Here is a 55,173-nt window from a genome sequence, read left to right as displayed (position 1 = left end):
CCTCGCCGAAGGAAACCTCGGCGTCGATGGCGCCGCAGCGAACGATGTCGATGAGATGCGGCAGCAGCTCGATATCACCCGGCCAGGCGGCGAGCGGCCGATGATAACGCCCCATGGCGATGCCGTGGACCCTGGTATAGGCAACCGCGACCGGCTGCACCACGACCGTCCCCGTCGGCGAATAAGGCACGGCCATCGCGGCGGCGCCGAACAGCGAGGACTTGACCTCCAGCAGCCGGTTGCCGTCCGAGGTCGTGCCCTCGGGAAAGAGCACGACGATCTCACCGTCGGCCATGCGCCCGGCGATCTCGTTTGCCTGATGACCGGTCTTGCGCCGTTCCTCGCGCACCACGAAGACGCTCTTCTGCAGCTTGGCGAGCGTGCCGAAGATTGGCCAGTCGCGCACCTCGATCTTGGCGATGAAGACGACGTCGGCAACGGCCGACAGCACCATGATGTCAAGCCAGGAGGAATGGTTGGAACAGAGCATCAGCGGCCGGCGGTCTTCCAGCTTGCCGCTCACGCGGACGCGAATGCCGAGACAATAGCAGACGACACGGTGCCAGACGCGCGGAAGCCGGCGGCGCAGCCGCCAGTCGAACCGCAGCGCCAGGATCTGCAGCGGCATGAGCATGAGGCTGACGGCAAGGATGACGACCGCGGCGAAGGCGATGCGCAGCCAGGCGATCAAATGCTGGTCTCCCGGGCTGCCATCGCTTCAGAGATCTTCTTTCTTCAGCGGAACGCCGTAGAGCTCCAGCCGGTGGTCGACCAGCCGGAAGCCGTGCTCGCGGGCGATGCGCTCCTGCAGCGCCTCGATCTCCGGCGAGCGGAATTCGATGACCGTGCCGGTCTTCAGGTCGATGAGGTGGTCGTGATGCTCTTCCGGCACCGTTTCGTAGCGCGAGCGCCCGTCGCGGAAGTCGTGGCGGGCGATAATGCCGGCATCCTCGAACAGTTTCACGGTGCGATAGACGGTCGAGATCGAGATCTTCGCATCGACCTTCACCGAGCGGCGGTAGAGTTCTTCGACGTCGGGATGGTCTTCCGACTCTTCCAGGATACGCGCGATCACGCGGCGCTGCTCGGTCATGCGCATGCCGCGTTCGGTGCAAAGCTCCTCGAGGGTCTTGGCTACATCGGTCATCGCCCGCCTATAGAGATATTCGTGTTTCGACAACGCCGCACGGCATTTGCGTCGGCCTGCAGGTCATCTCGCTGCCAGGGAACTACCGAAGAACGCGCTTCATGACAAGCGCCGTGGAGAGGGCGCCGTTTTCTTGTTTATAATAACCCTGACGTTCGCCGACCTTTTCGAAGCCGAGCTTGCGGTAGAGGCCGAGCGCTGCCGTATTGCCGTTGTCGACCTCGAGAAACATGCTCTCGCCGCCGCGCGCGCGTGCTTCCCGCATCGCCGCCTGCATCAGCCGCCAGCCCAGTCCGGCGCGAGCGACCTTCGCCTGCACGGCAATCGTCAGGATCTCCGCCTCGCCGGCAACATGGCGGGCGAGGATGAACCCCGGAAGCGGCTTTTTCAGGATGGCATTGGTCTGGCGCGCAACGAAGCCGAACACGGTGTCCTGCATCAGCAGGCCGTGAAATTCGCCGTCGCCCCAGGGGCGGGCAAACCGCTCGCCGTGCAGGAGGGCGACATCGCGGCAATCCTCACGCTCCATGGCGATGATCTCGAATTCCGGTTTCAGCGTCAGATAGGATTCCAGCATCGTCATACTCGTCGCGAAATCGCATACCCGGCCTGCGGCTTGGCATCGGGTCCGCGCAGATAGAGGGGTTTCGGCTTTCCGGCATCGGGGGAGGCGGCAGCGCCCAGGCGCGCCACCACAGAGATCGGGAACCTGTTGGTGTGATCGCCGAGGGCGTCGGCCTTGAGGAGGGGCGTCGCCGAACCGGTGATCTCGCCGTCGAAGCCGGCGGCAAAAGCCTGCGCTTCAGCAATGCTGACCGCCCTTGGAGCGTCGAGGGACGAACCGTCGGCTGCGAAGGACTGGAGGTAGATTTCGTCCCGCTTGGCATCCATCGCCGCCAGCACGGCGCGATGAGGCGTCTTGTCGCGCTGGGCTGATGCCATGACTTCGAGCGTGGTGACGCCGACGGCGGGAACATTGAGGGAGAGCGCAAAACCGCGGGCTGCGGCAACGCCGACGCGGATGCCGGTAAAGGAGCCCGGACCGATGGTGACGGCAAGGCGGTCGATATGAGAAAGCGCCAGTCCCGCCTGCTTCAGCGCGCGATCGACGATACCAATCAGATGTTCAGCATGCCCCTTGCCGATCATGTCCGATGCCTCCCCCAGCACCGTATCCCTGCCGCTGTCATAGACGGCGGCAGCGCAGTCCACACCCGCCGTGTCGAGCGCCAGAATGATCATGCCATCAATTTCCGAATAAACCAGTGTCGCCTATCGATAAATCCGTTCGGCCGAACCTGAGATGAACGGCCGGACGAATTCAAGATTTTTAAGCGGCAATCACTTCCTGCACTTCCGGAACGAAATGGCGCAGCAGGTTCTGCACGCCGTGCTTCAGCGTTGCCGTCGAAGACGGGCAGCCGGCGCAGGAACCCTTCATGTTGAGATAGACCTTGCCGTCCTTGAAGCCGCGGAAGGTGATGTCGCCGCCGTCCTGGGCAACGGCCGGGCGCACGCGGGTCTCCAGAAGCTCCTTGATGGTCAGCACGATCGATTCATCACTTTCGTCGAAGAATTCGTCGCCGGCATCGGCGTCTTCGGAAAGGATGGAGGCATCGCCCATGACCGGCTTGCCGGACATGAAGTGCTCCATGATCGAGCCTAAGATAGCCGGCTTAAGATGCTGCCAGTCGGCATTGTCCTTGGAGACGGAAATGAAATCATAGCCGAAATAGACGCCGGTGACGCCTGATATTTCGAACAGGCGGGCGGCGAGCGGCGAGGCTTGAGCCTCCTCAGTGCTGCGGAACTCGGCCGTGCCGTTTTCCATCACCACCTTGCCCGGCAGGAACTTCTGCGTGGCGGGATTCGGCGTGGCTTCGGTCTGAATGAACATCTGGTTCTCCATGCGGCCTGCCCAGGGCCTCGGCCGTCTTTAGAATTCTTCAAAAGAAGATAAGCCGATTGACGGCTCTAATCAAGAGACTTGTACTCAAGAAATGCTGGGACGGGACGATTTCAGGCCCGGTCGGCCTGAAACTAGAATCCTGTTCTAACTTAAAGAGTTAGAGCATGATGTCGTCCGAAAACCGCTCGCATGTTTCGTTAGCAGAGGGCGTCGATTTCCTCGTTGGTCAGCGTATCCGGCAGCACGGTGACCGGGATCGGAAACGCCGCCGCGCGGCCGGCGACCGAGGAGACCAGCGGCCCAGGACCTTCCTTTGCCGAACCGGCAGCCAGAACCAGGATCGCCACATCGCGGTCTTCCTCGATCACGGCGTTGATCTGTTCGGCAGCACCGCCCTCGCGGATGACGACCTCAGGCTCGATGCCGATCGTCTCGCGCACGATCTGGGCGATCTTGGCAACCACCGCCTCGGCTTCTTCGCGCGCTTCGGCCCGCATGATCTCTTCGACGCCGAGCCATTGCTGGAAATCCCCATCGGGGATCACATAGAGCAGCACCAGCCCGCCATTGGAATTCTTCGCGCGCCGGCCGGCATAATGAACGGCGCGTTGGCATTCCGGTGTGCCGTCGATTACCGCCATGAATTTGCGGCGGTGACCTTCGAGCCGTGAGAGTCGCTTCGATACCATGGCGCGGACTCTGACACCCGAAGCGGAAAATTTGCAAGTCCAGTTTTTCCGCTTCCCCCGCGACAGGGAGAAGGGGAGTCACTCTCAATAGAGGAAGCCGATGACGTCGCGCACCTGGCGCATCGTCACCTCGGCGCGCGCCCTTGCGCGCTCGCCACCCTTGCGCAGGATCGCGTCGATATGGCTGGTATCGTCCATCAGCCGGCGCATCTCGCCGGTAATCGGCGCGAGTACGTTGATCGCCAGGTCGACCAGCGCCGGCTTGAAGACGGAGAATTGCTGGCCGCCGAATTCGGCAAGCACGTCCGCCTTCGACTTGTCGGCGAGTGCGGCATAGATCGCCACCAGATTGTCGGCTTCCGGACGGCCCTGCAGCCCGTCGATCTCGCTCGGCAAGCCGTCCGGATCGGTCTTGGCTTTGCGGATCTTCTTCGAGATCGCGTCCTCGTCGTCCATCAGGTTGATGCGCGAGAGGTCGGAAGGGTCCGACTTCGACATTTTCTTGGTGCCGTCGCGCAGCGACATGACACGCGGCGCCGGTCCGCCGATCAGCGGCTCGACCATCGGGAAATAGGCATGCACCGGCTCGTTGCCGACGGTGATATCGACGCCGTATCCGGTCCTGCTGATGTGCTCGGCATAGTCGAGGTTGAACTTCATCGCGATGTCGCGGGCAAGCTCCAGATGCTGCTTCTGGTCCTCACCAACAGGCACATGGGTGGCGCGATAGACGAGAATGTCGGCAGCCATCAGGCTTGGATAGGCGTAAAGGCCGAGCGAGGCCTGTTCACGGTCCTTGCCGGCCTTGTCCTTGAACTGCGTCATCCGGTTCATCCAGCCCATGCGGGCGACGCAGTTGAAGATCCAGGCGAGTTCGGCATGCTGCGGCACGGCCGACTGATTGAAGACGATATGCTTTTCCGGATCGATGCCGGCGGCGATGAAGGCAGCCGCGATCGAGCGCGTCTGGCTCGGCATGTCCTCGTGCACGAGCTGGGCGGTGAGCGCATGCATGTCGACGACGCAATAGATGCAGTCGTTGCCTTCCTGCAGCGCCACGAACCGCCGGATCGCGCCGAGATAATTGCCGAGATGCAGATTGCCGGTCGGCTGTACGCCGGAGAATACGAGTTTCTTGAATTCGTTCATGTCGTCCTCAATAGGCTGGTGGAGGGCCCACGCTGTCATGGTTTAAATTGCTGCAGAATGCAGCAGGGCTTTTCGCCCATATTGCTAACGCCGCGGCTTATGCACGGGCAACCGGTCGCAATCAAGGGGTTCAGGCGGCAGTGTGCTGGATCAGATCGAAAGTGTTGCCGTAGGGATCCGCAAAGACGGCCACCGTGCCGTAAACCTCGTGACGCGGCTCTTCCAGAAAGCGTATGCCGGCCGCCAGCATGGCGGCATGGTCGCGGGCGAAATCGTCGGTCTTCAGAAAGAAGCCGACACGCCCGCCGGTCTGATTGCCGATGGCTGCGCGCTGCGTCTCGTCTGCCGCCTGCGCCAGCAGAAAAGCGGCGCCATCCCCACCCCTTGGCTTCACCACCACCCAGCGCTTGCCCTCCGGCTGCGGCTCGTCCTGAAGGCAGTCGAAACCGAGGCCGTCGCAATAGAAGGCCTTGGCGCGGTCGTAGTCGTCGACGACGAGAGTGACGAGGAAAAGAGACTGGATCATCATGTGTTGCCTCGCGTTTGAGATGTTTATTCCAGTTTTGAGCGGCGATATCCCGGTTTTTAAGCCGAACTGATCAACCGTTTTACTCATAATGGAGTATAAAATTTCACAAAAAAGCTTTTTTTGAACTGAGAATCCGCCGCGTGGCACCGGCGCCGATGGGGTTGCTGCGATAGCCGATCGGAGGGACCATGCAGAACGCAACTTTGCTCGCCATGGCAGGCCTTTTCGCCCTACAATCAGCAACCGGTGCCGTCGGTCAAGACATGAAAAGGCATGGTGTTCATCTTCCAAAACATCAGGCACGTCTCGCCTACACGGTCCAGACCGTCAGCGTTCGTGCCGGCTGCTTTCCCGAGCGCCTGCGAGCGGTCCTGTCGTATATTGCTGCGAAGACCGGCCGCCGCCCGGTGATAACCTCGGGCCACAGGCCGCATCCCCGCCGCCACGGGTCCCTGCACGGGAAATGTCTGGCGGCCGATTTCAGGATGCCTGGCCTGTCGGAGCGCACGATCATTGCTGTCGCAAGAAGCGCGCCGGGCATAGGCGGCATCGGCAGCTATTGCAACGGCATCATCCATGTCGACGTCGGACCGCAGCGACGATGGGTGGATTGCTAGAGGATCCATCCGTCCGCCTCTTCCCGTTCCGGTTTATCCTATCCATTGCAGCCATCATGATATCGGCCAATTGAACAGGCAAGGCTCGCAGCGCGGGCCAAGGCAATGGGGATCGTCGACACGCACCGAAACTCCCCCTCACCAACAAAATCTAAGACTTAGCCTTCGGCTAAGATCTTGATTTTGTATCCTCTCCCACAGGGGGAGAGGTATTTCCAGGCGAGCGCCGCGTTTCCCCTCTCCCCTTGTGGGAGAGGAAGCAATTTCAACATCTTAGCTTCAGCTAAGTGTTAGAAATTGCAGGTGAGGGGGCATACCCTATCGTCGAGCGCGATGCAGGGAGGGACGCGATGCGCCACATACCGCCGCCGATCAATCGAAGCCGTGCCAAGGCGATGCGGAAGGATTCGACGCGTGCGGAAAATATGTTGTGGCAGGTCATTCGAGATCGGAAACTCGAAGGTTTCAAGTTCAGACGACAGGTGCCTCTGGGGGGCTACATTCTCGACTTTGTTTGCTTCGAAGCTAAGATCATTGTCGAAGTCGACGGCTCGCAGCATGCGGAGAACGCAGCCGACACAGTTCGCGACGATCATTTCAAGGCCGAAGGCTTCCGTATCCTTCGCTTTTGGAACGATGAAGTCGAAAACAGCCTCGATTTCGTCTGCGCTTCCATCCTGACGCAACTTCGAAATCGAGGCGAATAAGCTCACCCTTCCGTCTTCGCCGGCTTGCGGTTCAGATTGCGTCGGATCATGCCGAGATTTGCCCCGCCGACCAGGAAAGCGGCGGCGAAATAGATCAGCATGGCGATCGCAATCAGCAGCCCGAGGGTGCCGATCTTGGTGATAAGCGGCGCGCCGGAAGCAAGCCACGGCGCCCAGTGCTGCTTGAGGAAGACGATCGCAGCGCCCATCACGGCCGCAGCGACGATCAGCAGGGCGGTACGCTTTGCCAGCGCCCATTCCCATGTCAGGTGGCCACGGCGCAAAAGCGTGATGAACAGCAGCACGGTGCTGATCCAGCCGGCGGTGGCTTCGGCAACCGCGATGCCGGGCGCGCCCATATAGGGGAAGAGGGTCAGCGCGGTGGCGCAGTTGGTGGCAACCGCGATGGCCGAAAAGCGCATCGGCGTCTTGGTGTCCTCGCGGGCATAGAAGCCGGGCTGCAACGCCTTGATCAGCACGAAGGCCGGCAGGCCGATGCCGTAAATCGCCAGGATCGAGCCGACGACGGCGGTGTTTTCCTGATGGAAGGCGCCGCGCTCATAGAGCACGCGGATGATCTCGTCGGACAGGATCCAGAGCGCGAAGGCAGCGGGGATCGTCAGAAACAGCACGAATTCGATCGAGCGGTTCTGCAGGTTTCCGGCCTCGCGCAGGTTGCCACCCTTCAGCGCCCGGGCCAGTTCCGGCAGAAGTACCACGCCGACGGCGACGCCGACGACGCCGAGCGGCAGCTGATAGATGCGGTCGGCATATTGCAGCGCTGCGATCGCGCCGTCGCGGGACGACGCAATCGCCTGGCCGATCAGCTGGTTGATCTGGGTGATACCGCCCGTCACCGCAGCCGGCACCGCCAGGATCAGCAGCCGCTTGACATTCGGCGTCATCTTCGGGAAACGGAGGCCGATGCTCATGCCGGCCGCAAGCACACCGACATAGACGACGGCGAGCTGCAGAACGCCGGCGGCAAGAACGCCCCAGGAGAGATACCAGGCCGTCGCCAGCGGATCGGCGCCGGTATAAAGCGCATAAAACAGCGCCCCGATCATCACCACGTTGAGGAAGACGGGTGCGATGGCGGCGGCAAAGAAATGATGCAGCGAATTCAGCATGCCGCTCATCATTGCCGTCAGCGACATGCACATCAGATAGGGAAACATCACCGCCGCCATGCGGATAGTGATCGAGAGCTTGTCGGGGTCGTCGGCAAAGCCCGGCGCGATGACGAAGCGCACCAACAGCGGCATGGCAAGCTCCATCACGATGGTGATGAGGAGCAACACCGAAAACAAGACGCCGAAGACTTCTTCCGAAAAGCGTTTGGCGCCGTCCGTGCCGTTCGCCTCGATCTCTTTGGCAAAGAGCGGCACGAAGGCGGCGTTGAAGGCACCCTCGGCAAACAGCCGGCGGAACAGGTTCGGAAAGCGGAAGGCGGCGTAGAAGACGTCAGCCATCGGCCCGGTGCCGAGCGCGGCGGCCATCAGCGTTTCGCGGGCGAAGCCGAAGATGCGGCTCCCGAGGGTGGCGCCGCCGACGGTCGCGAATTTCTTGACGAGGCTCATGCGTTTGGGCTCATGCGTGTTGGCTCATACGGGGGAACCGGCTTTCTTGTCGGTGGAGGGCGATGTCCGGGCTGTGGCGGCGGGCGCGATGATGCCGGAGGGCATGCGCTCGCGCAACTCGTCCTCCTCCTCGGCCATGACGGCCTTCATCCGGGCGGTGATGTTGGCGCGCTTGCTGTCGCCGGATATTTTCTGGCCGACCAGATCGGTGACGTAGAAGGTGTCGATCACCTTCTCGCCGAAGGTCGTGATGCGGGCCGACTGGATGTCGAGCGACAGATCGGACAGCACGGCGGTGATCTCCGACAGCAGTCCCGGCCGGTCGAGGCATTCGACTTCGATGACGGTGAACTTGTTCGACAGGCTGTTGGTGATGTTGACCGACGGCGGAATGACGAAAGCCTTGCTTTTCTTGCGGTTGCGCGCGCGCGTGGCGATGACCTCGGGCAGCCGCTTGCGGCCGGACAGCACGTCCTCGATCATCCGTCCGATCGTCGCAGCCCGGCGCAACTCGTCGGCATCGTCGGTAAATTCGCGGCTGACATGGATGGTGTCGAGCGCCCGCCCGTCCGATGTGGTGAAGATCTGGGCGTCGACGATGTTGGCGCCGGCCGCGGCACAAGCGCCGGCAATGACGGCGAGCAGCCGCGGATGGTCGGGCGACAGCACGGTGATCTCGGTGATCGCGTGGAAACTGTCGGTGCGCACCGTGGTCGCGAGCGCCTGGCCCGCCTTATCGGCCTGACGGATGAAATGGGCGTGGCGGATCTGGTCTTCCAGCGGCACCGAGAGCAGATAGGGCTGGTAGTGCAGCTTGGTATAGGTATTGCGGTCCTTCTGGCTCCAGTCGGCCAGCGCTGAATGCAGCGCCTCGGCGGCGGCATTGGCCCGCTCCTTGCGGGAGACCTCTGAAAAGCCGCCGGCGAGCAGCAGCTCGGTTTCATAATAGAGCGTGCGCAGCAGCTGGCCCTTCCAGCCGTTCCACACACCCGGACCGACGGCGCGGATATCGCAGATCGTCAGGATCAGGAGCATCTTCAGCCGGTCCAGCGATTGCACGCGGTCGGCGAAATCGGTGATCGTCTTGCGGTCGGTGAGGTCGCGGGTCTGTGCCACCATCGACATGGTCAGATGTTCCTCGATCAGCCAGACGACGATCTCGGTCTGCTTCTGCGATAGGCCGAAGCGGGCGCAGAGCTTGCGGGCGACACGGGCGCCGGCGATCGAATGATCCTCCTGCCGGCCCTTGGCGATGTCGTGGAGGAGAACGGCGACATACAACGCCTCGCGATCCTCTATGCCGGGCATCAGCTTGTTGGCGAGCGGATGCAGATCCTCGGCGCGTCCCTTGTCGATCTCGGAGAGTATGTCGACGGTGCGGATCAGATGTTCGTCGACCGTATAGTGATGATACATGTTGAACTGCATCATCGCGACGATTTTGCCGAATTCCGGGATAAAACGGCCGAGCACGCCGGCCTCGTTCATCCGTCGCAGGATGAGCGCCGGATCACGCTTCGACGTCAGGATCGACATGAACAGCCGGTTCGCCTCATCATTTTCCCGCAGGCTGGTGTCGATCAAGGCGAGTGAACGGGTGACGCGTTTCAGCGCGTCCGGATGGAATTCCAGCCCGTTGATGTCGGCGACATGGAAGAGCCGGATGATGTTGACCGGATCGCGCTTGAAGACCTCGGGGTCGGCGAGCGCGATACGGCCGCGGTCTTCGACGAATTCGACGCTGCCGGCGATCTTGCGATTGCGATGGGTGAAGCGGCTGATGACGCCGGTAAGGCCCGGGATCGCCTTCGCCTGCTGGTCTTCAAGCGCAGCGCAAAGGATGCGCGTGAGATCGCCGACATCCTTGGCGACAAGGAAATAGTGTTTCATGAAGCGCTCGACGGCCGAAAGGCCCGGGCGCGTATGATAGCCGAAGGCTTCGGCGATCTCGCGCTGGATGTCGAAGGACAGGCGCTCCTCGGCCTTGCCGGTCAGAAAGTGCATATGGCAGCGCACCGCCCAGAGAAAATCGTCGGCTTTCTCAAGCAGACGGTATTCGTGCTTGGACAGCACGCCGAGTTTGACCAGCTCCGCCTGGTCGCGCACGTGATAATAATATTTCGAGATCCAGAACAGCGTGTGCAGGTCGCGAAGCCCGCCTTTGCCTTCCTTGACGTTCGGTTCGACGAGATAACGCGTGTCGCCCGCCTTGCGGTGGCGTTCGTCGCGCTCGGCAAGCTTGGCGGCGATGAATTCGGGACCGGTGCCGGTGACGATTTCCTTGTCGAAGCGGGTCTCGAGCTCGGTTCCCAGCCGCTGCAGGCCGCAGATGCAGCGCATCTCCAGGATGGCGGTGCGGATCGTCATGTCGGACTTGGAAAGCGCGATGCACTCCTCCACCGTGCGGGTGGCATGGCCGACCTTGAAGCCCATGTCCCAGAGCACGTAGAGCATGAATTCGACCGCCTTGTGCGTCTCTTCCGCCGGCCTCGGCAGGAAGAGAAAGAGCAGGTCGATATCCGAGCCGGGCGCCAGCGTGTCGCGGCCGTAGCCACCGACGGCGGTCACCGCGAACTTGTTTTTCTGATGCGGAAAGATATGGGCGGTGGCGAAATTGTAGAGGACGGTGATGATCTGGTCCTGCAGCCAGGAAATCCGGTAGGCGCAATTCAGCCCGCCGCCGTCGGCCATGAGTGCCTCGCGCGCCTTCTGCCGGCCCTCCGTGCTCGCCTTCTTCAGCACCGCCAGAAGATCGGCGCGCAGGATGTCGGGTCGGTTGCGGTTGGCCTCGGCAACGGCGTCACACTGCTTCTGCAAGAGCTCGATGTCGAGGATGTTGGAGAAATCGAGGTCGCGCATCGCTGTCGCCGGGGCGGTTTCCTGTTCATGCCGGACTGCCGGTTCGCGGCCTGCCGCTTGTTTCGTCTGCATGCGCTATAGCCCCTTTGCCCGGCGATTGACACGGGCTTTGATAGTGCAAGAACCTTTAAATTTGGCGAAATGGTGTTGGTTCGCGTCAAGAGGCGAGGGCGCTTTGACGCAAGGCGCCGGTTTTCCTCAGCCGGCGGCCCGCGCATTCAGCAGATGCAGCACCTGCCGTGTCTCGCGCATGATCTCCTCAAGCGCCTGCCTGTCGCATTCGCGATAGCCGGCCTTGGCGATCGACGTTCCGAGCTCCGAGATTACAGCGCAGCAGCGGGTGATTTTCAGCATGCCGATCGGCGACGTCCAGCCGCGCGCGTTGCGGTCCTTATCGGCGCGCCGCATCGTGTCGAGCATGGAGCAGATGAGCGAGAGGCGCTCGGTTTCGCGAACCAGTTTTTCCATGAACATGGCCCGCTCCCTATTTCAGCTTCTTCTTGAGATCGTAAAGCGCATCCATTGCCTCGCGCGGCGTCATGTCGTCAAGGCTCATCGTCTTCAACGCCTCCTCGACCTTGGAGGCCCCACGGGCCGTTTCCTCGCGGCGCACCGCCACCTGGAAAAGCGGCAGGTCGTCGATCAGCTGGCTCGCCGGGTTCTTGCGGTCGGCATCTTCCAGACGGGTCAGCACGTCGCGGGCCCGCGCCACGACGGAGGCCGGAAGCCCGGCAAGGCGCGCGACCTGGATGCCGTAGGAGCGGTCCGCCGCACCCGGCCCGACCTCGTGCAGAAAGATGACGTCGCCGTCCCATTCCTTGACGCGCATCGTCGCGTTCGATAGCCGGCCAAGCTTTTCCGAAAGCACGGTCAGCTCATGGAAATGCGTGGCGAACAGCCCGCGGCAGCGGTTGGCCTCATGCAGGTGCTCAACGGCGGCCCAGGCGATCGACAGACCGTCGAACGTGGCGGTGCCGCGGCCGATCTCGTCGAGGATGACGAGGGAACGGTCACTCGCCTGGTTGAGGATCGCCGCCGTTTCCACCATCTCGACCATGAAGGTCGAGCGCCCGCGCGCCAGATCGTCGGAGGCGCCGACGCGCGAGAAAAGCCGGTCGACGATGCCGATATGGGCCGATGTCGCCGGCACGAAGGAGCCCATCTGCGCCAGGATTGATATCAGCGCGTTCTGGCGCAGGAAGGTCGACTTGCCGCCCATATTAGGGCCGGTCAGCAGCCAGATCGCCCCATCCCGGTCGCCGGTCTTGGGCGAGAGATCGCAATGGTTGGCGACGAAGGGGCCGCCCGCCTGCCGCCGCAGCGCCTGCTCGACGACCGGATGGCGCCCGCCCTCGATGGCAAACATCTTCGAGCCGTCGACCTGCGGGCGGCAATAGGCCTGCTCCTCGGCGAGAAGCGACAAGCCTGCGGCGACGTCGATGACGGCAAGCGCCCGGGCGCCCGATTTGATCGCCTCGGCTTCCGCAACGACGGCCGCCGTCATCCTGTCGAAGGCTTCGAGCTCGATCGTCAGCGCCCGGTCGGCGGCATTGGCGATGCGGCTTTCGAGATCGGCAAGTTCGGTCGTGGTGAAGCGCATCGCGTTCGCCATCGTCTGGCGGTGGATGAAGCGGGCCTTCGCCTCCGCCGTCTCCGTCATCGGCGAGGCATTGCCGGCGGTGACTTCGATGAAATAACCGAGGACGTTGTTGTGCTTGATCTTCAGCGACCGGATGCCGGTCTCCTCGGCATATTGCAATTGCAGGCCGGCAATGACGCGACGCGACTGGTCGCGCAGTGCCCGGACCTCGTCGAGCTCGGCACTGGCGCCGTCGCGAAGAAAACCGCCATCGCGTTTCAACAGCGGCAATTCATCGGCGAGGGTCTCGGCAAGCAGCTTTTCCAGGGCCGCGGGAAGGGCCTGCAGCTCGGACAGAGCCTGGCCGAGCTCTTCGGGCAGCATCGCCTTGCCGAGCATCGCCGCAACTCCGCCCGCCGCGTCGAGCCCCTGGCGGATCGCCGAGAGATCGCGCGGGCCGCCGCGGTCGAGCGCCAGGCGAGACAGCGCACGCGGCATGTCGGGAACATGTTTCAGCGTGTCGCGCAGATTGCCGCAGAGCAAGGGTTCGTCGATCAGGAAGCCGATCAAATCGAGCCGCGCATTGATGCGGGCGGGGTCGGTCAGCGGCGACATCAGCCGTTCGGCGAGAAGCCTGGCGCCGCCGCCGGTGACGGTGCGGTCGATCGCCTTCAAGAGCGAACCGTTGCGATCGCCGGACAGCGTGCGGGCAAGCTCGAGATTGGCGCGGGTGGCGGCATCGATGAACAGCGTCGAGGCAGCACTTTCCCGTTCCGGCTTTCCAAGCGGCGGCCGCTCGGCGATCTGCGTCTTCTCGACATAGGCGATTGCGGCGGCCGCCGCCGCCAGCTCGGCGCGCGAGAAGGTGCCGAAGCCGTCGAGCGTCGCGACGCCGAAATACCGCGCGATCCGGCCTTCGGCGCTGGCGCTGTCGAAGAGCACGGAAGGTTGCGGCACGGTTGTGCGGCCGAGCACGTCGAAGACCGGCTTGAGTTCGGGATCGTGGAAGATGGTGTCGGGCAGGATAAGTTCGCGCGGATCGATGCGCAGGATATCGGCAAGCAGGCGCGAGGCTTCGGTCTCGGCAAGCCGGAACACGCCGGTGGAAATATCGATCCAGGCAAGCGCCAGCAAGGCCTCGCCGCTGGCGCGAATGCGGGTCAGCGCCATCAGATAGTTGGATTCCGAGGGCGAAAGCAGCTTTTCCTCGGTGATCGTTCCGGGAGTGACGAGGCGGACGACGTCGCGCCTGACGACGGATTTCGCGCCGCGTTTCTTCGCTTCCGCGGGATCCTCGATCTGCTCGCAGACGGCGACGCGGAAGCCGAGCGAAATCAGCTTCTGCAGATAATCGTCGGCCGCATGCACCGGAACGCCGCACATCGGGATATCCTGGCCCATATGCTGGCCGCGCTTGGTCAGCGTGATACCGAGCGCGCGTGAGGCTTCCAGCGCATCCTCGAAGAACAGCTCGTAGAAGTCGCCCATCCGATAGAAGAGCAGGGAACCCGGATTGTTCGCCTTGATCTCGATAAATTGCTCCATCATCGGCGTCGCCGAGGCACGGCTTTCCGCCGTGGCGAGCTCGGCAGCCGAAAAGGCTTCATTCCCTGTGTCTATTCGTGCGTTCACGGAGGTGGAGTTTTTCCCAAAAAAACAGGTGCCAACCCTATCCGCGCGCCGCTATAGATGACAACAGCATTTGAGGAAGAGCAAAGCGTCGCCCACAGGACGTTGGAGGATTTATGCCCGATATCGATAAGAAGGACCGGCTGGTAACGTCTGTTACCGACCAGGAGGCGCTCGATTTTCACGCAATGGGCCGGCCCGGCAAGCTGGAGATCAACGCGACCAAGCCGATGGCGACGCAGCGCGACCTTTCGCTTGCCTATTCGCCGGGTGTTGCCGTGCCCGTCAAGGCGATCGCCGCCGATCCGCAGACGGCTTACGACTATACCGCGCGCGGAAACATGGTCGCCGTCATATCAAACGGCACGGCAATCCTCGGTCTCGGCAATCTCGGCGCGCTGGCTTCGAAGCCCGTCATGGAAGGCAAGGCGGTGCTCTTCAAGCGTTTCGCCGACGTCGATTCTATCGACCTAGAGATCGATACGGAAAATGTCGACGAGTTCATCAACTGCGTGCGCTTCCTCGGTCCTTCCTTCGGCGGCATCAACCTCGAGGATATCAAGGCGCCGGATTGTTTCGTCATCGAAAGCCGGCTGCGCGAGCTGATGGACATTCCCGTCTTCCATGACGACCAGCATGGAACGGCGATCATCGCCGCTGCCGGCCTGATCAACGCGCTGGAGCTGACCGGCCGCGACCTGAAGACGACGAAGCTCGTCTGCAACGGTGCCGGTGCTGCGGCGATCGCCTGCGTCGAACTCATCAAGGCAATGGGTTTTGCGCCTGAGAACGTCATCCTCTGCGATACCAAGGGCGTCATCTACCAGGGCCGCACCGAGGGCATGAACCAGTGGAAATCGGCGCATGCGGCAAAGACCGACGCGCGCACGCTCGAAGAGGCGATGAAAGGCGCGGATGTCATTCTCGGCCTGTCGCAGAAGGGTGCGTTTTCGGCCAAGATGATCCGCTCGATGGCGGAGCGGCCGATCATCTTCGCCATGGCCAATCCCGATCCCGAGATCACGCCGGAAGAGGTGGCTCGCATCCGCGACGACGCCATCATGGCGACCGGCCGTTCGGACTATCCGAACCAGGTCAACAACGTCCTCGGCTTTCCCTATATCTTCCGCGGCGCTCTCGATGTCCGCGCCTCGACAATCAACGATGCGATGAAGATCGCCGCGGTCAACGCGCTGGCAAACCTAGCCCGCGAGGATGTGCCGGATGACGTGGTTGCCGCCTATCAGGGCAACCGGCCGCGTTTCGGCTCGCAATACATCATCCCCGTTCCCTTCGATCCGCGCCTGATCTCGGCGATCCCGGTCGCGGTCGCGCAAGCCGCGATCGAAAGCGGCGTCGCCCGCAAGGTCATCACCGACATGGAGGGTTATGCCCGCGAGCTTTCGGCGCGCCGCGATCCGATCGCCTCGACACTTGCCAGCCTTTACGAGCGCGTCCGCCGTCGTCCGAAGCGCATCGTCTTTGCCGAGGCCGAGGAAGAACAGGTCCTGCGCGCCGCCATGTCCTACGCCAACCAGCAGCTCGGCACCGCCATCCTGCTCGGCCGCGAGGATCTGATCCGGGCGACGGCGGAACGCGCCGGCATAGATCTCAACCGGCCGGGCCTCGAAATCGTCAATGCCCGGCTATCGACCCGGGTCGAGGCCTATATCGACTATCTCTATGCCAGGCTGCAGCGGCAGGGTTATCTCCACCGCGACGCCCAGCGGCTGATCCATAACGACCGCAACCACTTCGCCGCCACCATGGTGGCGCTCGGCGATGCCGACGGCATGGTGACGGGCATCACCCGAAACTATTCGACGGCGCTCGAAGATGTGCGCCGCTGCATTGACGAGAAGCCAGGCCACCGCGTCATCGGCGTGTCGCTGGCGCTTTGCCGCGGCCGCACGGTCTTCGTTGCCGATACCGCGGTGCACGACATGCCGACGGCCGTAGAGCTTGCCGATATCGCCGAAGAGGCCGCAGGTCTGGCGCGGCGGATGGGCTATCCGCCGCGTGTCGCGATGCTTGCCTATTCCACCTTCGGCCATCCCTCAGGCGAACGCTCCGAGCGGGTGCGCGAGGCGGTGAAGATCCTCGACAAGCGCCGCGTCGATTTCGAATATGACGGCGAGATGGCGGCCGACGTCGCCCTGAACCGCAAGGTGATGGAGCAATATCCCTTCTGCCGCCTCTCCGGGCCGGCCAACGTCCTCGTCATGCCGGCTTTCCACTCGGCCTCGATCTCGACCAAGATGCTGCAGGAGCTCGGGGGCTCCACGGTCATCGGCCCGATCCTCGTCGGCCTCGACAAACCGGTGCAGATCACCTCGATGGGCGCCAAGGACAGCGACATCGTCAATATGGCGGCGATCGCCGCCTACGGGGCGGGTTCGTAAACTCATCCGGCCCACATTATGAGACGGCATTTTCCCAGCTCAGCGCGTCAGCCGGGCAGGGTTTTCCGGCATCGATGGAACTTATGGGCTGGCTTTTGTGCAGGCGCTCGACCTGGCTTGACGACCTCAGCCGAGCGGCCCTTCATAAGTGTGCTGGACAGCCTTTCCTCGCTTGATGCCAAGGTTATCGATTTTCTCGCGTTTGCGCTACGCAAGGATGCTGACCTCAAACTATCCCGCTTATGCTATGCAGTAGAGCGGCATCACGCTATATCTTCCAAGGGGTGTGGGTGCTCCCAGCAGAGAGGGCGGCAGTGTCTAAAGGTCTTATGAATCTTCTTATCGTTGCCGGCGGCGTTGGGTTAGCTGTTTCTGTTCTGTGGTGGCATACGTTTTACTCGCATGTGGCCCAGTTTTTGGGAGCGACCGGGCCTTTGCCTATGGAGTGCATCTATACGATGGGCGGCCCATGCGGCATGGTGGCAGGCGTAGCCAATGCGGTTGGCGCATCTGCGTATGACCCAAAACTGTTTTGGGGATCCGCCGCACTATTGGTGATTGGAGCCATTACTCGCTTATTGCCAGATGGCAGCGAACGTCGCGACTACCAGACAAAAGAAACTCCGCGAAAAGAACCCCGTCCATAGCACCCTTCATGATCGTCAATAAACGACACGAAGCCCCTTTGATGCTCAGGACCTTCTTTTAGCTCGCGAAGCGACCGGCGTCGGCGCCGTAATAATTCAGGTAACGGTCCGAAATGCTGGTGATCGGCAGCACGATCAGCACGTCGGTCGTGTTGAAGGCATGATCGACGACCGCGCTGGAGCCCACCATCGCACCGAGGCGCAGATAGCCCTTGATCAGCGGCGGCAGGGCCATCAGCGCCCGCTTCGGGTTGATGGCCTCGACCGGCATCAGGTCCATGTTGCGGGCCAGATGCGGCAGGGCGCCGACGGCCCATTCGTTCTTCGCCAGCACATTGTGATGGAGGAAGGACAGCGCCAGCGCGTGGCTTTCGAGATAGACGCCGGGGAAAGAGGCGCAGCCGAACATGGCGCTGACGCCATGCTTCAGCGCATAGGCCCAGTTCCCCTGCCACAGCAGCTCGACAGTGCGCTTGGTGCGGTATTCCGGCAGCACGCAGGAGCGGCCGAGCTCCATGAAGCGCTTGTCCGGATGTTTGGCGATGAGGCCGTCGATTTCGAATTCGGAAGCCGAGTAAAAACCGCCATTGGCGATGGCGACATCTTGACGCAACAGCCTGTAGGTGCCGACGATCTGGTCTTCCGGGTCGCCCTCGATCGAGCGGTCGAGAACGAGAAGATGATCGCAGACGGCGTCATAGGCATCGACGTCGCGCTGGCGGCGCATGGCATCCAGCGGCAGCTGCGCCTTCATTTCGTCAACGAAGACGCGGTAGCGCACGGACTGGGCGGCATCGATCTCGCGTGCCGTGCGGGCAAGGCGGGTCTCCAGATTGCCGATGCGGCCGAGGATATCGCCGTCCTTCTGTACAGCAGCCGTCGAGGGCCGTGCGGGCTCCGCGGTGGTGTCACGATTCAGGATGTCGATGGCGGACATGACGATTCTCCCGTTGCCGGCTTATCGACGCCATAAAACACTTCTCTGCGACAGGAAAGTGACATTTTGAATTTCCAGGCGCAAGAAGCGTGCCGGTTTTTGAGGCGCTCACCGCGCCTCTGCCCGGCGGGCGGAAAGGGCGGCAACCGCTTGAACTTCGGTCAGCAGCCGCACCGGATCGACCGGCTTTACCATGACGCGGTTGGCGCCGTTGAGCAAGACCTGGCGGCGCGATTCGTCGCTCTTGTCGGCGGTCAGCACGATCACCGGCACCGAGGCAAGATCGAGCCGCCGTTCATGGCCGCGCAGGCGTCCCAGCATTTCGATGCCGTTACCACCAGGCATCGAGAGGTCGCTGATGATGATATCGGGCCGGGCATTCGCCTCGCAGAGCGCGTAGTCGAGCAGCGCCTCGAAATCTTCGACATGGCGCACCTTATGCCCGCCCTTTTCCAGGACGACGCGCACCAGCATGGCATTGATCGGGTCGTCCTCGCCGAGCAGGATGCTGAGCCCGCTGGCGGCAACAAATGTCTCCGCCACCGAAAGGCCGAAGCCGGGCTGGTTGTCGTTCAGCGCGTCGCGTTTCTCCATGCCGCGCATGCGCCCGCGCAGCACGTCGATCAGCGACTGCTCGCGCAGGGGGCGGATGAGCCAGGCGTCGAAAAGGTCGAGCGGATGGGCGCTACGCTCTTCCGGATTGACGAGCAGCACCTTGCGCAGGCCAAGCGCGGCGATTTCGGCGCGATCGGCAAGATGGGCGGAAAATTCCGCCGACATCCGGTGGTCGATGATGATATCGGTTGGCCGCCGTCCGCCCTTTGCCAAGCCGAGCAGCGTTGCCCGCGCCGTCTCGCCGTCGCCGACGAGATGGCAGAGGCCGCCGAGCGTGGTGATCGTCTCGGCAATGGCTGTGCGCGCCGCACCGGCTGGGGCCAGCAGCACGACACTGTTGCCGGCAAGCAGCGTGTTTCGCCGGTCGGGGCGCTCATTGCCGATATCGACAGGGAAGCGGATGGTGAATTCGCTGCCTTTGCCCTTTTCGCTGGCAACCGTCAGCGCGCCGTTGAATTCGCGCATGATGCGGGCGGAGATGGCAAGGCCGAGCCCGGTCCCGCTGCTCTTGTCGGCTACGCTCCCGCCCTGCTCGAACTCGCCGAAGACGCGCGCCTGCTCCTCCGTCGTCATGCCGGGACCGCTATCGGTGACGGTGATCAAAATATCGCCGGGGTCGAGCGATACGCGGATGAAGACGCCGCCGACCTGGGTGAATTTCACCGCATTGCCGATGACGTTGAAGAGGACCTGACGCAGCCGCGCCGGGTCGAAGCTCATATTTTCGGGCACGTCGGACGACACTGTGGCGCCGATCTCGATACCCTTTTCATGCGCCCGGTGGGCGAGCATCTCGACGACGCTTTCCAGAAGCTTGCGCAACGATTCCGAGCGCGGGTGCAGCGCGAAACGGCCGACCTCGATGGTGGAGAAGTCGAGCAGGTCCTCGACGAGTTGCGTCAGCGCATGGCCGGACTGGCGGATGTTCGCGAGATAGTTCTGCTGTTCCTGCGTCAGCCGCGTCTCGGCGATCAGATGCGTCATGCCGAGGATGCCGGAAAGCGGCGTGCGCACCTCGTGGCTGACAGTGGCAAGCAACCTCGATTTGGCGGCGCTGTTATATTCGGCTTTTTGCCGGGCCTCTTCGCGACCCTGCGCGATGAGCCGCTCGTCGGTCACGTCGCGGGCAACGCTCTGCAACAGCAGGCGGCCATTTGCCGGGTCGCGGGTGACGACGTCGCGCCAGAGGAAGATGCGCTGGCCCTCCGGTGTCGAGATCTCGACATCGTAGCAGTGCGGTATCGGGCCGGGGCGGAAGGCAAGCCCGATCTCCTCGCAGGTTTTTCCTTCCGGACGCAGCCGCCCGCTCAGGCGGCGAAAAGTATCGTTGGCGGAGATGATGCACCGGTCCATGGTCCGGCTGACCGTGATGTCGCCGAGCACGTCGTGCACGTCGGCAAACAGCTTTGCGCCAGCGTTCCAATCCTGCAGGGATTTGCCGGGGCCCTGCCCGGCCTTGCGCGGCCGAACCATCAGCAGGGCATAACCGGCAATGACGGCAAGGCCAAGAACGACAAGGCCGCCCGAAAGAAGCAACGGATCGCCGGCATGGGCAAGCAGCATCAGGATCGTTGCGGCAAGAAGGCCGGCGCCGCCCAGCCAGTAGAACAGCAGCCGCCTTGTCGGTGCGGTTCCCCTCGGACGATCATCGGCTCCCTGAGGTGTCGATGCGCCGGGTCGTGAGGAAGGGGCCTCCATCCGCTTCTCATGCGGCTTGGCGGCGGGTCCACCGAAGGCGGCGGACAATCTTTCCTGCAACTGTCCCAGGTTCTGCATGCTATCTGGATAACATGAGGCCCGTTCCGAATGCCTTCAGGATTTCGATAAGATTTTAGCGGCCGGCCTTTTTTGGCAGCAGCAGCTCGTCGAGAATGACGCAACCGGCGCCGATGGTGATGAAACTGTCGGCGAGATTGAAAACCGCGAAGGACCAGCTCTCGGTGTAGAAAAGAATGTAATCGATCACATGTCCATAGGCGAAGCGGTCGACGAGGTTGCCGATCGCGCCTGCGATGATCAGCGCATAACCGAGATGAGCGATCCAGCGGTCCTTCGCCGTGCGGTGCCACAGCCAGATGACGAAGGCGACGATGACGAGCCGCATGCCGACGATGAACCAGCCGTCCATGCCAGACAGCATCGAAAAGGCGACGCCGAGATTGTAGGTGCGGTAGAGCGCCAGCATGGGAATAACCGGCACCGCCTCCTGCAGCGGCAGGTAATGATCAACGGTGATCTTGACGACCTGGTCGATGAGAACGGCGACGACGATGAAGAAGAGGATCGGTGCCGGCCGCGAAAACAGCGCGGGGTGTGCATGCGTCTGTTCGGTCATTTGCCCTCGGCAAGTGAGAGGAGATGGCGGCGCGCCTCGAAAAGCATGACGGCGGTAGCGACGGCGAGGTTCAGCGAATCGGCGCGGCCCTGCTGCGGAATGCGGGCAAGCGCGTCGGCCTCCCTGGCCAACTGCTCGGGCAGGCCGGATTGTTCGTTGCCCATCAACAGCACGACCGGCTTTTTCCGGTAGTCGATCGTCCGGTAATCGACCGCGCCGGCAAGATGCGTCGCGACGACGGAAACGCCGGCCGATTTCCGCCAGGCGATGAATTCCTCCGGTGTCGCCCGCGCGACCGGAACGGCAAAGACCGAGCCCATGGTGGCCCGCACGGTTTCGAGCGAAAAGGGGTCGGTCGTTTCTCCTAGAAGAATGATGCCGGAAGCGCCGGCCGCATCGGCCGTGCGGATGATGGTGCCGAGATTGCCGGGGTCACGCACCCGGTCGAGCGCCACCCATGTCTCGCCCTCCCTTGGCCGGATACCCTTGAGCGGTGTCCAGCGCTGCTCGAAGATGCCGACGACCATTTGCGGATTGTCGCGGCGGGTGATCGAGGCGATCACTTTTTCGCTGACTTCGAGCACCAGCCCACCCGAGGCGACGGTCCTTGCCGCCATCTGCTCAACCAGCGGCTTGCCTTTGGCGGCCTTGGCATAGACCAGCGTGCGGATCGCCCAGCCGAGTTCGATCGCATCGATGACGAGCTTCAGCCCTTCGGCGAGGAAAGTGCCGCTTTCCTCGCGCGACTTCTTGTTCGTCAGCGCCTTGATGTCCTTGATGATCGGATTGGCAAGCGAGGTGACTTCCTTCACCTGTCCGACCCTGCGCGGCCCCTGATCGTGGAAGTCCTTGCTCATTTCGGCACCCAGCGGGAAAAGAGGGAGGTGGAAAGCGCGCGGCCTTGCGTCCTGCCGTCGGTGCCGGCTTCGCGAATCACCAGCTCGCCGGATTCGACCACGCCGCCGGCGCCGCGCATCGTCTCGCGCATCAACTCGTGGATCGAATAGAAGCTGGCGCGGATCGAATAGGCCGTCAGCACCAGGCCCACTGCCTTTGGCGACAGGATCTCGCGGCAGACATCGAGCATCAATGGCAGATGCTCGAAGAGGTGCCAGACTTCGCCATTGGGGCCGCGGCCGAATTTCGGCGGGTCGGTGAGAATGATATCGTACTGGCTGCCGCGGCGTTCTTCGCGCAGGATGAATTTCATCGCATCCTCGCAGATCCAGCGGATCGGCAGTTTCTCCATGCGCCCGAGCGCCTGGTTTTCCCTTGCCCAGCCGATCGCCTTCTTCGAGGCGTCGACATGGGTGACCTCGGCGCCGGCTGCGGCGGCGACAAGCGAGGCGACGCCGGTATAACCGAAGAGATTCAGCACCTTCAGCGGCCGGCCGGCCTTTTCGGCCTGCTCCTTCATCCAGCTCCAGTGGACGATCTGCTCGGGAAAGACGCCGACATGACGGAAGGAGGTGAAGCGACCGAGGAAATCGACGCCGAGCAGATTGAGCGGCCAGGTCTCGCCGAGCGCCTCTTTCGGGAAGCGCCAGCGGCCCGTGCCTTCCTCGTCGGTGTCGCCGGTGAAGACGGCATCGACCTTTTCCCAGACTTGGGGCGCCAGCGAAGGCCGCCACAGCGCTTGGGCCTCGGGGCGGATGATGCGGTAGGGGCCGTATTGCTCGAGCTTTTCGCCGTTGCCGCTGTCGATCAGGTGGAAGTCGCCGGCCCCGAGCGATTCGAGGATGACGGGCACGCGCTCCGTCGGACGCTCGCCGCTGCGTGTCATCAGCGGACGCACGACGGCGGCAGGCAAGGCAGCCTCGCGCGCCGCCTCACGGGTTGCCGCGGGCCGCGCGACCGGCTTTGGCGGCCGGCCTGCCCGATCGTCCCTGCGGCCTTCACCGGAAGGACCTGATGTTTTCTTCTGGCCCGGCCGGCCTTCTCTTTGTTTCAACGTGCTCTTCCGCATCTCTGTCGGGGTGGCTTATCGGCTTTGCGTCCCCTACAGCGCCGTGCGTCTTTTTGAGACGCGCAAAGGACGCTGCAGCACTTGAATTATGCAGTAGCGCAGAAAACCGTGCCGGATCAACTGCGCAGCCGACCTGGCCCGGGCAAGACGACAGGGTCACCTGGCGCGGCGCCTATTTCAAGCCCTCGGAGGTCTGTGTGCGAAGCCAGCTTTCCGCCGCATAGAGGGCTGCGACATGCATCGATTGCATGATGACGGCGCCGGACTGCAGGTCGCTCAGGATGGCAGCGAGATCCGCAAACAGCAGGTCGACCTTCTCGCCGGGGTCGAATGCCGGTTCGCCGACCTTGCTCAGGCCGAGCGCCAGCCAGCTCGTCACCACATTGCTGTGGTTGGCGGCATTCGGATAGGAGGTGAGCAGCTTGACGAAGGTGGAGGCTTCATAGCCGGTCTCTTCCCGCAGCTCGCGCCGTGCCGCCGCCATTGCCGCATCGCCGGTCTTGCTATCGCCGGGTTCGACGCCGCCGGCGACGAGACCGGCCACGATCTCGCCGCGGCCGTGCCGGTATTCCCGCGTCAGCAGCACGCGCCCGTCAGGCATCAGCGGAATGACGTTGATCCAGTCAGGATAATCGAGCACATGGAATGGCGCGATGACGGTTCCATCGGCAGTGACGCAATCGTCGCTCCGGACCCGGATCCAGCGATCTTCATAGGTGATGCGGCTTGCCGTCACACTCCACGGCTTCAGTTCGTCGTTCATCGGCCCATCCCCTATGTGTGTCAAATATGTGCCAGGTCGGAGCCCGGCAGATAACATTCCGTCCCGCCTTGGCAAAGCGCTTTCCCGCTGGGATAAGATGAACCGATCGGAGATGGGGCTATCGAATGGATTTCACCGGCGAAGAACGCATCGCCGCGCCGCGGGACGTCGTCTGGGCAGCGCTCAACGATCCCGAGATCATGCGCGGTTGCATCCCAGGTTGTCAGAGCATCGAGCGGCTGTCGCCGAGCGCGTTCGAGGCGACGATCAAGGTCAAGTTCAGCCTGCTGTCTGCCACCTTTCATGGGCTGCTGACGCTTTCCAATGTGGATGCGCCGAAGAGCTACACGTTGTCGGCCGAAGGCAAAGGCGGTCTTGCCGGCTTCGCCAGGGGCAGCGCCGATGTCGTGCTCGAGGAAAGGGGTGCCGAGACCATACTGCAGTACCGGTCGAAGGCCGAACTCGGTGGCAGGCTCGCCCAGCTCGGTGCCCGCCTGCTCGATCTGACCTCGAAGAAGCTCGCCGAAGGGTTCTTTTCGGATTTCAATGCCGCTGTCGTCGCGAAGATGGCGGCCGGTTAGGCTTGGCGCGGGCTGAGGGTTTGTTTAAATCGACGTCATGACGTGGACCATCAGGCCGCCGCGGGCGGAAGATCAGGAAATGCTCGCGGAGATTTATCTTTACGTGCGCCGCGAAACATTCGTCTGGGTCGACCCCGGCAAGTTCTACCGCGAGGATTTCGCCGCCCATACGAACGGCGAGACGGTCTTTGTCTGCGCGCATGAAAGCGGCAGCGTCGCCGGCTTCCTGTCGCTCTGGCCGGAGGACGATTTCATCCACATGCTCTATATCAGCCCTGAATTCCAGGGGCAGGGCGCTGGCACGGCGCTGCTGCACGCCCTGCCGGAATGGCCGCAACACCGGTACAGGCTGAAATGCCTGGTGAAGAACCGGCGGGCAAAGGCGTTCTACCTTTCCCACGGGTTCCAGGTGACCGGCAACGGCGCCTCGCCGGAGGGTGACTATGAGGAATTGAGTTTTTTTCCGGTTTGAGACGCCGCCAAAACTGGCCGTCGACATGCCAATCCGGCTTTACCGCGCCGGCAGCTGCCCGGCGATTTCCTCGGCACGGTTTTTGTGGCGGTCGGCCTCGCCTTGCCAGCGAATGGCTTCCTTGGCCTCGGTGCGGGCGCGTTTGCGGTGTTTGCCCTGGCTGAACCAGGTGGCGGCCGCACCGATCAGCATGCCTGTGATCAGCGCGATGAACAGGAAGACGAAGAAGGGCGCGGAAACTGCAAGCACTTGGTCTTCGGGCCGGAACGGATTGAAGGCGAGCGTGACGCTCTGCCGGTTGGCGACGCAAAAGACGATGAGGATGACGCCGAGCGGCAGCAGAATCAACAGGTTGACGATCTTCTTGGCCATTTGAGGTCTCCACGCGGCAGATTGCGCCGGTCTTTTTGCAGGGCGCGTTTCGTCCTTACTGCGCCGCGCATCTTTGTGAGAGGCGTAAAATACGATGCGTCGCCAGAATAGGAAAACGGCCCTCGAGTTCAAGTGCGGTTTTGCCGCAGGCGGCTAAAGCGCGTCGCAATCTTTCAGATTTGCTCCGCACGCTTTAGGTCTTTATGTCGATGCATGTCGTTATCGCAAATCCGCTGCACACTTTTGCGCGACATGCTTGAGCAACTGCTCAATCCTCTTCGTCGGCCTGGCCGGGATTGAGCCGCTCGCGCAGTTCCTTGCCGGTCTTGAAGAAGGGAACCCACTTCTCCTCGACGAAGACGGTATCGCCGGTCCGCGGGTTGCGGCCGGAGCGGGAAGGGCGGTTCTTGACCGAAAAGGCGCCAAAGCCGCGCAATTCGACACGGTTGCCCGCAGCCAGTGCATCCGTGATCTCGTCGAGAACCGCGTTGACGATATTCTCGACGTCGCGATGATAGAGATGCGGGTTGCGTGCCGCAACAATCTGCACCAATTCGGACTTGATCACATTCGCCCCCTTAAATTATTGATTTCTTATCAATCGTGGCCAACCTGCCAAACTGAAAGCAGCCCGTCAAGAAGCAACTTTGGGGGCAGGATTCCATTGATATCCTGGGTTTTCATGACATCATCATAACCGAAGATCGTAATCAACCGCGAAACAGCCCCAGCGAGCAGAAAGGGCGTATTGCTCTTCTTGTCCCAGTCCACCATCGGCAGTTCGCTGTCGACGCCGCGCGACTTCAGATAGGCGCGGATCTCAGCCTCGCCGCCAATTGCATCGACGAGTTTCACCTTCAGCGCCTGGCGGCCGGTATAGATCGTTCCGTCGGCCAGTTTCAGCACCTCGTCGCGCGGCAGCTTGCGCCGGTCGGCAACCAGGTCGACGAACCAGTTATAGCTGTCGACCACCATGCTGCGGATCATCGCCTTGGCCTCTTCGCTCGCCTCGTGGAAGGGCGAGGGCTCGGCCTTCAGCGGCGAAGACTTGATCTCCTGCAGCGAGACGCCGATCTTGTCGAGCAGCGGCTGGATCTGCGGATACTGGAAGATGACGCCGATCGAGCCGGTGATCGAGCTGTCGCCGGCAATGATCGTATCGCCGGCGGTGGCGATCATGTATCCGGCGGAGGCGGCAAGCGTGCGCACGTCGGAGACGACAGGCTTCTTGGCCGATATCGCACGGATCGCCTTGAAGATTTTTTCGCCGCCATAGGTCGTACCGCCGGGCGAGGAGATCGAAATCACCGCCGCCTTCACCTGATCGCTGGTCTCGACCTTCTTCAGCCGCTCCAGAAGCTCGTCGTCATCGACGATCAGCCCGGATATCGTCACATGGGCGATATGCGGGCGCTGCGTCCCGGCATCGCCGAGGGCAAAGTGGTAGAAGGCGAAACCAAGTGCCACGATGAGGGCCACCGCGAAGAGGCGCCAGAAGCCGAGCTTGCGGCGCAGCCGCCGGCGATCCGCGATGATCGAACTGTCCATGGAAACCTCCAGCGCTGGCACCGGCTTCGGCATGCCGCCGATCAATCCGGTGGAATAAGGTAGCAGCGGCCCGTACGAATGCCACTTTTGAATGTTTTTCCGTTGTGTTGCTTGTTGCAGAAAAAATTCCATATTGGCAAGCCAATGTAATAATGCGAAACGAACTGTGATTGGCGGCCCGCTTTGTTATTGAGGCGCGGCGATCACCGCACATGGACGAGGCCTATGCTCGATACCCTGAAGAACAACGGACATGCCGCCTATTCAGGGTCCGGCAGGAGCGCCTATGGCGACGCGTTGTTCCATTCCGCCCGCGTGCGGCGGCTGAAGATATTGCTGCCGGTGGCGGCCCTCACCATCGCGGCGAGCCTCACGGCGGTGGCGTTGGTCAGCATCTATCTGCCCGAGAATGTCAAGATGGAAGGCGCCAAGATCGAGAACGGCAAGGTCGTGATGGAAAAGCCGGCGATATCAGGACGCAATTCCGACGGCATCAACTATTCGATGCTGGCCGAAAGGGCCCTGCAGGATATCCGCAATCCCAATCTCATCACGCTCGAGACGATCAAGGCCGCCGTGCCGATGAATGACGGCCTGATCGCCCGCGTCGTCGCCTCGACCGCTGATTACAACCGCACCACCGACAACCTGCATATGACGGCCCCCTTCACCCTGGTGCTGAGCAGCGGCCTCAATGCGAATTTCCAGTCCGCGCAGCTCGACATCAAGGGCGGCAACATGCGGAGCGACGACCCCGTCACCATCACCAAGGACAATGCCTCCATTGTTGCGAAGACGCTTCAGATATCCGATAAGGGGCGGGTGATCACATTCGAGGGGAATGTTCGAATGAATGTCGATCCATCCACCATCCATAAACAGGGCACTTAACCAGCCGGGTCATCCATGACAAAAGATTGTCGCATTTCCACTTGCAAGACAGGCATGGCATTCGTTGCCGGCGCATTTGCCCTTATTCTGACGGCCTCGGGCGCGGGTGCGCAGTCGACCACGATGTCGGGCATGAAGCTTTCCAACGACCAGCCGATCCAGATCGAAAGCGACAAGCTTGAGATCCATGACCAGGAACACACCGCGCTTTTCACCGGCAAGGTCAAGGTCGTCCAGGGCACGACGACGATGCAGTCCGGCAAGATGACCGTCTATTACAAGGACAAGGCAGCAAAGCCGGCTGCTGATGGCGCGCAACCCGCCGCCCAGCCGGAGCAGTCGGCCTCGCTTGCATCGGGAAGTGCTGATATCGACAAGATCACGGTGACGGACAAGGTCTTCTTGACCTCTGGCACGCAGACGGCGACCGCCGATGACGGCAATTTCGACATGGCCTCGCAGACATTCATCCTCACGGCAGATGAGGGGAACAAGGTTATTCTGTCGGACGGGCCGAACGTCTTCACCGGCTGCAAACTGACGGTTCACATGCAGACTGGCCAGGCGGAGCTTGAAAGCTGCGGCGAGCGTGTCCAGATTCAGCTCGATCCGAAATCGAAGCCGAATACACCGCAGCAGAAGCAGAACTGAGAAGCCGGCCTCCCACGTGAAATTATCATCGCTATCCACCATGTTCGGCAAGCCCGGGCCACAAGCTGCGGGTGCCGCCGACAAGAGCCGCTATCAGGGAACGCTGATCGCACGCGGTCTGACGAAGACCTATGCGACGCGGCGCGTCGTCAACGGCGTTTCGCTGGTGGTGCGCCGTGGCGAGGCCGTTGGCCTGCTCGGCCCGAACGGCGCCGGCAAGACCACCTGTTTTTATATGATCACCGGCCTTGTGCCGGTGGATGAAGGCACGATCGAGATCGACGGCAACGACGTCACGACCATGCCTATGTACCGCCGGTCGCGCCTTGGCGTCGGCTACCTGCCGCAGGAAGCCTCGATCTTCCGCGGGCTGACGGTGGAACAGAATATCCGCGCCGTCCTCGAAGTGCATGTGAAGGACAAGGCCGAGCGCGAGCAGAAGCTGAACGAGCTGCTGGAGGAATTCCATATCCAGAAGCTGCGCAAGAGTGCCGCCGTCGCCCTTTCCGGCGGTGAGCGCCGCCGCCTCGAAATCGCGCGTGCGCTTGCGACCGACCCGACTTTCATGCTGCTCGACGAGCCCTTCGCCGGCGTCGACCCGATCTCGGTCGCCGACATCCAGAATCTCGTTCACCACCTGACGGCGCGCGGCATCGGCGTTCTCATCACCGACCACAATGTGCGCGAGACGCTGGGTCTCATCGACCGCGCCTACATCATCCATGCCGGTGAGGTGCTGACCCATGGCCGGGCGAACGACATCGTCAACAATCCGGAAGTGCGCCGGCTCTACCTCGGTGACAATTTCAGCCTCTGATACCGGGCCGCCCGCAGAAATTCACCTTGTCGGCATAGTTCCGCTTGACCAAATCCAATAAAAAAGCAATTTTTGGGCCAACTTGGATTTCCGTGGCCTGAAGCCTTGATCGGACGCGGATTCTCGGAGGAATTGAGGGGAGTTTCGCGTCCGTCATGGCACTGTCCGCCAATCTTTTCCTGCGCCAGACCCAATCCCTGGTGATGACACCGCAACTGATGCAATCCATCCAGTTGCTGCAGATGACGCATTTTGAACTCACCCAGTTCATCGCCCAGGAAGTCGAGAAGAACCCGCTGCTCGAATTTCCGTCGAATGACGGCGAGGGGGCCGGCGAACGCGGCGAATCCGAAGATGGAGAGTACGCTCATCAGCCGGAGGATGCCGGGTCGGATGACGGTTACGACAACCGGACCGAGGCGCTTTCCAGCGACTGGTATGACAATGGCGGCAGCGCCAGCACGAGCCGGCTGAACGACGAACTCGACGCCAATTACACCAATGTCTTTCCTGATGACGGTGCCCCGCAGCGCCTCGATGCGCCGGAGCTCGTCAGCCAGTGGAAGTCGATGTCGGGCAGCGGCGAGGGCGCCGACTACGATCTCGACGATTTCGTCGCCGGCCAGGTGTCGCTGCGCGATCATCTCGCCCAGCAGATCCCCTTCGTCCTGCCTGACATGGCCGACCGTCTGATCGCGCAGAATTTCGTCGATCAGCTCGACGACTGCGGTTATCTGCAGGCCGATATCGTCGAGGCGGGCGAGAGGCTGGGCACGAGCCTCGCACAGGCCGAGCGCGTGCTCGCCACCCTCCAGAGCCTTGATCCGCCAGGTGTTTTCGCCCGCAGCCTCGCCGAATGCCTGGCGATCCAGCTCAGGCAGAAGGACCGATACGACCCGGCCATGCAGGCTCTGGTCGAAAACCTCGAACTGCTCGCCCGGCGTGATTTTGCCACGCTGAAGCGGCTTTGCGGCGTCGACGAGGAGGATCTTCTCGACATGCTCGGCGAGATCCGTCAGCTCAATCCCAAGCCCGGCAGCGGCTTCGAAGCGGGTGTTTTCGAAGCGATCACGCCGGATGTAGTCGTCAGATCCGCCTCGGACGGCGGCTGGCTGGTCGAGCTCAATCCGGATACGCTGCCGCGCGTGCTGGTCAACCAGTCCTATTTTTCCCGTGTGACGAAGAACGGCGAGGACCACGCCTTCCTCTCCGATTGCCTGCAGAGCGCCAACTGGCTGACCCGCAGCCTCGACCAGCGGGCAAAAACCATCATGAAGGTGGCAAGCGAAATCGTCCGCCAGCAGGACGCCTTCCTGCTGCACGGCGTCGATCACCTGCGCCCGCTCAACCTGAAAACGGTCGCCGAAGCGATCAAGATGCATGAATCCACCGTCAGCCGCGTCACGTCGAACAAATATATGCTGACGCCGCGCGGCCTCTTCGAACTCAAATATTTCTTCACCGTCTCGATCAGCGCCGTCGCCGGCGGCGACAGCCATTCGGCCGAGGCCGTGCGTCACAAGATCCGCGCGCTGATCCTGCAGGAGAGCCCGGAGGCGGTGCTTTCCGACGACGATATCGTCGACATGCTGAAGAAGGGCGGCGTCGATCTCGCCCGCCGCACCGTTGCGAAATACAGGGAGGCAATGAACATCGCCTCTTCGGTCCAGCGCCGCCGCGAGAAGCGGGCGCTCGCCAAGGTCGCAGGCTTCTGACGCAGCAATGCTTCGACCTCGATCGAAGCATCCGGCCCGCAAATCCCGCTATTCCTCTCCGGCGCCCCAGCGTCTTTTCAGACGCGCAACGGCGCTGCAACCCTTTGAATTGTCTTCAACGAAGATCGAAATGCCGACCATGACGCCGCAAAATCCGAACCTTGCCAGGGAGCTTTTCCTGCTGCTGGTGCTGGCGAGCCTCTGGGGTTCCTCCTATAGCTTCATCAAGATCGGCGTCGAGACGATCCCGCCGATAACGCTGATCGCCGCCCGCACGCTGATTGCCGGCGGTATTCTGCTGGCCGTCCTGCGCCACCGGCGTGTCCGTCTGCCGCGCGATCGTGCCACCTGGCGGCGGTTTTTCGTTCAGGCCTGTCTGAACAGCGTCGTCCCCTTCACGCTGATCGCCTGGGCGGAACAGTCCGTCGACGCTGGATTGGCGGTGATCCTGAATTCGGCAACGCCGATCTTCACCTTCCTGCTGGCCGTGCTGATCACCCGCCATGAGCAGGTGACGCTGCGAAGGCTTTTCGGCGTCATCGCCGGGCTTGTCGGCATCTGCCTCGTCATCGGCGTCGAAGCGCTCGACGGTCTCGGCGATAGCCTGATGGCGCAGCTTGCCATCATCCTGGCGACCATCTGTTATGCAGGTGCCGCGATTTTCAGCAAGAACTTCAAGGGGCTCGATCCCGCAGTGCCGGCGGCCGGCTCGTTGATTTCAGGCGCGGTCATTCTCCTGCCTGTGAGCCTCGTCGCCGATCGGCCATGGGAACTCGACCCGTCGGCGGCATCGATGCTGGCGCTGCTTGCCCTCTCCGCCTTTTCGACGGCCCTTGCCTTCACGATCTATTTCCGTCTCGTCCAGACGCTGGGTTCGGTCGGAACCACCTCGCAAGCCTATCTCAGAGTGCCGATCGGTGTTGCAATCGGCATCGTTTTCCTCGGCGAAAGGCTGAGCCAGACGGCCTGGATCGGACTCGTCTGCGTCATATCAGGTGTCGCAGCCATGACGATCCCCGCGAGGACGAGCGCAACGCAAGCGCGAGGCGCATAAAGTGGATGGGGTGGCAATCGGCGGCATAACTTGCCAAGCAAGGTATCGACTACACGTTACCCGGGCGTCGGCGATGGTGATTCTCGCCCTATTGACTTTTCGGTAGCCTCTGGCTAGAAGCCCGCCGCAATCGATGCCGCGAACGGCATCTGGAGTTATCCCCAGCATCAGAAGGGTACCAAGGACCCGCGGGCCTAAGCCGATCTTGCTTGAGATTGTGCGAAGTGCTTGGATGAACCTGAGGCTTGGCGTAAACTGATACCCGCAAACGACCATAAGAAGGGAAACTCCATGAGTGTGCGTGTATCCGGGAAACATATGGAAATTGGTGAATCCTTCCGTCAAAAGATCGAGGACCAAATTGGTATGGCCATCACGAAATACTTCGACGGGGGATATTCCGGCCAGGTGACCGTGGAAAAGGCGAGTTCTCGTTACTCGGCGGACTGCAAGCTGCATCTCGACAGCGGGGTGGTACTGCATGCAGCCGGCGAGGCGACCGACCCGCAGTTGGCTTTCGACGCCGCCTCCCAGCGGATCGAAAAACGGCTGCGGCGTTACAAGCGCAAACTGAAGGACCATCACGCCGGAAACCATCTGAATGGTTTTGCAGAGGTCTCCTACACGGTTATGGATTCCGTTCCTGATCACGATGATGAAATCGCCGACGATTTCGCTCCGGCGATCGTCGCTGAAAGCACGAAGCAGCTGAAGACCATGTCGGTCGCCACCGCCGTGATGGCGCTCGACATGACCGACGAGCCGCTTCTCCTGTTCCGCAGCCCCGGCAAGGAACATCTGAACATCGTTTACCGTCGGCACGACGGAAATATTGGCTGGATCGATTCAGCCAGTATCAAAGGCTGAGATCGGCGTGGTGAGCGGCGGTGTTGCCGCCGCTCCTTGCATTTGATTCCGGCGACAGAAGGAAAAAGAAATGGCATTGGCAGATTTGCTCCATCAGGATGCGATCATTCCCGCCCTCAGAGTAAATTCCAAGAAACAGTTGCTTCAGGAATTGGCTGCAAGAGCCGCCAGGATCACCGGGCTTTCCGAACGGGAGATCTTCGACGTTATCCTGCAGCGCGAACGCCTGGGCTCGACCGGCGTCGGCAACGGCATCGCCATTCCCCACGGCAAGCTGGGAAACATCCATTCGATCGTCGGTATCTTCGCCCGACTGGAGCAGCCGGTCGATTTCGAGGCGCTGGATGACCAGCCGGTCGATCTCGTGTTCCTGCTGCTTGCGCCGGAGGGCGCGGGTGCCGATCATCTCAAGGCTCTGTCGCGGATCGCCCGCGTGCTGCGCGATCACGATCTGGTCGCCAAGCTGCGCGCCACCGATTCCTCCCAGGCGATCTATGCCTTCCTCAACGAAGAGCAGGCGTCGAACGCTGCCTGACGCACGCCGCGCGATAACGCATCTATTCTCGAATGTAAAAAGGCGCCTGATCTCTCAGGCGCTTTTTACATTATGAGGGGTTGGACGATCAGAACTCTTCCCAGCTGTCGTGCGCCACGGCCGCGGACCCGCGCGACGGAACAACGGAGCGACGGACCGCCGGGGAGCGAGGCGAAGGGGCCGCGGCTGCCGGCGCCCGCATCTTTTGTGCGACCGAGGCAAGCGCTGCGGCGTTCCTCGAACCTGAGACATTGAAGCGGGTGGCGAGCTGCTTCAGCGTCTGTGCCTCGTCGTTGAGTGCGACGCTCGCAGCAGTCGCTTCCTCCACCATCGCCGCGTTCTGCTGCGTTACCTGGTCCATCTGGTTCATGGCCTGGTTGATTTCCTTCAAGCCGACAGCCTGTTCGCTGGCCGATGCCGAGATCTGCCGGATGAGGTCGTTGATGCCCATCACCTGTTCGGCGATCTTGTGCAGCGTGCCGCCGGCGCGCCCGACGAGATCGACGCCTTCCTTGACCTGGACGGCCGAGGTGTTGATCAGCGTCTTGATTTCCTTGGCGGCATTGGCCGAACGCTGCGCGAGTTCACGCACCTCCTGGGCGACGACGGCAAAACCCTTGCCGGCTTCCCCGGCACGCGCCGCCTCGACACCCGCATTCAGGGCGAGCAGATTGGTCTGGAAGGCGATCTCATCGATGACGCCGATGATCCGCGAAACCTCCGTCGAAGATTGTTCGATCCCTCGCATCGAGGCAATCGCCTTCTGCACCACTTCGCCGGACTTTTCCGCATCCTGGCAGGCGAGGTTGACGTTGTCGGCTGCCGTACGCGCATTCTCGGCGCTGGAATCGACCTGCGCGGTGAGCTCGTTGAGCGCCGCCGCCGTCTCCTCCAGACTTGCTGCCTGCTGCTCGGTGCGCTTGGCGAGGTCGGAAGCGCTGTTACTGATTTCGCCGGTGCCGGAGCCGATGTTGGCGACGCTGAGGTTCATCGTGTTGATCGTCTCTTCGAGGCTCGCAAGGGCGGCGTTGAAATCCTGTTTCAGCTTGCCGTATTCGCCGGGGAATTCGTCGGTGATGCGGTGACTGAGATTGCCCTGCGACAGCGCGGAAAGGCCGGCGCCAACGATCGAGACGATATGGCGCTGCAGCGACACCGATTCCTGGCGTTCCGATTCCGAACGGCTGCGCTCGGTCTCGGCGGCCTGCCGCTGGTCGGCGGCCTCGTCTTCGAGGCGGCGGCTGTCGGCGAGCGTGAAGCGGAAGCCTTCCAGCGCCTTGGCGACCGAACCGACTTCGTCGCTGCGGTCTTGGGCGGCGATTGGTTCGCCATATTGGCCGTCGCTCAGTGCCTTGACGCTGGCGACGAGGCCGCCGAGCGGCCGCTGCACGAAAGAGCGGACCGCGAAATGGAGCGCCAGCATGACGGCGCCAAGCACGATCAGCCCGTTGATGATCATCACGTAGGTCTGGTCTCGCACCGGCGCGTTGATTGCCGTGTGCGGCACGTCGACGAGCACGACCCAGGTGGCGTTGACGCCGGGGACCGCGAACGGATAGACGACACGATCGAAGGGATCGAGGCCGTCATAGGTGAGGTTCCTGACGAGACCGGGCTGCTTGCTCGACAGCGCCGTCTTGACGATGTCGGTGCCCTCGCCGTCGTATTCCTTGGTCATCAGGTCGGGGATCGGCGCGACGATCCAGTTGCCGGCCTGCGACAGCAGCGTGACGCGGCCCGAACCGAAAGGATGCAGCGCCTGCAGCTTGTCGGTCAGCGACTTCAGCGAAATATCGACACCGCCGACGCCGATCATCTTGCCGCCAGACATGACCGGATAGGCAATCGAGGTCAGCAGCGTCGGCACGTCCGTTCCCTCGGCCATATAGGGCGTCGTGATCGCGCCCTTGCCGCTGTCGGCGGCGAGCTTCCACCATGCGGCGGTATAATCATTGTCGAAGGTCGAATATTGGATGCCGCCGTCCTTGGTCTTCGACCAGTATGGCGTGAAGGCGCCGTTCTTGTTGGTGCCTTCGTCATTGTTGTTGGCGACCTCAGTGGTCTTGCCGTCAAGCGCGCCGAGTTGTTCGCAGAACCAGCTGCCGAAGGCGAAGGTGTTCTGCTCGAGATTGGCTTTCAGTACGTTGATCATGCCCTTGCGGTCGAGCGACTTGCCTTCATGGCCGCGGCCGATGACGCCCGACATGGTGCGAGCGGCGCTGGCGAGTTCGCCGACATTGGCGGCGATTTCATTGGCGATCGATTTCGCTTCGAGGTTGGCCTGATCCATCGTCAGCGTCTGGACGCGATCCCGGGTCTGGCCGATGAGGAAAAAATTCGAAACGATGAGAACAAGCGCGATGGCGATGCCGGTGATGACGATGAGTTTCGCGGCAAGCGATTTCATGCGAAAAATGAACATGGGGTCCTCGGGCAAGGATGCGCCGAACGGGCATTCTCCGGCGCAGGAGCGAAGGCTCGCCCCATCATGGGGCAGCCGCCTACAGCGCCGTGCGTCTTTTCGAGACGCGCAAAGGACGCTGTAGCACTTTGAATGGCTGCATAATTTCATCCTTAAATCGATTCCGATTTAAGGAATTATGCAGTCGACAGCTGGATTCCAAAAGCGCAGGGAACCGGCGGCCACGAGGAACATCGCCGGAAATCTCTTAAATTTGAATGAAACTCGATCGGTCGAGACAAGGAAAACCGCCGGAACGCCCTGAATTACAGGGCGTTTCGCCGGCGGTTTCGCAAAGAGACGCCCCTATATCCTGTCTGCGACTTCCTCGCTCAAGGGGATCGAAGGTTGCGCCCCGGCCTTGAGGCATGCGAGCGAACCGGCAACCGCCGCACGACGCAGCGCCGAGACAAAATCGAGGCCTTCGTCGAGGCTGGCAGCGAAATAGCCGCAGAATGTGTCTCCGGCGCCGACCGTATCGACAGGTTCGATCTTGAGACCCTGCGCTCGTGAAATCGCCCCGTCGCGGATGGCGATGACCCCGTCGGCACCGAGCGTCACGATCAGCGTCTGGCCCGTCTCCGCATGCAGGCGCGCAAGGGCTGCCTCGCGTGCTTGGGCGTCCATGCCCTCCTGTCCGGCAAGCCGCTCGAACTCGGTTTCGTTGGCAATGACGATATCGGCAAGTCGGCCGAGACGCGGCGCATCGGGGATCAGCGGCGCGAGGTTGAGGATGCTGGTGACGCCCTTGGCGCGGGCGGCCGACAGCGCACGTTCGACGGCAGCAGCTGGCACTTCGAGCTGCAGCATCAGGATATCGCCTTCGTTCATGCGGCCGATCGCCGTCTCGGCATCGGCAGGCGTGACCTGGCCATTGGCGCCGGGAACGACGGCAATCATGTTCTCGCCGTCGCCGCCGACAAGGATCAGCGCCGTGCCTGTCGGACCGTCGACATGGTTGATGAGGGAAAGGTCGGTGCCTGCATCATCGAGCAGGGCCAGCGCCTCCGCAGCGAAAGCATCCTTGCCGACGGCGCCGGCCATATGCACGTAGCGGCCGGCGCGCCGCGCTGCCAGCGCCTGGTTGGCGCCCTTGCCGCCGGCGGCCGTCGCAAAGCCGTTGCCGGCCACCGTCTCACCGGGCTTCGGCAGGCGCTCGGTCGTGGCGATGAGATCCATGTTGATGGACCCGAAAACTGTGATCATGAATGTGTCCCGTCTTCTAGAGCATGATGCCGAAAAGTGTGATCGGTTTTCGGCCGACATCATGCTCCTACTGTTTCATGCGGGCGAGACACTGCCCGAAGCGATCACTCCTCGTCAACCACCCGGAGCTTCAGAAGACCGGTGCGGCTTTCTACCGATTTGGCCGCGGCCTCGCCGTCGCGGGCGGGGGGTGCATCGCCGCCGCCCGCCTCAAATTCCAGCGCTTCGATCTTGGCGCCGCGTTTGGTCAGCTTGTCGGCCGACGTGACCACCATGTCGATATCCTTCTGCGCCATGGCGAAATGGCCTTGCAGCTTGCGCACCCGCTCGTCGAGGCGGCTGAGATCGTCCATCAGGATTGCCACCTCGCCCTGGATCAGATGCGCCTGCGCCCGCATGCGCTGATCCTTGAGCACGGCCTGGATGACCTGGATCGACAACATCAGCAGCGACGGCGAGACGATGACGATACGCGCGCGGTGCGCCTTCTGCACCACCGGCTCGAAGTGCTCGTGGATCTCGGCGAAGATCGATTCGGATGGCACGAAGAGAAAGGCCGTATCCTGCGTTTCCCCCTGGATCAGATATTTCTCGGAAATGTCTCGGATATGGATTTCCATATCGCGGCGGAACTGCTGGCCGGCGATCTTGCCTGCCTCGGGGCTGCCGGCGTCGCGGATCGCGTTCCAGGCTTCGAGCGGAAATTTCGCGTCGATCACCAGCGGCGGCGCGCCGTTCGGCATGCGGATCGTGCAGTCCGGCCGTGAACCGTTGGACAGCGTCTGCTGGAAGGCGTAGGCGCCCATCGGCAGACCGTCGGCAACAATCGTTTCCATCCTGGACTGGCCGAAGGCGCCGCGCGTCTGCTTGTTGGACAGAATGGCCTGCAGTCCGACGACATCCTTGGCGAGCGTCTGGATATTGTTCTGCGCGGCATCGATGACCGCCAGCCGCTCCTGCAGCCTTTGCAGGTTCTCATGCGTCGATTTCGTCTGCTCGGTGATCGTCGAGCTCATGCGCTGCGACATGCCGTCGAGGCGCTGGCTGATCGTCTGGTTGAGTTCGCTCTGCCGCGCGCCGAAGACCTCGGTCATCGCCGCGATGCGGCCCTGCATCTCGGCCTGGATCTTCAAAAGCTCGGCCATCCGCGCTTCGTTTTCCTCGGCACGAAAGCTCGCTTCCTCCGCCTGCTCGCGGCGAAGGCTGGCGCCGCGCAGCAGAAGCACGATCACTAGCAGGGCGAGGGCGGCGAGAACGCCGCCGGCAAGCGCCAGCATGGCCGGACTGATCGAGGCAAGGGAAAGGGCGAGCGATTCGGAATGGATGGTCATGCGGCAAGCATAACAGAAGAAACGGCGATATATAGATCAAAACGTGAACGGAATGGACGGCGTGCAATATCCTCGCACGCTATCGTTCTTCTCGCTCGGCGAGAAGAAATCGCCGTCCGATTTAACGATTGCTCAACCATATTGGCCAAAACCTGCGGCGCAGAAATTCCGTCCCGCGCCGCGCGCCAAGTACAGAGATCTCCATGACCGCCCAGCAGACCGACAATGCCCTCAGGCAGCGCCTCGATTTCATCGAACTGGATGAGGCGGCGCGCAAGTCGATGCGGGATCTGCGCCCTGTGATATCAGAGCTGATCGGCGGCGCCCTCGACAAATTCTACGCCAAGATCGCCAAGACCCCTGCTGTCGCCGGCTTCTTCGCCGATAAGAATCACGTCGGCCATGCCAAGAAGCGCCAGCAGGATCATTGGGCCAATCTTGCCGGCGGCGCGTTCGATGAGAGCTATGTCAACGGCGTGACCGCAGTCGGCCGCACCCACGCCCGCATCGGGCTGGAGCCGCGCTGGTATATCGGCGGTTACGCCATCGTCATGTCCGAGCTCGTCAAAGGCATCATGGAGAAGCAGTGGCCGTCGATCTTTGCGCGCCGAGAGGGCAAGGCATTGGCCGAGAAGCTGTCGGCCGTCATCAAATCAGGCATGCTCGACGTGGATTATTCCATCTCGGTCTATCTGGAAACGCTCGAAGCCAAGCGTCGCGCCTTGGAAGAAGAGCGCGCCCAGGCCGAATCCGACCAGGCGATCGCCCTGGAGCAACTGCGCCGCGGTCTGGAAGCGCTGTCGAAAGGCGATCTTGAAGCCACCCTGCCGTCCGACCTGCCGGGCAATTTCAGGCAGATGGCCGAGGATTACAACCGCGCCGTCAGGGCGCTAAGCCAGTCCTTCGCCTCCGTACGCGAGACCTCGGGCCATATCATGAGCGGCGCCGACGTTATATCCAATGCGACCAACGATCTGGCGCTACGAACCGCCCAGCAGGCGGCAGGCGTCGAGGAGAGCTCGGCCGCCCTGCAGCAGCTGTCCGTCAGCGTCGGCCAGACGGCCGCCAATGCCGAGAAGGCTTCGGCCGCGGTGCGCGAGACGCAAGAGAAGGCGAAGAACTCCGGTGAACTCGTCACCAGTGCTGTCTCGGCGATGGCCGGCATCGAGAAATCCTCGACCGGGATCTCCAAGATCATCGGCGTCATCGATGAGATCGCCTTCCAGACCAACCTGCTGGCGCTGAACGCTGGTGTCGAGGCGGCCCGCGCCGGTGATGCCGGCAAGGGTTTTGCCGTTGTCGCCCAGGAAGTGCGCCAGCTCGCCCAGCGGACCGCGGAAGCGGCCAAGGAGATCAAGAACCTGATCTCGCAGAGCTCGACCCAGGTCAACGAGGGCGTCGGCATCGTCTCCAGCACCGGTGAGGCGCTGAGCGATATGATCAGCCGCATCGATATCATCAACCGTTTCGTCGCCGATATCGCCGCGGCCGCCCGCGATCAGGCGACTGGCGTCAACGAGGTCAGCCTCGCCGTCCGCAACATGGGTGTGATCACCCAGCAGAATTCGGACATGGTCGAGCACTCCTCGGCAGAAACCCGCCGGCTCAAGGATGAGGTGGAGAGCCTGATTGAGCTGCTGCGGCGCTTCCGCGCCCGGCCGGAGGGACGTTCCGCCGGTGCTGCTCGACGGGCTGCTTGAGGCCAATATGGCGAAATTCCAGGCGGGGATGCAAAAAATCGTATTCCCCGCCTGCCGGATAATTCCATAGTCGGAAAAGATGGGTTATGGGAACGCCATGACCATCAAGCCACTCATCATTCTTCCCGATCCCGTTCTCCGCCAGCTGTCCAAGCCGATCGAGCGGGTGGATGCCGACCTCCAGCGTCTTGCCGACGATATGTTGGAAACGATGTACGACGCGCCGGGCATCGGCCTTGCCGCCATCCAGATCGGCGTGCCGCGCCGCATGCTCGTCATCGACATCTCGCGCGAGGGCGAGGAAAAGCAGCCGCAGGTCTTCATCAATCCGGAGATCCTGACATCCTCCGACGAGCGCTCCGTCTATGAGGAAGGCTGCCTTTCGATTCCAGACTATTATGCCGAGGTCGAACGCCCGGCCACCGTCTCGGTCAAGTATCTCGACCGCAACGGCAAGGAACAGACCGTGGAAGCCGACGGCCTGCTCGCCACCTGCCTGCAGCACGAGATCGACCACCTGAACGGTGTGCTCTTCATCGATCACATATCGCGGCTGAAGCGGGAGATGGTGATCAAGAAATTCACCAAGGCAGCGAAGTCCAAGGCGCTCTGACGCTGCGTTGAAAATTTGCCGGCGAGGCACTATGATATCACTGATATCATGACGGAGGTGCCGAATGGGTGATTTTCTGATCAGAAATATTTCCGAGGCAATGAAGCGAGACATTGCGGAATCGGCGCAGCGGAGCGGAAACAGCCTTTCTGACGAGGCCAAGGAGCTTTTGCGGGAAGCGCTGAAAAGAAAAACCGAAGCAAAGCCAGAGACTTCGTCGGCCTATGAAGCGATACGCGCCGCTTTCGTCGGCGAAAACGCGGTAGACGATGAATTCGCTGCAATCATGGACGAAATCGAGGCGGCGCGGAAAAACGATTTCGGCCGGCCGTTCGAGGATTTCGAATGATCGTTCTCGATACGAATGTGATTTCCGAGTTCGCCAGGCCATTGCCGAATGAAAACGTGAAGGCCTGGATACTGCGGCAGGATGGTTCGAGAATCTGGCTTTGCACGGTTGGCTTGATGGAGCAGATTTACGGAGCCGAAAGGGTTTTCTTGAAGACAGGATCGGACCGCTTCTCTCGCGCGATCGAGAATTTGGTGAAAGGCCAGTTTCGCGATCGTATCGCCGGCTGGGATTTGGAAACGGCCATGGCAACCGGTCGCTTGCGGGCGAAACGCGAGAACATGGGGCGGCCGATTTCGGTCCAGGATGCCATGATTGCCGCCATCTGCCTTGCAAACGGCGCGACGCTTGCGACCCGCAACACCCGAGATTTCGAAGGGCTTGATCTCAAGCTCGTAAACCCGTTTGAAGACGGTTGATCCTCAATTGGCGAGATAAAATGTCTCTTCGCATCATTTTCATGGGAACCCCGGAGTTCTCGGTTCCGACCCTGCGCCTGCTCGTCGATGCCGGCCACAGGATCGTTGCGGTCTATACGCAGCCGCCGCGGCCGGGCGGCCGGCGCGGGCTCGATCTGCAGAAATCGCCGGTGCACCAGACGGCCGAACTGCTCGGCCTGCCGGTCTTCACCCCGGTCAATTTCAAGGACCCCGAGGAGCGCGAGAGGTTTCGTGCTTTCAATGCCGATGTGGGCGTCGTCGTTGCCTACGGGCTGCTGCTGCCGGAAGCGATTTTGAACGGCACAAGGGATGGCTGTTACAACGGTCATGCCTCGCTGTTGCCGCGCTGGCGCGGTGCGGCACCGATCCAGCGGGCGATCATGGCCGGCGACGCAAAGACCGGCATGATGGTGATGAAGATGGACAAGGGTCTGGATACCGGCGCCGTCGCACTCACCCGCGAGGTCGAGATCGGCCCGAACATGACCGCTGGCGAGCTGCACGACCGGCTGATGCTGGTTGGCGCCAAGGCGATGGCGGAAGCTATGGTGAAACTCGAGATGAACGACCTGCCGCTGACGCCGCAGCCGGATGAGGGCGTGCTTTACGCCGCCAAGATCGACAAGGCCGAGACCCGCATCGATTTCGCCCGCGATGCGCGGGATGTGCACAATCACATCCGCGGCCTCGCGCCGTTTCCGGGGGCCTGGTTCGAGCTGGAGATCGGCGGTAAGTCGGAACGGGTAAAGGTGCTGGGGTCCGAACTGGCTGAAGGTCAGGGTGCGGCCGGGCAACTGCTGACGGACGATCTCGTGGTTGCCTGCGCTTCGGGTGCTGTGCGGCTGACCAGGCTGCAGAAGGCCGGCGGCAAGCCGCTGGCGGCGGCCGACTTCCTCAGGGGCACGCCGCTTGCGGCGGGCACGAGGCTTTCCTGATGCCGCGTTTCCGCATGACCGTCGAATATGACGGCGGCCCCTATGTCGGCTGGCAGCGGCAGGAGAACGGCCCCTCGGTGCAGGGCGCGATCGAGGCGGCGGTGCTGTCGCTGACCGGCGAGACGGTGTCGGTGCGCGGCGCCGGCCGCACCGATTCCGGCGTCCATGCCATGGGGCAGGTGATCCATGCCGATCTTTCGAAGGACTGGTCGCCCTACCAGCTGCAGAATGCCTTGAACGCGCATCTGAGGATTGCCGGCGAGCGTGTCTCCATTCTCGACGTCGAGGTGGCTCCCGAATTCTTTGATGCGCGCTTTTCGGCGCTACGGCGCCATTACCTCTATCGCATCGTCAGTCGCCGGGCGCCGCTGGCGCTTCAAGCCGGCAAGGCCTGGTGGGTGCCGAAGGTGCTCGATCACGAGGTCATGCACGCCGCCGCCCAGCGGCTGGTCGGCCGGCATGATTTTTCCACCTTCCGCGCCGCCCATTGCCAGGCAAACAGCCCGGTGCGCACGCTCGACCGGCTGGATGTGACGCGTAACGGCGAGCTGATCGAGATCCGCGCCACGGCGCAGAGTTTCCTCCACAACCAGATCCGTTCCTTCGCCGGCACGCTGAAGCTCGCCGGCGAAGGCAAATGGACGCCTGATGATGTCGAGGCAGCGCTTAAGGCGCGCGACCGCAAGGCCTGCGGCCCGGTGGCGCCGCCGGACGGGCTCTATTTCATGCAGGTGGATTATCCCGACGTGATTCCCGACCGCCGGAGGCCGGTCACCGTTGATGATGACGGTGCCGATGAAAGCGATGATCTGTCGGAGGCTTGATCAGGCAGGATAGATGCCGAGGAAGTGCTGCAGATATTCCGAAAGGATCATCGATGGCACGAGCAGCACCAGTGTCATCGCGCCGACCATCAGCGCATGACCGTGGCAGATCATCCGGAGAATGCGCGCCAGGACGAAGACCTGCGCCAGCATGAAGGCCAGCAGCAGCAGCGAGACGAGGCCGACGGCGCCGGGCAGGAAGAACACCAGCGCCAGCAGCAGCCCGTTGATATAGGAGAGCGGCACGCCGAGCCAGTTGACGCTGACGACGACCGGGGCGAAACGCTCTCCCATGCGAAAAGCAAGCAGCAGCAGCCCGGCAAAGACCAGCGGCACGAACCAGTTGGCGACCTCGACGAGGCCGAGCCTGAAATAGAAGGCAAAATCGACATCGGCTTCCGGCGGCATAGAGCGCAGGAAGGCCTGCCGCCACCAGAGCCAGGAAACGCCCATCGGCGGCAGGCACCAGGCCATCGCCCAGAACGAGCGGTTGACGCCGCGCTCGGACATGTCGAGGTAGCGGAAGCCGCGCGAATCCAGCCGGATCAGCAGCCAGAGGCCGGCCAGGTAATACTGAACCTCTCTAAAGCCCGGCATTGGCGAACCAGCGGGCGATGAAGGTTTCGTAGATCGCCGTCAGCGTCTCCAGATCGGCGACAGCGACGCGCTCGTCGACCATGTGCATCGTCTGGCCGACGAGGCCGAACTCGACGACCGGGCAGTAATCCTTGATGAAGCGCGCATCCGATGTGCCGCCGGTGGTCGAAAGCCGCGGAGATTGGCCGGAAATGCTTTCGACGGCCGATGACAGCGAGGCGATCAGCGCATTGTTGCGCGTCAGGAAGACATGGCTCGGCCGGTCGGCCCAGACGATATCGTATTTCACCGGGTCGCGGCCCGGCCGCAAGGCGCCATCCCGGGCGGCGGCGTCAAGACGGCGCAGGATTTCGGCCCGCAGCGTTTCGACGGTCCAGCTGTCGTTGAAGCGGATGTTGAAGCTCGCCGACGCCTTGGCCGGAATGACGTTGGTCGCCGGATTGCCGACATCGACCGTGGTCACTTCCAGGTTCGACGGCTGGAAATCGTCGGTGCCGCCGTCGAACGGCGGGTCCATCAGCGCGTGCGTCAGCTGCAGCATGCCGCGCACTGGATTGTCGGCGAGATGCGGATAGGCGGCATGGCCCTGCACGCCGTGCACGGTGATTTTACCCGACAGCGAGCCGCGGCGGCCGATCTTGATCATGTCGCCGAGCCTGTCCGGATTTGTGGGTTCGCCGACCAGGCAGGCATCCCAGCGCTCGCCGCGTTCGGCCGCCCATTGCAGCAGCTTGATCGTACCGTTGATCGCTGGACCTTCCTCGTCGCCGGTAATCAGGAAGGAAATCGAGCCCTTGGGTGGCCCGTTTTTCTCGACATGGCGGGCGACGGCGGCGACAAAACAGGCGATGCCGCCCTTCATGTCGACGGCGCCGCGGCCGAAAAGCTCGCCCTTGGAAATCTCGGCGGCAAACGGCGGATGCGTCCAAGCGGCTTCGTCGCCGACTGGCACGACATCGGTATGGCCGGCAAACATCAGATGCGGGCCGTCCTTGCCGAGACGGGCGTAGAGATTTTCGATCTCCGGTGTTCCCTCTTCGCTCGCCTTCACCCTGTCGACCGCAAAGCCGAGCGGCGCAAGCATCGCCTCCAGCGCCGTGAGCGCGCCGCCTTCGGCGGGCGTCACGGAGGGGCAACGAATCAGCATCTGAAGATTGGCGACGGGATCGGTAGCGGTCATAGCGGTCGAACTATCCGGCGGGAATGGCAAAGACATGGCAAGGCGGGGCCGCCTCGCGTAAAAAGACGCCGTCTGTTTACCGGATCAATGTCCTGAAGTCATCAATCTCTGAGCAGCTCGTTGATGCCGGTCTTCGAGCGGGTTTTTTCATCGACGCGCTTGACGATGACGGCGCAGTAGAGATGCGGCGCCGGCTGGCCGTTGCCCATCGTTGCATTGCCCGACGGCATCGAGCCGGCGACGACGACGGAATAAGGCGGCACTTCGCCGTAGCTCACCTCGCCGGTGGCGCGGTCGACGATCTTGGTCGACTTGCCGATGAACACGCCCATGCCGAGCACCGAGCCTTCGCGGACGATACAGCCTTCGACCACCTCGGAACGGGCACCGATGAAGCAATTGTCCTCGATGATCGTCGGGCCGGCCTGCATCGGTTCCAACACGCCGCCAATGCCGACGCCGCCGGAGAGATGCACATGTTTGCCGATCTGCGCGCACGAGCCGACCGTCGCCCAGGTATCGACCATCGTGCCTTCGCCGACATAGGCGCCGAGATTGACGAAGGAGGGCATCAGGATGGCGTTCGGGGCGATATAGGCCGAGCGGCGCACGACGCAGTTCGGCACGGCGCGGAAGCCGGCGGCGCGGAAGTGGTTCTCGCCCCAGTTTTCGAATTTCGAAGGAACCTTGTCCCACCAGGTGGAATTGCCCGAGCCGCCCTTGACCACATCCATGTCGTTGAGGCGGAAGGAGAGCAGCACGGCCTTCTTCAGCCACTGATTGACCGTCCAGGCGCCGTCGGCGGAGCGTTCGGCGACACGGGCCTTGCCGGCATCGAGCAGATCAAGGGCTGATTCGACCGCTTCGCGAACCTCGCCCTTCGTCGACGTGTTCACATTGTCGCGATTGTCGAAGGCGGCTTCGATGATCTTTTCGAGGGATGCGAGGTCGGTGGCGCTCATGAGAATTCCTTAAACTTCGATCTTTATCGTGGAGACGGGGCGTCTCCGGAATTGTGGTTGGCGGCGTTTACCCTGCTCTACAGCATGAAGCCGTAGAACGGAAAGATTTTTCCGACAAGATGATACCTGGATTCAAGACGTTATAGCGACATATCCGGCTTCGAAGGCGGCAATACTGAAAGGCATTTCGACATGGCGAAGGGACGAAACGGCGGTTCGCGGCGCAAGGATGGCGTATGGGACCCGCTGAAGAGCAGTTCGACCGACAGGCAGCGCGCCGAAGCCGTGCCGAAGACGCCGCAGACGCTGTCGCCTGCCTACCGCCTTGCCTATGTCGACGAGGATTTCCTCTGCCGCGAGGAATTGCGGCCGATCCGCCTGCAGCTGGAGTTGTTGAAGACGGAGATGATGCTGACCGAGCGCGGCATCAAGTCGACCGTCGTCATGTTCGGCGGCGCCCGCATTCCCGCCCCCGGCCAGAGCGCCTGGGCAGCCCGCAACGATATCCAGCGCGTCAACCTGGAGGCGGCCTCCGTCTATTATGACGAGGCGCGCAAATTCGCCCGGCTCTGCTCGAAATATTCGGCCACCTTGAATTTCCAAGAATATGTCATCGTCACCGGCGGCGGCCCCGGGGTGATGGAGGCGGGCAATCGCGGCGCGGCCGACGAGGGCGCACCTTCGATCGGCCTCAACATCGTACTGCCGCACGAGCAGGCGCCGAACGCCTATGTGACGCCGGAACTCAGCTTCAACTTCCACTATTTCGCCATCCGCAAGATGCACTTCATGGTGCGCGCCAAGGCGATCGCGGTCTTTCCCGGCGGCTTCGGCACGCTTGACGAATTCTTCGAATGCCTGACGCTGATCCAGACCGGCCGCATGGAGCGCCTGCCGCTGATCCTGTTCGGGGAGGCGTTCTGGCGGAGCATCATCAATTTCGAGGCATTGGCCGAATTCGGCACGATCGCGCCGGACGACGTAAAGCTGATCAGCTTCGTCGATACGGCAGAAGCGGCATGGAAGATCGTGCAGGATTTCTACGAACACCGCGAGTAAGGGCTCAAGCGCGCGCTTCGGCCGAACGACACGCATTCACAATTCCCCCGCTCCTTTCTGCCGGAGCGGGAATGGAGCGGGAGGAACGGTTCGTTCGGTCTTACAGAAGCGGCCGGTCCGGCATGTCGTCGATCGAGATGACGCCGTCCTTGTTGCGGTCCATTCGCGCAAACAGCTTGTCGAAGGCGGCTTCGGCTTCCTGTTTGGAGATCTGGCCGTTCTGGTCGGTGTCGATCCGTTGCATCATCAGCGAGGCGCGCATGAAGTTGCCGCCATGGCGCATCCAGCGATGTCCGTCACGACCGTCGTGGCCGTCGCGCGGCGGTCGTCCCTGGTCATTGTTGTCGGCGGTTTCAGGTGCCGTGGGTGCGGCGTTCGCATCCTTGTTTTCGCCGGCCTCCTGCTTGCGCTGATCTCTCATCGCTTGCATCTGCGTTTTCCGGTACTCACGGATTTCGCCCGGTGTCAGCGAACCGTCCTTGTTGGTGTCGATCGAAGCGAAGATCTTGTCGATGCCGGCGGTCGCCTCGTCCTTGGAGATCTGTCCGTCCTTGTTCGTGTCGAACTGCTTCAGCATGCGGACATAGGTGATTTCGCGGAAGGCAGCTGCGCCCGGACCGGGCCGGCCCATGCCGGCATGCTGGCGCGGTCCGTCACCCGGTGCGGCAAAACCTGCCCCGGCGGCGGCGCCGAAGATGAGGGTGGAGGAAAGCGCTGCCAGTATCAGCTTGTTGCGGTACATCGTGTTTGCCTTTCGTAAGGTGTCCCCTCACGAAAGAAGATATGGCAGCAGGCTCGCAAGACCCAGTTAAACATCGGTAAGATGAATGAAAACTTGGTAATGCGTCAGCCGATAATCCCGCGGAGAAAAGCGGCGAGATCGTCGGTGACGAAATCGATGTGATCCTCCTCGCCGCTGGTCTTCTCCCACCATTCGACGACCGTCTCTTCCAGATTGCGCGGCACCAGCAGCACGGTCTGCATGCCGAGCGCCTTCGGCACCGTCAGGTTGCGCGGCAGATCCTCGAACATCGCCGCCTTGGCGGTTTCGACCCGCTTCAGCGCCGTGAACTTGTCGTAGGTCGCCTGCGCCGGCTTCGGCACGTAGTCGGCAGCGACGATATCGAAGATGTCGTCGAAATGCTCGAGGATGCCGAGCGCCTCCGCCGTCATTTCGGCATGCTTGACGCTGCCATTGGTGAAGATGAATTTGCGTCCCGGTAGCGCCTTGATCGCCTCGCCGAGTTCCGGCTGTGGCGTCAGCGCCGTGTAGTCGATCGCATGCGCCTTTTCGAGAAAGTCGTTCGGGTCGATGCCGTGATGGATCATCAGGCCCTGCAGGGTCGTACCATGCTCGAGGTAATATTGCTTCTGCAGCTTGCGCGCCTCCTCCCGCTCCATCTGCAAGAGTGCCGCAACATAGGAGGTCATGTTCTTGTCGATCTGCGCGAAGAGATTGACATGATGCGGATAGAGCGTGTTGTCGAGGTCGAAGACCCAGTCTGTGACGTGCTGGAAATCGGTTTTATTAGGCGTGCGGTCGATCTTGGTCATGGCGGTCTTATGGCACGGCTTATCCGCCAAGGAAATCGGCAAGAAAGAATAGACGCCCGATTTTCGGCGGACGGCGCAGGCACGGAATGCTAGAAAGCGGTCATGCTTTTCGAACGCCCCGATGACGATACACTCTATGATGCCTTGATCGCGCGCAGCGCCGATTATGAAGGGCAGGCCTATGTCTGCGTGAAGACGACCGGCATCTTCTGCCGTCTGACCTGCCCGGCGCGCAAGCCGAAGCGGGAAAACACGCTCTTCTTCGACACGATCGCCGCCTGCATGCATTCGGGATTCCGCCCGTGCCAGCGCTGCAGGCCGCTGGAGCAGCCGGGCAGGGAGCCGATCGTCGACGAACTGCTTGCCGCACTCGACCGCGAGCCGCAGCTGCGCTGGACCGAGGATGAGCTTGTGCGCCGCGGCCACGATCCCTCGACCGTGCGCCGTGCCGTCAAACGCAGGCTCGGCATGACCTTCCACGATATCGTCCGCTATATCAGGCTGGGCGAAGCGGCCCGGCAACTGGCCGATGGCGCGCGCGTCATCGATGCTCAGCTTGAGGCGGGATACGACTCTCCAAGCGGTTTCCGGACGGCCTTTCAGCGACTCGTCGGCAAGGCGCCGGCGCTGTCGCAGAACCGCGAACTACTCTCTGCCGACTGGTTCGACACCCCGCTCGGGCCGATGGTGGCCGTCGCCGACAAGACGCATCTGCATCTTCTCGAATTCCACGACCGCAAGGCGCTGCCGACCGAGCTCGAGGCGCTGCAGAAACGCGTCCGCTCCTCGGTCGCGATCGGCCGCACGCCGGCGATCGACCGGATCGAGGCGGAGATCCGGGATTATTTCGAAGGGCGGCTGATAGTCTTCAAGACGCCGTTGGCACTCGGCGGCACGCCCTTCGAAAAACATGTCTGGGCAAAGCTCATGGAGATTCCCGCCGGCCAGACGCGCGCCTATGGCGATCTTGCAAGGGAGATGGAAAGGCCGGAGGTCGTGCGTGCCGTCGGCCGCGCCAACGGCGCCAACCAGCTTGCCATCATCGTGCCCTGCCACCGCATCCTCGGCGCGGATGGTTCGTTGACCGGCTATGGTGGCGGACTATGGCGCAAGCAATGGTTGCTGCGGCATGAAGGGAAGATCAGAGCACACGCACCTAACATGGAGGAGACGGCATGAATCAGATTGAAAAGGCCAAGGCATTCGACGCATTGCACCGCAAGGGCGACCCGGTAGTTCTCTACAATATCTGGGATGTCGGCACGGCAAAGGCCGTCGCCGATGCCGGCGCCAGGGCGCTTGCCACGGGAAGCTGGTCGGTCGCCGCTGCCCATGGTTATGCCGACGGCGAGAAGCTGCCGATGTCGGTGCTGGTCGAGACGGCGAAATCCATCACCGCTGTCGTCGATCTGCCGCTTTCGGTCGATTTCGAAGGCGCCTATTCGGCCGAGCCTGAGGGAGCGGCCGCCAACGTCGCCAAGCTGGTGGATGTCGGTGCCGTCGGCATCAATTTCGAGGATCAGGTGATCGGCGGTGGCGGGCTTTATTCGGCCGAGAGGCAGGCGGCCCGCATCCGCGCCATTCGCGCCATGGCCGAAGGGAAGGGCATTCCCTTTTTCATCAACGCTCGCACCGATCTCTTCCTGGCAGAGAGCGATCTTTCCAAACATGCCGGTCTGGTCGACGAGGCGATCGAGCGCGGCAAGGCCTATGCGGCCGCCGGCGGCAGCGGCTTCTTCGTGCCTGGCTTGATCGATCCCGCCTTGATCGAGAAGATCTGTGCCGCATCGCCGTTGCCGGTCAACATCATGATGCGAACAGGCGCCCCCGATGTGAAGGCGCTGGCCAAGCTCGGCGTCGGCCGCGTCAGTTATGGTCCGGGGCCTTACCGGTCGATGATGGAAAAGCTGAAACAGGAGGCGGCGACGATCTATAGTCCGCTCTGACGTCGAATGCCCGAGGACCGCAGATCCAAAGCATGTCGCGCAAAAGTGTGCAGCGGTTTTGCGACAACGGCATGCGAAAAACAAAGAGCTAAAGCGCGACGAGCGAATCCGAAAGATCGCGACGCGCTTTAGTGAGAAAGGCTGCGGCCCGGAATGAAATCCCGCTCCGCTCAGGAACGGAAGCGCAGATTCCGCCGGCTGAGCTGGCTGATCGAGGTGCAGCCCATCAGCTTCATGCCGCGCTCGATCTCGGTGCGCATCGTCTCCAGCGCCCGTTCGACGCCGGGCTGTCCGGCAGCGGCAAGCGGGAAGAGATAGTAGCGCCCGAGCCCGACAGCCTTCGCCCCCAGCGACAGCGCTTTAAGAACATGCGTTCCCCGCTGCACACCGCCATCCATCATCACGTCGATCCGGTCGCCCACGGCGTCGACGATCTCGGCCAGCTGGTCGAATGCGCTGCGCGAGCCGTCGAGCTGGCGCCCGCCATGGTTGGAAAGCACGATGCCGCTGCAGCCGATCTCGGCCGCGCGCTTGGCGTCTTCGACCGACATGATGCCCTTAAGGCAGAATGGCCCACCCCACTCGCGCACCATCTCCGCCACGTCGTCCCACGACATCGAAGGGTCCAGCATCTCGGTGAAGTATCGGCTGATCGACAACGTGCCGCCATCCATCTTGACGTGGTTTTCGAGCTGCGGCAGCCGGAAGCGCTCGTGCGTCAACCAGTCGATTGCCCAGGAAGGCTTGATCGCGAACTGGGTCATGCCGGCAAGATTGAGCTTGAAGGGAATGGCAAAGCCCGTGCGCTTGTCGCGCTCGCGGTTGCCGCCGGTGATGCTGTCGACCGTCAGCATCATCGCCTGCACGCCGGCATTTTTCGCTCGCGCCATCATCTCGCGGTTGAGGCCGCGGTCCTTGTGGAAATAGAACTGATAGACCTGCGGCCCGCTGCTGATCCGTCTCGCTTCCTCCAGGCTGATCGTGCCGAGCGAGGAGACGCCGAACATCGTGCCGTGTTTTGCCGCCGCCGCTGCGACCGCCCGCTCCCCCTGGTGGTGAAAAAGCCGCTGCAACGCCGTCGGCGAGCAATAGACCGGCATTGCGAGCTTCTGCCCCATGACGGTCACCGACATGTCGACCTCGGCCACGCCGCGCAAAACGTTAGGCACCAGATCGCAAGCCTCGAAGGCCGCCGTATTGCGCCGGTACGTCACCTCGTCATCGGCGCCGCCGTCGATATAGTCGAATATCGGCCCGGGAAGACGCCGTTTGGCCATGCGCCGGAAATCGTGAAAATTATAGCAATCTGTCAGGCGCATTTCTTTCCTCGATATCCTGTTCCCATGTGAGAAAGATCCGCCCTTGGTGGTGAAGGGCGCAGCCTCGATCAGGGAACGATCAGCGTTCCGACGCCGTGCTCGGTGAAGATCTCGAGCAGCACGGAATGGGCAGTCTTGCCGTTCAGGATGACGACACCCTGCACGCCGGCCTTGATCGCATCGATGCAGGTCTCGACCTTGGGGATCATGCCGCCCGAAATCGTGCCGTCGGCGATCAGCGCATGGGCTTCGGCGACGGAAAGCTCCTTGAGGAGCTGGCCGTTCTTGTCGAGCACGCCCGGCACATCGGTCAGGAACAGCAGCCGGGTGGCGTTCAGCGCGCCGGCAATGGCGCCGGCAAAGGTATCGGCATTGATATTGTAGGTGGCGCCGTCACGGCCAGGCGCCACGGGCGCGATGACTGGGATCATCTCGGAACGGGCGAGCAGATCGAGCAGCGTGCGGTCGACCTCGACCACTTCGCCGACGAAGCCGAGATCGAGCACGCGCTCGATGTTCGAATCCGGATCCTTCACGGTCTTGCGCGCCTTTTCGGCGAAGACCATGTTGCCGTCCTTGCCGCAAAGGCCGATCGCCCATTCGCCGGTCTGGTTGATGAGGGCGACGATTTCCTTGTTGATCGAGCCGGCGAGCACCATCTCGACGATCTCGACCGTTTTTTGGTCGGTGACGCGAAGCCCGCCCTCGAATTTCGATTCGATGCCCATCTTGCTCAGCATGGCGCCGATCTGCGGGCCGCCGCCATGAACGACGATCGGGTTGACTCCGGACTGCTTCAAAAGGGCGATGTCGCTGGCAAAGGCCTTGCCGAGCTCGGGATTACCCATGGCGTGGCCGCCATATTTCACGACAATCGTCTTGTTCTCGTAGCGCTGCATGAAGGGCAGCGCCTTGGCCAGAAGCCGTGCCTGCATTTCGCTTTCGGTTTCGTTCATGGGAACCCCGCAGAATTGTTCGCGGCCTTTTATCGCAACTTTCTGACAGAGGGAATAATCCAGAGGGCAATAGTTTTTCGTATCTGGCGCGAAGCCGGCAGCCGCTACCGTCCGGCGCACGCAAGCTTGATATGGGGAACGGCATGCAAGGCGATGAGATTGCAAACCTGATCGGCCGCGTCGCACTCGGCGATCGCAGGGCTTTCGCAGCCCTCTACAATCAGACCGGACCGAAACTTTTCTCGATCTGCCTGCGTATCGTGAAGGATCGCACGGAAGCCGAAGAGGTCCTGCAGGAAGTCTATATCGGCATCTGGCAGCGCGCTCGCAGCTTCTCCGTCGCTTCGGGTTCGTCCTCGGCGTGGCTGGCTGCGATTGCTCGCAACCGGTCGATCGATGCGCTGCGGGCGCGCAAGCCCGTCGCCGACGAATTGGATACGGTCTATGATCTCGCCGATGCCGGACCAGATCCGGAAAGACAGACCATGACAAAGGATGAAGGAAGGCGGATTGACACCTGCATGGAAGAGTTGGAAGCTGATCGTGCGGTCGCGGTGAAACGGGCTTATGTCGAAGGGCTGAGCTATCAGGAACTGGCCGATCAGTTTGGTGTCCCGCTGAACACGATGCGGACCTGGCTCAGGCGCAGCCTCTTGAAACTGAGAGAGTGCATGGAACGATGACATCGCCCGACAAAAGCAAGGGAGACCGCTCCCGCGACGAGGTTCTCGCCGGCGAATATGTGCTTGGCGTCCTGTCGTTGCAGGATCGCCGGGTGGTCGAAGAGCGGATGCGCCACGACCGGCCTTTCGCTGCGATCGTCAGCCGCTGGGAAACCAACCTCTCCGCCTTCAACGACGAGTATGAAGGTGTCGTTCCGAACCGGGAAACCTTCAAGCAGATCGAGGCGCGGCTGTTCGGCGATGGCCAAAAGCCCGCATCCTTTTCGCAAGGGCTTTGGAATTCCGCCGTTTTCTGGCGCTCGCTGAGCTTCGCCTGCGCCGTCGTCGCCGTCAGCGCCGTCATCTTCGCCTCCGGCGTGGTGCCGCAGCCGCAGGGGCCGGCACCGCTGGTGGCCTCGCTTTCAGGCCAGAACAGCACCATCAATCTTCTCGCCTCCTACGAGCTGCAGAGCGGCCGGCTGAAGATCGTGCCAGTCGCGGCCGGCAAGCCGAAGGAGAAGTCGCTGGAACTCTGGCTGGTGCCGGGCAGCGGCCTGCCGAAATCGCTCGGCGTCTTCCAGCCGGGCGAAAGCGGCGAACTCGTCATTCCCGCCGATCTGCGCAGCCAGGTCGCCGATGGCGCAACACTTGCCGTCAGCCTCGAACCCTTCGGCGGCTCGCCGACCGGCCAGACGACCGGCCCGGTGATCGCAAGCGGCCCCCTGCGCCGACCATAATCTGCGCCGGCCATAAATCATTTTCTCCTGCCTGAAACTCTTCCGCACAGCCCTCCGTAGTTCGAAATGTCCGGACGACGCTCAGGCATAAAGCCCGCGGATGGTGTCCGGTGAGGAGAAAATCATGATCAAGTCCGTATTGCGCGGCGTCGCGCTCGCCGCCGCCATGTCCGCTGTCGCCTTTGCCGCCGCGAAAAACCCGGTGGTTGGCGGTGCTGCCATGTTCGATAGCAAGAACATCATCGAGAACGCCGTGAATTCAAAGGATCACACGACCTTGGTCGCAGCCGTCAAGGCTGCCGGCCTGGTCGGCACGCTCGAGGGCAAGGGTCCTTTCACCGTTTTTGCCCCGACCAACGAAGCTTTCGCCGCGCTGCCGAAAGGCACCGTCGATACGCTGCTGAAGCCGGAAAACAAGGCGACGCTGACCAAGGTCCTGACCTGCCACGTCGTTGCCGCCGATGCGATGGCCAAGACCGTTGCCAAGATGATCAAGGATGACGGCGGCGAGCACGACATCAACACCGTCGGCGGCTGTGTGCTGAAAGCCAAGGAAAGCATGGGTAAGATCACGCTGACCGACGAAAACGGCGGTGTCTCCCATGTGACGATCGCCGATGTCAAACAATCGAACGGTGTCATCCACGTCGTCGACAAGGTGCTGCTGCCGAAGATGTAAGCCCGCTCCAATCGGCAGACGCATTGGGGGGCTCCTAGAGCAATTCCAGGAAAAGTGCAGAGCGGTTTTCCGTCCGGAATTGCGCAAAGACAAAAGGTTAG

The 55,173-nt window shown here is 62.1% G+C and carries 56 protein-coding genes (1 of these 56 cut by a window edge); 25 read left to right on the top strand and 31 right to left on the bottom strand.

Annotated elements, in window-relative coordinates:
* From olsA to ACS4RR_RS00540, 8 genes are all read right to left on the bottom strand, one after another.
* On the bottom strand, window positions 1–691 hold the 5' portion of the coding sequence (olsA, locus tag ACS4RR_RS00575) for a lyso-ornithine lipid O-acyltransferase (protein ID WP_260109930.1). Its footprint begins 107 nt before the window's first position; only the first 691 of its 798 coding nucleotides appear in the window; its start codon is at window positions 689–691; its stop codon lies beyond the left edge, outside the window.
* A 27-nt stretch (window positions 692–718) separates the two neighbouring features.
* Window positions 719–1,147, bottom strand: a complete 429-nt coding sequence (locus ACS4RR_RS00570) for a Fur family transcriptional regulator (RefSeq protein WP_017966732.1) — start codon at window positions 1,145–1,147, stop codon at window positions 719–721.
* An 82-nt stretch (window positions 1,148–1,229) separates the two neighbouring features.
* A complete protein-coding gene (locus ACS4RR_RS00565) occupies window positions 1,230–1,730 on the bottom strand; it encodes a GNAT family N-acetyltransferase (RefSeq protein WP_170260407.1) in 501 nt (166 codons plus the stop codon).
* Complete coding sequence (gene tsaB / locus ACS4RR_RS00560; RefSeq protein ID WP_260109931.1) at window positions 1,727–2,389, bottom strand: tRNA (adenosine(37)-N6)-threonylcarbamoyltransferase complex dimerization subunit type 1 TsaB; 663 nt, start codon at window positions 2,387–2,389, stop codon at window positions 1,727–1,729. The genes ACS4RR_RS00565 and tsaB overlap by 4 nt, the downstream gene beginning before the upstream one ends.
* Window positions 2,390–2,477: 88 nt before the next feature.
* Complete coding sequence (locus ACS4RR_RS00555; protein WP_260109932.1) at window positions 2,478–3,044, bottom strand: NifU family protein; 567 nt, start codon at window positions 3,042–3,044, stop codon at window positions 2,478–2,480.
* A 209-nt stretch (window positions 3,045–3,253) separates the two neighbouring features.
* Window positions 3,254–3,745: a universal stress protein gene (locus ACS4RR_RS00550; RefSeq protein ID WP_003544884.1), complete on the bottom strand. Its 492-nt coding sequence runs from the start codon at window positions 3,743–3,745 to the stop codon at window positions 3,254–3,256.
* An 84-nt stretch (window positions 3,746–3,829) separates the two neighbouring features.
* On the bottom strand, window positions 3,830–4,894 hold the full coding sequence (trpS, locus tag ACS4RR_RS00545; RefSeq protein ID WP_017966736.1) for a tryptophan--tRNA ligase: 1,065 nt from the start codon (window positions 4,892–4,894) through the stop codon (window positions 3,830–3,832).
* Between the two features lie 130 nt (window positions 4,895–5,024).
* Window positions 5,025–5,423, bottom strand: a complete 399-nt coding sequence (locus tag ACS4RR_RS00540) for a VOC family protein (protein WP_026154399.1) — start codon at window positions 5,421–5,423, stop codon at window positions 5,025–5,027.
* 188 nt (window positions 5,424–5,611) lie between these two features.
* Here ACS4RR_RS00540 and ACS4RR_RS00535 point away from each other — a divergent pair, with 188 nt between their 5' ends.
* Both ACS4RR_RS00535 and ACS4RR_RS00530 read left to right on the top strand, forming a co-directional pair.
* A complete protein-coding gene (locus tag ACS4RR_RS00535; protein WP_222280040.1) occupies window positions 5,612–6,040 on the top strand; it encodes a YcbK family protein in 429 nt (142 codons plus the stop codon).
* Between the two features lie 350 nt (window positions 6,041–6,390).
* Window positions 6,391–6,747, top strand: coding sequence for an endonuclease domain-containing protein (locus tag ACS4RR_RS00530; protein ID WP_260109933.1), 357 nt, complete (start codon window positions 6,391–6,393; stop codon window positions 6,745–6,747).
* A 2-nt stretch (window positions 6,748–6,749) separates the two neighbouring features.
* Here ACS4RR_RS00530 and murJ read toward each other — a convergent pair whose 3' ends face one another.
* The 4 genes from murJ to mutS all read right to left on the bottom strand — a co-directional run bounded on the left by murJ (window position 6,750) and on the right by mutS (window position 14,397).
* Window positions 6,750–8,327 carry a murein biosynthesis integral membrane protein MurJ gene (gene murJ / locus ACS4RR_RS00525; protein WP_222292472.1) on the bottom strand — a complete coding sequence of 526 codons (1,578 nt, stop codon included), beginning with the start codon at window positions 8,325–8,327 and terminating at the stop codon, window positions 6,750–6,752.
* 24 nt (window positions 8,328–8,351) lie between these two features.
* Window positions 8,352–11,258 (bottom strand): [protein-PII] uridylyltransferase, encoded by a 2,907-nt coding sequence (locus ACS4RR_RS00520; protein WP_170257388.1) that lies wholly within the window; start codon window positions 11,256–11,258, stop codon window positions 8,352–8,354.
* A 126-nt stretch (window positions 11,259–11,384) separates the two neighbouring features.
* Window positions 11,385–11,660 carry a hypothetical protein gene (locus ACS4RR_RS00515; protein ID WP_003544896.1) on the bottom strand — a complete coding sequence of 92 codons (276 nt, stop codon included), beginning with the start codon at window positions 11,658–11,660 and terminating at the stop codon, window positions 11,385–11,387.
* Between the two features lie 10 nt (window positions 11,661–11,670).
* A complete protein-coding gene (mutS, locus tag ACS4RR_RS00510; RefSeq protein WP_456189561.1) occupies window positions 11,671–14,397 on the bottom strand; it encodes a DNA mismatch repair protein MutS in 2,727 nt (908 codons plus the stop codon).
* 113 nt (window positions 14,398–14,510) lie between these two features.
* Here mutS and ACS4RR_RS00505 point away from each other — a divergent pair, with 113 nt between their 5' ends.
* Together ACS4RR_RS00505 and ACS4RR_RS00500 are read left to right on the top strand one after the other, a co-directional pair.
* Entirely contained in the window at window positions 14,511–16,796 is a 2,286-nt protein-coding gene (locus tag ACS4RR_RS00505) for an NADP-dependent malic enzyme (RefSeq protein WP_456189560.1), read from the top strand.
* Between the two features lie 329 nt (window positions 16,797–17,125).
* On the top strand, window positions 17,126–17,443 hold the full coding sequence (locus tag ACS4RR_RS00500; protein WP_260109935.1) for a hypothetical protein: 318 nt from the start codon (window positions 17,126–17,128) through the stop codon (window positions 17,441–17,443).
* Window positions 17,444–17,501: 58 nt separating this feature from the next.
* Here ACS4RR_RS00500 and olsB read toward each other — a convergent pair whose 3' ends face one another.
* From olsB to ACS4RR_RS00470, 6 genes are all read right to left on the bottom strand, one after another.
* Window positions 17,502–18,380, bottom strand: a complete 879-nt coding sequence (olsB, locus tag ACS4RR_RS00495) for a l-ornithine N(alpha)-acyltransferase (RefSeq protein WP_456189559.1) — start codon at window positions 18,378–18,380, stop codon at window positions 17,502–17,504.
* Window positions 18,381–18,488: 108 nt separating this feature from the next.
* The gene (locus ACS4RR_RS00490) at window positions 18,489–20,771 is read right to left on the bottom strand and encodes a hybrid sensor histidine kinase/response regulator (protein WP_456189558.1); all 2,283 of its coding nucleotides are present in this window, start codon (window positions 20,769–20,771) and stop codon (window positions 18,489–18,491) included.
* A 55-nt stretch (window positions 20,772–20,826) separates the two neighbouring features.
* The gene (gene lspA / locus ACS4RR_RS00485) at window positions 20,827–21,330 is read right to left on the bottom strand and encodes a signal peptidase II (protein WP_017966747.1); all 504 of its coding nucleotides are present in this window, start codon (window positions 21,328–21,330) and stop codon (window positions 20,827–20,829) included.
* Window positions 21,327–22,187 carry a TrmH family RNA methyltransferase gene (locus ACS4RR_RS00480; protein WP_017966748.1) on the bottom strand — a complete coding sequence of 287 codons (861 nt, stop codon included), beginning with the start codon at window positions 22,185–22,187 and terminating at the stop codon, window positions 21,327–21,329. The genes lspA and ACS4RR_RS00480 overlap by 4 nt, the downstream gene beginning before the upstream one ends.
* On the bottom strand, window positions 22,184–23,281 hold the full coding sequence (locus ACS4RR_RS00475; protein ID WP_260109937.1) for a class I SAM-dependent methyltransferase: 1,098 nt from the start codon (window positions 23,279–23,281) through the stop codon (window positions 22,184–22,186). Before ACS4RR_RS00475 ends, ACS4RR_RS00480 begins: the two co-directional genes overlap by 4 nt.
* 187 nt (window positions 23,282–23,468) lie before the next feature.
* Complete coding sequence (locus tag ACS4RR_RS00470; protein WP_260109938.1) at window positions 23,469–24,116, bottom strand: NUDIX hydrolase; 648 nt, start codon at window positions 24,114–24,116, stop codon at window positions 23,469–23,471.
* A 68-nt stretch (window positions 24,117–24,184) separates the two neighbouring features.
* On the opposite strand from ACS4RR_RS00470, the gene ACS4RR_RS00465 reads away from it, so the two are divergent.
* Entirely contained in the window at window positions 24,185–24,640 is a 456-nt protein-coding gene (locus ACS4RR_RS00465; RefSeq protein ID WP_456189557.1) for an SRPBCC family protein, read from the top strand.
* 37 nt (window positions 24,641–24,677) lie between these two features.
* Window positions 24,678–25,112: a GNAT family N-acetyltransferase gene (locus tag ACS4RR_RS00460; protein WP_456189556.1), complete on the top strand. Its 435-nt coding sequence runs from the start codon at window positions 24,678–24,680 to the stop codon at window positions 25,110–25,112.
* Window positions 25,113–25,151: 39 nt separating this feature from the next.
* Here the strand turns inward: ACS4RR_RS00460 and ACS4RR_RS00455 are convergent, their stop codons facing one another.
* The 3 genes from ACS4RR_RS00455 to sppA form a co-directional block, all read right to left on the bottom strand.
* On the bottom strand, window positions 25,152–25,484 hold the full coding sequence (locus ACS4RR_RS00455) for a LapA family protein (RefSeq protein WP_017966752.1): 333 nt from the start codon (window positions 25,482–25,484) through the stop codon (window positions 25,152–25,154).
* Between the two features lie 268 nt (window positions 25,485–25,752).
* Window positions 25,753–26,052 carry an integration host factor subunit beta gene (locus ACS4RR_RS00450; protein WP_003544934.1) on the bottom strand — a complete coding sequence of 100 codons (300 nt, stop codon included), beginning with the start codon at window positions 26,050–26,052 and terminating at the stop codon, window positions 25,753–25,755.
* A 29-nt stretch (window positions 26,053–26,081) separates the two neighbouring features.
* Window positions 26,082–27,032 (bottom strand): signal peptide peptidase SppA, encoded by a 951-nt coding sequence (gene sppA / locus ACS4RR_RS00445; protein ID WP_170257397.1) that lies wholly within the window; start codon window positions 27,030–27,032, stop codon window positions 26,082–26,084.
* Window positions 27,033–27,257: 225 nt separating this feature from the next.
* Between sppA and lptC the strand changes: the two genes are divergently transcribed.
* The 7 genes from lptC (at window position 27,258) to ptsN (ending at window position 33,562) form a co-directional block, all read left to right on the top strand.
* Window positions 27,258–27,923 carry an LPS export ABC transporter periplasmic protein LptC gene (gene lptC, locus ACS4RR_RS00440; protein WP_017966754.1) on the top strand — a complete coding sequence of 222 codons (666 nt, stop codon included), beginning with the start codon at window positions 27,258–27,260 and terminating at the stop codon, window positions 27,921–27,923.
* Between the two features lie 15 nt (window positions 27,924–27,938).
* Window positions 27,939–28,574 carry an LptA/OstA family protein gene (locus ACS4RR_RS00435; RefSeq protein ID WP_222387262.1) on the top strand — a complete coding sequence of 212 codons (636 nt, stop codon included), beginning with the start codon at window positions 27,939–27,941 and terminating at the stop codon, window positions 28,572–28,574.
* 40 nt (window positions 28,575–28,614) lie between these two features.
* The gene (gene lptB / locus ACS4RR_RS00430) at window positions 28,615–29,391 is read left to right on the top strand and encodes an LPS export ABC transporter ATP-binding protein (RefSeq protein WP_020486179.1); all 777 of its coding nucleotides are present in this window, start codon (window positions 28,615–28,617) and stop codon (window positions 29,389–29,391) included.
* A gap of 155 nt (window positions 29,392–29,546) precedes the next feature.
* Window positions 29,547–31,106 carry an RNA polymerase factor sigma-54 gene (gene rpoN / locus ACS4RR_RS00425; protein WP_260109939.1) on the top strand — a complete coding sequence of 520 codons (1,560 nt, stop codon included), beginning with the start codon at window positions 29,547–29,549 and terminating at the stop codon, window positions 31,104–31,106.
* A gap of 130 nt (window positions 31,107–31,236) precedes the next feature.
* Window positions 31,237–32,160: a DMT family transporter gene (locus ACS4RR_RS00420; RefSeq protein ID WP_222386613.1), complete on the top strand. Its 924-nt coding sequence runs from the start codon at window positions 31,237–31,239 to the stop codon at window positions 32,158–32,160.
* Window positions 32,161–32,451: 291 nt separating this feature from the next.
* The gene (gene hpf / locus ACS4RR_RS00415) at window positions 32,452–33,027 is read left to right on the top strand and encodes a ribosome hibernation-promoting factor, HPF/YfiA family (RefSeq protein WP_017958734.1); all 576 of its coding nucleotides are present in this window, start codon (window positions 32,452–32,454) and stop codon (window positions 33,025–33,027) included.
* 70 nt (window positions 33,028–33,097) lie between these two features.
* Window positions 33,098–33,562, top strand: a complete 465-nt coding sequence (gene ptsN / locus ACS4RR_RS00410; RefSeq protein WP_017966761.1) for a PTS IIA-like nitrogen regulatory protein PtsN — start codon at window positions 33,098–33,100, stop codon at window positions 33,560–33,562.
* 88 nt (window positions 33,563–33,650) lie between these two features.
* Here ptsN and ACS4RR_RS00405 read toward each other — a convergent pair whose 3' ends face one another.
* From ACS4RR_RS00405 to ACS4RR_RS00395, 3 genes are all read right to left on the bottom strand, one after another.
* Entirely contained in the window at window positions 33,651–35,984 is a 2,334-nt protein-coding gene (locus ACS4RR_RS00405) for a methyl-accepting chemotaxis protein (RefSeq protein ID WP_456189555.1), read from the bottom strand.
* A 345-nt stretch (window positions 35,985–36,329) separates the two neighbouring features.
* A complete protein-coding gene (locus ACS4RR_RS00400; protein WP_017966763.1) occupies window positions 36,330–37,229 on the bottom strand; it encodes a ribokinase in 900 nt (299 codons plus the stop codon).
* A 104-nt stretch (window positions 37,230–37,333) separates the two neighbouring features.
* Window positions 37,334–38,560 (bottom strand): DNA recombination protein RmuC, encoded by a 1,227-nt coding sequence (locus tag ACS4RR_RS00395; protein ID WP_222386616.1) that lies wholly within the window; start codon window positions 38,558–38,560, stop codon window positions 37,334–37,336.
* Between the two features lie 203 nt (window positions 38,561–38,763).
* Between ACS4RR_RS00395 and ACS4RR_RS00390 the strand changes: the two genes are divergently transcribed.
* The 6 genes from ACS4RR_RS00390 (at window position 38,764) to truA (ending at window position 43,421) form a co-directional block, all read left to right on the top strand.
* A complete protein-coding gene (locus tag ACS4RR_RS00390; protein ID WP_260109941.1) occupies window positions 38,764–40,260 on the top strand; it encodes a globin-coupled sensor protein in 1,497 nt (498 codons plus the stop codon).
* A 97-nt stretch (window positions 40,261–40,357) separates the two neighbouring features.
* The gene (gene def, locus ACS4RR_RS00385; RefSeq protein ID WP_222292507.1) at window positions 40,358–40,873 is read left to right on the top strand and encodes a peptide deformylase; all 516 of its coding nucleotides are present in this window, start codon (window positions 40,358–40,360) and stop codon (window positions 40,871–40,873) included.
* A gap of 64 nt (window positions 40,874–40,937) precedes the next feature.
* Window positions 40,938–41,222 carry a FitA-like ribbon-helix-helix domain-containing protein gene (locus tag ACS4RR_RS00380; protein WP_162115387.1) on the top strand — a complete coding sequence of 95 codons (285 nt, stop codon included), beginning with the start codon at window positions 40,938–40,940 and terminating at the stop codon, window positions 41,220–41,222.
* On the top strand, window positions 41,219–41,641 hold the full coding sequence (locus tag ACS4RR_RS00375) for a type II toxin-antitoxin system VapC family toxin (protein ID WP_170257405.1): 423 nt from the start codon (window positions 41,219–41,221) through the stop codon (window positions 41,639–41,641). The genes ACS4RR_RS00380 and ACS4RR_RS00375 overlap by 4 nt, the downstream gene beginning before the upstream one ends.
* 20 nt (window positions 41,642–41,661) lie before the next feature.
* Window positions 41,662–42,597: a methionyl-tRNA formyltransferase gene (fmt, locus tag ACS4RR_RS00370; protein WP_260109942.1), complete on the top strand. Its 936-nt coding sequence runs from the start codon at window positions 41,662–41,664 to the stop codon at window positions 42,595–42,597.
* Complete coding sequence (gene truA / locus ACS4RR_RS00365; RefSeq protein WP_260109943.1) at window positions 42,597–43,421, top strand: tRNA pseudouridine(38-40) synthase TruA; 825 nt, start codon at window positions 42,597–42,599, stop codon at window positions 43,419–43,421. Before fmt ends, truA begins: the two co-directional genes overlap by 1 nt.
* Here the strand turns inward: truA and ACS4RR_RS00360 are convergent, their stop codons facing one another.
* The 3 genes from ACS4RR_RS00360 to dapD form a co-directional block, all read right to left on the bottom strand.
* Complete coding sequence (locus ACS4RR_RS00360) at window positions 43,422–44,018, bottom strand: hypothetical protein (RefSeq protein WP_260109944.1); 597 nt, start codon at window positions 44,016–44,018, stop codon at window positions 43,422–43,424.
* The gene (dapE, locus tag ACS4RR_RS00355) at window positions 44,005–45,198 is read right to left on the bottom strand and encodes a succinyl-diaminopimelate desuccinylase (protein WP_456189554.1); all 1,194 of its coding nucleotides are present in this window, start codon (window positions 45,196–45,198) and stop codon (window positions 44,005–44,007) included. The genes ACS4RR_RS00360 and dapE overlap by 14 nt, the downstream gene beginning before the upstream one ends.
* 101 nt (window positions 45,199–45,299) lie before the next feature.
* On the bottom strand, window positions 45,300–46,160 hold the full coding sequence (dapD, locus tag ACS4RR_RS00350; RefSeq protein ID WP_260109946.1) for a 2,3,4,5-tetrahydropyridine-2,6-dicarboxylate N-succinyltransferase: 861 nt from the start codon (window positions 46,158–46,160) through the stop codon (window positions 45,300–45,302).
* 192 nt (window positions 46,161–46,352) lie between these two features.
* Here dapD and ACS4RR_RS00345 point away from each other — a divergent pair, with 192 nt between their 5' ends.
* Window positions 46,353–47,219 (top strand): LOG family protein, encoded by an 867-nt coding sequence (locus tag ACS4RR_RS00345; RefSeq protein WP_017966774.1) that lies wholly within the window; start codon window positions 46,353–46,355, stop codon window positions 47,217–47,219.
* 100 nt (window positions 47,220–47,319) lie between these two features.
* Here the strand turns inward: ACS4RR_RS00345 and ACS4RR_RS00340 are convergent, their stop codons facing one another.
* Together ACS4RR_RS00340 and ACS4RR_RS00335 are read right to left on the bottom strand one after the other, a co-directional pair.
* Window positions 47,320–47,961, bottom strand: coding sequence for an EF-hand domain-containing protein (locus ACS4RR_RS00340; RefSeq protein WP_456189553.1), 642 nt, complete (start codon window positions 47,959–47,961; stop codon window positions 47,320–47,322).
* 104 nt (window positions 47,962–48,065) lie between these two features.
* Window positions 48,066–48,773: a pyrimidine 5'-nucleotidase gene (locus ACS4RR_RS00335; RefSeq protein WP_456189552.1), complete on the bottom strand. Its 708-nt coding sequence runs from the start codon at window positions 48,771–48,773 to the stop codon at window positions 48,066–48,068.
* A 102-nt stretch (window positions 48,774–48,875) separates the two neighbouring features.
* Here ACS4RR_RS00335 and ACS4RR_RS00330 point away from each other — a divergent pair, with 102 nt between their 5' ends.
* Window positions 48,876–49,952 carry a bifunctional transcriptional activator/DNA repair enzyme AdaA gene (locus ACS4RR_RS00330; RefSeq protein WP_456189551.1) on the top strand — a complete coding sequence of 359 codons (1,077 nt, stop codon included), beginning with the start codon at window positions 48,876–48,878 and terminating at the stop codon, window positions 49,950–49,952.
* On the top strand, window positions 49,949–50,719 hold the full coding sequence (locus tag ACS4RR_RS00325; RefSeq protein ID WP_456189550.1) for an isocitrate lyase/PEP mutase family protein: 771 nt from the start codon (window positions 49,949–49,951) through the stop codon (window positions 50,717–50,719). The genes ACS4RR_RS00330 and ACS4RR_RS00325 overlap by 4 nt, the downstream gene beginning before the upstream one ends.
* A 170-nt stretch (window positions 50,720–50,889) precedes the next feature.
* On the opposite strand, the gene ACS4RR_RS00320 is transcribed toward ACS4RR_RS00325, so the two are convergent.
* Window positions 50,890–52,038, bottom strand: a complete 1,149-nt coding sequence (locus ACS4RR_RS00320) for an alpha-hydroxy acid oxidase (protein ID WP_260297648.1) — start codon at window positions 52,036–52,038, stop codon at window positions 50,890–50,892.
* Between the two features lie 68 nt (window positions 52,039–52,106).
* Complete coding sequence (argB, locus tag ACS4RR_RS00315; protein ID WP_018068726.1) at window positions 52,107–52,994, bottom strand: acetylglutamate kinase; 888 nt, start codon at window positions 52,992–52,994, stop codon at window positions 52,107–52,109.
* A gap of 143 nt (window positions 52,995–53,137) precedes the next feature.
* Between argB and ACS4RR_RS00310 the strand changes: the two genes are divergently transcribed.
* From ACS4RR_RS00310 to ACS4RR_RS00300, 3 genes are all read left to right on the top strand, one after another.
* Window positions 53,138–53,677: a sigma-70 family RNA polymerase sigma factor gene (locus ACS4RR_RS00310; protein ID WP_260297649.1), complete on the top strand. Its 540-nt coding sequence runs from the start codon at window positions 53,138–53,140 to the stop codon at window positions 53,675–53,677.
* Window positions 53,674–54,393: an anti-sigma factor gene (locus ACS4RR_RS00305; protein ID WP_026154406.1), complete on the top strand. Its 720-nt coding sequence runs from the start codon at window positions 53,674–53,676 to the stop codon at window positions 54,391–54,393. Before ACS4RR_RS00310 ends, ACS4RR_RS00305 begins: the two co-directional genes overlap by 4 nt.
* Window positions 54,394–54,517: 124 nt before the next feature.
* Entirely contained in the window at window positions 54,518–55,072 is a 555-nt protein-coding gene (locus tag ACS4RR_RS00300) for a fasciclin domain-containing protein (RefSeq protein ID WP_170257413.1), read from the top strand.
* The last annotated feature ends 101 nt before the right edge of the window (window positions 55,073–55,173 follow it).

The sequence above is a fragment of the Rhizobium zaerense genome, from assembly GCF_051810725.1.
Lineage (GTDB): Bacteria > Pseudomonadota > Alphaproteobacteria > Rhizobiales > Rhizobiaceae > Rhizobium > Rhizobium leguminosarum_I.
The sequence above is the reverse complement of the archived record's forward strand: the minus strand, read 5'-3'. Positions and strand labels throughout refer to the sequence as shown.

Coding starts and splice junctions, on each gene's coding strand:
- ACS4RR_RS00300 (WP_170257413.1), top strand. CDS start 54,518: ATGATCAAGTCCGTATTGCGCGGCGTCGCGCTCGCCGCCGCCATGTCC.
- ACS4RR_RS00535 (WP_222280040.1), top strand. CDS start 5,612: ATGCAGAACGCAACTTTGCTCGCCATGGCAGGCCTTTTCGCCCTACAA.
- ACS4RR_RS00435 (WP_222387262.1), top strand. CDS start 27,939: ATGACAAAAGATTGTCGCATTTCCACTTGCAAGACAGGCATGGCATTC.
- rpoN (WP_260109939.1), top strand. CDS start 29,547: ATGGCACTGTCCGCCAATCTTTTCCTGCGCCAGACCCAATCCCTGGTG.
- ACS4RR_RS00400 (WP_017966763.1), bottom strand. CDS start 37,229: ATGATCACAGTTTTCGGGTCCATCAACATGGATCTCATCGCCACGACC.
- hpf (WP_017958734.1), top strand. CDS start 32,452: ATGAGTGTGCGTGTATCCGGGAAACATATGGAAATTGGTGAATCCTTC.
- olsB (WP_456189559.1), bottom strand. CDS start 18,380: ATGTCCGCCATCGACATCCTGAATCGTGACACCACCGCGGAGCCCGCA.
- ACS4RR_RS00570 (WP_017966732.1), bottom strand. CDS start 1,147: ATGACCGATGTAGCCAAGACCCTCGAGGAGCTTTGCACCGAACGCGGC.
- ACS4RR_RS00465 (WP_456189557.1), top strand. CDS start 24,185: ATGGATTTCACCGGCGAAGAACGCATCGCCGCGCCGCGGGACGTCGTC.
- ACS4RR_RS00345 (WP_017966774.1), top strand. CDS start 46,353: ATGGCGAAGGGACGAAACGGCGGTTCGCGGCGCAAGGATGGCGTATGG.
- fmt (WP_260109942.1), top strand. CDS start 41,662: ATGTCTCTTCGCATCATTTTCATGGGAACCCCGGAGTTCTCGGTTCCG.
- murJ (WP_222292472.1), bottom strand. CDS start 8,327: ATGAGCCTCGTCAAGAAATTCGCGACCGTCGGCGGCGCCACCCTCGGG.
- ACS4RR_RS00330 (WP_456189551.1), top strand. CDS start 48,876: ATGCTTTTCGAACGCCCCGATGACGATACACTCTATGATGCCTTGATC.
- def (WP_222292507.1), top strand. CDS start 40,358: ATGACCATCAAGCCACTCATCATTCTTCCCGATCCCGTTCTCCGCCAG.
- ACS4RR_RS00470 (WP_260109938.1), bottom strand. CDS start 24,116: ATGTTATCTGCCGGGCTCCGACCTGGCACATATTTGACACACATAGGG.
- ACS4RR_RS00405 (WP_456189555.1), bottom strand. CDS start 35,984: ATGTTCATTTTTCGCATGAAATCGCTTGCCGCGAAACTCATCGTCATC.
- ACS4RR_RS00390 (WP_260109941.1), top strand. CDS start 38,764: ATGACCGCCCAGCAGACCGACAATGCCCTCAGGCAGCGCCTCGATTTC.
- ACS4RR_RS00490 (WP_456189558.1), bottom strand. CDS start 20,771: ATGCAGAACCTGGGACAGTTGCAGGAAAGATTGTCCGCCGCCTTCGGT.
- ACS4RR_RS00520 (WP_170257388.1), bottom strand. CDS start 11,258: ATGCAGACGAAACAAGCGGCAGGCCGCGAACCGGCAGTCCGGCATGAA.
- ACS4RR_RS00460 (WP_456189556.1), top strand. CDS start 24,678: ATGACGTGGACCATCAGGCCGCCGCGGGCGGAAGATCAGGAAATGCTC.
- ACS4RR_RS00480 (WP_017966748.1), bottom strand. CDS start 22,187: ATGAGCAAGGACTTCCACGATCAGGGGCCGCGCAGGGTCGGACAGGTG.
- ptsN (WP_017966761.1), top strand. CDS start 33,098: ATGGCATTGGCAGATTTGCTCCATCAGGATGCGATCATTCCCGCCCTC.
- ACS4RR_RS00420 (WP_222386613.1), top strand. CDS start 31,237: ATGCCGACCATGACGCCGCAAAATCCGAACCTTGCCAGGGAGCTTTTC.
- ACS4RR_RS00305 (WP_026154406.1), top strand. CDS start 53,674: ATGACATCGCCCGACAAAAGCAAGGGAGACCGCTCCCGCGACGAGGTT.
- ACS4RR_RS00515 (WP_003544896.1), bottom strand. CDS start 11,660: ATGTTCATGGAAAAACTGGTTCGCGAAACCGAGCGCCTCTCGCTCATC.
- lptB (WP_020486179.1), top strand. CDS start 28,615: ATGTTCGGCAAGCCCGGGCCACAAGCTGCGGGTGCCGCCGACAAGAGC.
- lptC (WP_017966754.1), top strand. CDS start 27,258: ATGCTCGATACCCTGAAGAACAACGGACATGCCGCCTATTCAGGGTCC.
- ACS4RR_RS00310 (WP_260297649.1), top strand. CDS start 53,138: ATGCAAGGCGATGAGATTGCAAACCTGATCGGCCGCGTCGCACTCGGC.
- ACS4RR_RS00540 (WP_026154399.1), bottom strand. CDS start 5,423: ATGATGATCCAGTCTCTTTTCCTCGTCACTCTCGTCGTCGACGACTAC.
- ACS4RR_RS00325 (WP_456189550.1), top strand. CDS start 49,949: ATGAATCAGATTGAAAAGGCCAAGGCATTCGACGCATTGCACCGCAAG.
- ACS4RR_RS00375 (WP_170257405.1), top strand. CDS start 41,219: ATGATCGTTCTCGATACGAATGTGATTTCCGAGTTCGCCAGGCCATTG.
- ACS4RR_RS00395 (WP_222386616.1), bottom strand. CDS start 38,560: ATGACCATCCATTCCGAATCGCTCGCCCTTTCCCTTGCCTCGATCAGT.
- ACS4RR_RS00380 (WP_162115387.1), top strand. CDS start 40,938: ATGGGTGATTTTCTGATCAGAAATATTTCCGAGGCAATGAAGCGAGAC.
- trpS (WP_017966736.1), bottom strand. CDS start 4,894: ATGAACGAATTCAAGAAACTCGTATTCTCCGGCGTACAGCCGACCGGC.
- truA (WP_260109943.1), top strand. CDS start 42,597: ATGCCGCGTTTCCGCATGACCGTCGAATATGACGGCGGCCCCTATGTC.
- ACS4RR_RS00455 (WP_017966752.1), bottom strand. CDS start 25,484: ATGGCCAAGAAGATCGTCAACCTGTTGATTCTGCTGCCGCTCGGCGTC.
- ACS4RR_RS00340 (WP_456189553.1), bottom strand. CDS start 47,961: ATGTACCGCAACAAGCTGATACTGGCAGCGCTTTCCTCCACCCTCATC.
- dapD (WP_260109946.1), bottom strand. CDS start 46,160: ATGAGCGCCACCGACCTCGCATCCCTCGAAAAGATCATCGAAGCCGCC.
- lspA (WP_017966747.1), bottom strand. CDS start 21,330: ATGACCGAACAGACGCATGCACACCCCGCGCTGTTTTCGCGGCCGGCA.
- tsaB (WP_260109931.1), bottom strand. CDS start 2,389: ATGATCATTCTGGCGCTCGACACGGCGGGTGTGGACTGCGCTGCCGCC.
- dapE (WP_456189554.1), bottom strand. CDS start 45,198: ATGACCGCTACCGATCCCGTCGCCAATCTTCAGATGCTGATTCGTTGC.
- ACS4RR_RS00555 (WP_260109932.1), bottom strand. CDS start 3,044: ATGTTCATTCAGACCGAAGCCACGCCGAATCCCGCCACGCAGAAGTTC.
- sppA (WP_170257397.1), bottom strand. CDS start 27,032: ATGGACAGTTCGATCATCGCGGATCGCCGGCGGCTGCGCCGCAAGCTC.
- ACS4RR_RS00565 (WP_170260407.1), bottom strand. CDS start 1,730: ATGACGATGCTGGAATCCTATCTGACGCTGAAACCGGAATTCGAGATC.
- ACS4RR_RS00505 (WP_456189560.1), top strand. CDS start 14,511: ATGCCCGATATCGATAAGAAGGACCGGCTGGTAACGTCTGTTACCGAC.
- ACS4RR_RS00320 (WP_260297648.1), bottom strand. CDS start 52,038: ATGCGCCTGACAGATTGCTATAATTTTCACGATTTCCGGCGCATGGCC.
- ACS4RR_RS00530 (WP_260109933.1), top strand. CDS start 6,391: ATGCGCCACATACCGCCGCCGATCAATCGAAGCCGTGCCAAGGCGATG.
- ACS4RR_RS00360 (WP_260109944.1), bottom strand. CDS start 44,018: ATGCCGGGCTTTAGAGAGGTTCAGTATTACCTGGCCGGCCTCTGGCTG.
- argB (WP_018068726.1), bottom strand. CDS start 52,994: ATGAACGAAACCGAAAGCGAAATGCAGGCACGGCTTCTGGCCAAGGCG.
- ACS4RR_RS00500 (WP_260109935.1), top strand. CDS start 17,126: ATGAATCTTCTTATCGTTGCCGGCGGCGTTGGGTTAGCTGTTTCTGTT.
- ACS4RR_RS00550 (WP_003544884.1), bottom strand. CDS start 3,745: ATGGTATCGAAGCGACTCTCACGGCTCGAAGGTCACCGCCGCAAATTC.
- ACS4RR_RS00335 (WP_456189552.1), bottom strand. CDS start 48,773: ATGACCAAGATCGACCGCACGCCTAATAAAACCGATTTCCAGCACGTC.